42 protein-coding genes and 3 pseudogenes are annotated in these 57,671 nt (G+C 44.2%); 21 read left to right on the top strand and 24 right to left on the bottom strand.

The genetic code is table 11. From position 1 onward, the window contains the following. Nucleotides 1–225 precede the first annotated feature (225 nt). The 3 genes from AACT52_RS14370 to AACT52_RS14360 all read left to right on the top strand — a co-directional run bounded on the left by AACT52_RS14370 (nt 226) and on the right by AACT52_RS14360 (nt 3,652). Nucleotides 226–2,415: a lytic transglycosylase domain-containing protein gene (locus AACT52_RS14370; protein ID WP_073631565.1), complete on the top strand. Its 2,190-nt coding sequence runs from the start codon at nt 226–228 to the stop codon at nt 2,413–2,415. Nucleotides 2,416–2,510: 95 nt separating this feature from the next. Next, nucleotides 2,511–3,320 carry a twin-arginine translocase subunit TatC gene (gene tatC, locus AACT52_RS14365; RefSeq protein ID WP_073631564.1) on the top strand — a complete coding sequence of 270 codons (810 nt, stop codon included), beginning with the start codon at nt 2,511–2,513 and terminating at the stop codon, nt 3,318–3,320. Then, nucleotides 3,317–3,652 (top strand): tRNA-binding protein, encoded by a 336-nt coding sequence (locus AACT52_RS14360; protein ID WP_073631563.1) that lies wholly within the window; start codon nt 3,317–3,319, stop codon nt 3,650–3,652. Before tatC ends, AACT52_RS14360 begins: the two co-directional genes overlap by 4 nt. Nucleotides 3,653–3,921: 269 nt before the next feature. On the opposite strand, the gene AACT52_RS14355 is transcribed toward AACT52_RS14360, so the two are convergent. Next, the gene (locus AACT52_RS14355) at nt 3,922–4,233 is read right to left on the bottom strand and encodes a DUF3067 family protein (protein WP_073631562.1); all 312 of its coding nucleotides are present in this window, start codon (nt 4,231–4,233) and stop codon (nt 3,922–3,924) included. A gap of 226 nt (nt 4,234–4,459) precedes the next feature. On the opposite strand from AACT52_RS14355, the gene petC reads away from it, so the two are divergent. From petC to AACT52_RS14340, 3 genes are all read left to right on the top strand, one after another. Further along, nucleotides 4,460–4,999: a cytochrome b6-f complex iron-sulfur subunit gene (petC, locus tag AACT52_RS14350; RefSeq protein ID WP_073631561.1), complete on the top strand. Its 540-nt coding sequence runs from the start codon at nt 4,460–4,462 to the stop codon at nt 4,997–4,999. A gap of 118 nt (nt 5,000–5,117) precedes the next feature. Continuing rightward, nucleotides 5,118–6,119, top strand: coding sequence for a cytochrome f (gene petA / locus AACT52_RS14345; protein WP_073631560.1), 1,002 nt, complete (start codon nt 5,118–5,120; stop codon nt 6,117–6,119). Nucleotides 6,120–6,202: 83 nt separating this feature from the next. Further along, on the top strand, nt 6,203–6,418 hold the full coding sequence (locus AACT52_RS14340) for a hypothetical protein (RefSeq protein WP_143172784.1): 216 nt from the start codon (nt 6,203–6,205) through the stop codon (nt 6,416–6,418). Here the strand turns inward: AACT52_RS14340 and AACT52_RS14335 are convergent. Beyond that, entirely contained in the window at nt 6,374–6,634 is a 261-nt protein-coding gene (locus AACT52_RS14335; RefSeq protein ID WP_073631559.1) for a hypothetical protein, read from the bottom strand. The two genes, AACT52_RS14340 and AACT52_RS14335, sit on opposite strands and share 45 nt — an antisense overlap. A gap of 90 nt (nt 6,635–6,724) precedes the next feature. Here AACT52_RS14335 and AACT52_RS14330 point away from each other — a divergent pair, with 90 nt between their 5' ends. Beyond that, nucleotides 6,725–7,411 (top strand): Uma2 family endonuclease, encoded by a 687-nt coding sequence (locus AACT52_RS14330; RefSeq protein WP_073631558.1) that lies wholly within the window; start codon nt 6,725–6,727, stop codon nt 7,409–7,411. A gap of 211 nt (nt 7,412–7,622) precedes the next feature. On the opposite strand, the gene AACT52_RS14325 is transcribed toward AACT52_RS14330, so the two are convergent. The 6 genes from AACT52_RS14325 to grpE all read right to left on the bottom strand — a co-directional run bounded on the left by AACT52_RS14325 (nt 7,623) and on the right by grpE (nt 15,497). After that, the gene (locus AACT52_RS14325) at nt 7,623–9,212 is read right to left on the bottom strand and encodes a glycoside hydrolase family 57 protein (protein WP_073631557.1); all 1,590 of its coding nucleotides are present in this window, start codon (nt 9,210–9,212) and stop codon (nt 7,623–7,625) included. A 116-nt stretch (nt 9,213–9,328) separates the two neighbouring features. Next, complete coding sequence (gene rsgA / locus AACT52_RS14320; protein ID WP_073631556.1) at nt 9,329–10,438, bottom strand: small ribosomal subunit biogenesis GTPase RsgA; 1,110 nt, start codon at nt 10,436–10,438, stop codon at nt 9,329–9,331. Then, nucleotides 10,435–10,692 (bottom strand): sulfurtransferase TusA family protein, encoded by a 258-nt coding sequence (locus tag AACT52_RS14315; RefSeq protein WP_073631555.1) that lies wholly within the window; start codon nt 10,690–10,692, stop codon nt 10,435–10,437. The genes rsgA and AACT52_RS14315 overlap by 4 nt, the downstream gene beginning before the upstream one ends. Continuing rightward, on the bottom strand, nt 10,689–11,822 hold the full coding sequence (dnaJ, locus tag AACT52_RS14310; protein WP_073631553.1) for a molecular chaperone DnaJ: 1,134 nt from the start codon (nt 11,820–11,822) through the stop codon (nt 10,689–10,691). The genes AACT52_RS14315 and dnaJ overlap by 4 nt, the downstream gene beginning before the upstream one ends. A 761-nt stretch (nt 11,823–12,583) precedes the next feature. Continuing rightward, nucleotides 12,584–14,539: a molecular chaperone DnaK gene (gene dnaK / locus AACT52_RS14305; protein WP_073631551.1), complete on the bottom strand. Its 1,956-nt coding sequence runs from the start codon at nt 14,537–14,539 to the stop codon at nt 12,584–12,586. Between the two features lie 208 nt (nt 14,540–14,747). Beyond that, nucleotides 14,748–15,497 (bottom strand): nucleotide exchange factor GrpE, encoded by a 750-nt coding sequence (gene grpE, locus AACT52_RS14300; RefSeq protein WP_073631585.1) that lies wholly within the window; start codon nt 15,495–15,497, stop codon nt 14,748–14,750. 737 nt (nt 15,498–16,234) lie between these two features. Here grpE and AACT52_RS14295 point away from each other — a divergent pair. The 6 genes and pseudogenes from AACT52_RS14295 to AACT52_RS14270 all read left to right on the top strand — a co-directional run bounded on the left by AACT52_RS14295 (nt 16,235) and on the right by AACT52_RS14270 (nt 23,192). Continuing rightward, a complete protein-coding gene (locus AACT52_RS14295) occupies nt 16,235–16,831 on the top strand; it encodes a glutathione S-transferase family protein (RefSeq protein ID WP_073631547.1) in 597 nt (198 codons plus the stop codon). A gap of 65 nt (nt 16,832–16,896) precedes the next feature. Further along, nucleotides 16,897–17,142, top strand: a pseudogene (locus AACT52_RS14290) (class I SAM-dependent methyltransferase); the annotation flags it as partial. Nucleotides 17,143–17,874: 732 nt separating this feature from the next. After that, the gene (locus AACT52_RS14285) at nt 17,875–19,887 is read left to right on the top strand and encodes a GspE/PulE family protein (protein ID WP_073631543.1); all 2,013 of its coding nucleotides are present in this window, start codon (nt 17,875–17,877) and stop codon (nt 19,885–19,887) included. Nucleotides 19,888–19,951: 64 nt separating this feature from the next. Beyond that, on the top strand, nt 19,952–21,070 hold the full coding sequence (locus AACT52_RS14280) for a type IV pilus twitching motility protein PilT (RefSeq protein WP_073631541.1): 1,119 nt from the start codon (nt 19,952–19,954) through the stop codon (nt 21,068–21,070). Nucleotides 21,071–21,307: 237 nt separating this feature from the next. Continuing rightward, nucleotides 21,308–22,522: a type II secretion system F family protein gene (locus tag AACT52_RS14275; protein ID WP_073631539.1), complete on the top strand. Its 1,215-nt coding sequence runs from the start codon at nt 21,308–21,310 to the stop codon at nt 22,520–22,522. A 115-nt stretch (nt 22,523–22,637) separates the two neighbouring features. Further along, nucleotides 22,638–23,192: a hypothetical protein gene (locus tag AACT52_RS14270; protein ID WP_073631537.1), complete on the top strand. Its 555-nt coding sequence runs from the start codon at nt 22,638–22,640 to the stop codon at nt 23,190–23,192. A gap of 228 nt (nt 23,193–23,420) precedes the next feature. Here AACT52_RS14270 and AACT52_RS14265 read toward each other — a convergent pair whose 3' ends face one another. The 6 genes from AACT52_RS14265 to iscB all read right to left on the bottom strand — a co-directional run bounded on the left by AACT52_RS14265 (nt 23,421) and on the right by iscB (nt 31,513). Further along, a complete protein-coding gene (locus tag AACT52_RS14265; protein WP_073631535.1) occupies nt 23,421–24,944 on the bottom strand; it encodes a VanZ family protein in 1,524 nt (507 codons plus the stop codon). 213 nt (nt 24,945–25,157) lie between these two features. Further along, nucleotides 25,158–26,360 carry an MFS transporter gene (locus tag AACT52_RS14260; protein WP_073631583.1) on the bottom strand — a complete coding sequence of 401 codons (1,203 nt, stop codon included), beginning with the start codon at nt 26,358–26,360 and terminating at the stop codon, nt 25,158–25,160. A 1,187-nt stretch (nt 26,361–27,547) separates the two neighbouring features. Beyond that, nucleotides 27,548–28,057 carry a formylmethanofuran dehydrogenase subunit E family protein gene (locus tag AACT52_RS14255; RefSeq protein WP_233153937.1) on the bottom strand — a complete coding sequence of 170 codons (510 nt, stop codon included), beginning with the start codon at nt 28,055–28,057 and terminating at the stop codon, nt 27,548–27,550. Nucleotides 28,058–28,110: 53 nt separating this feature from the next. After that, nucleotides 28,111–28,893 carry a DUF4198 domain-containing protein gene (locus tag AACT52_RS14250; RefSeq protein ID WP_073631530.1) on the bottom strand — a complete coding sequence of 261 codons (783 nt, stop codon included), beginning with the start codon at nt 28,891–28,893 and terminating at the stop codon, nt 28,111–28,113. Nucleotides 28,894–29,193: 300 nt separating this feature from the next. After that, a complete protein-coding gene (gene bioU / locus AACT52_RS14245; RefSeq protein ID WP_073631580.1) occupies nt 29,194–30,210 on the bottom strand; it encodes a (S)-8-amino-7-oxononanoate synthase BioU in 1,017 nt (338 codons plus the stop codon). A gap of 31 nt (nt 30,211–30,241) precedes the next feature. Further along, a complete protein-coding gene (iscB, locus tag AACT52_RS14240; protein ID WP_073631528.1) occupies nt 30,242–31,513 on the bottom strand; it encodes an RNA-guided endonuclease IscB in 1,272 nt (423 codons plus the stop codon). 1,153 nt (nt 31,514–32,666) lie between these two features. Here iscB and AACT52_RS14235 point away from each other — a divergent pair. From AACT52_RS14235 to AACT52_RS14225, 3 genes are read left to right on the top strand one after another with little or no spacing between them, the layout of a single operon-like run. Next, complete coding sequence (locus AACT52_RS14235) at nt 32,667–32,876, top strand: DUF2997 domain-containing protein (protein WP_041037352.1); 210 nt, start codon at nt 32,667–32,669, stop codon at nt 32,874–32,876. A 39-nt stretch (nt 32,877–32,915) separates the two neighbouring features. Beyond that, complete coding sequence (locus tag AACT52_RS14230) at nt 32,916–33,302, top strand: DUF1257 domain-containing protein (protein ID WP_073631526.1); 387 nt, start codon at nt 32,916–32,918, stop codon at nt 33,300–33,302. Then, on the top strand, nt 33,302–33,763 hold the full coding sequence (locus AACT52_RS14225; protein ID WP_073631524.1) for a ferredoxin: 462 nt from the start codon (nt 33,302–33,304) through the stop codon (nt 33,761–33,763). The genes AACT52_RS14230 and AACT52_RS14225 overlap by 1 nt, the downstream gene beginning before the upstream one ends. Nucleotides 33,764–33,967: 204 nt before the next feature. On the opposite strand, the gene AACT52_RS14220 is transcribed toward AACT52_RS14225, so the two are convergent. The 3 genes from AACT52_RS14220 to AACT52_RS14210 form a co-directional block, all read right to left on the bottom strand. Then, nucleotides 33,968–35,647: a DUF4335 domain-containing protein gene (locus tag AACT52_RS14220; RefSeq protein WP_073631522.1), complete on the bottom strand. Its 1,680-nt coding sequence runs from the start codon at nt 35,645–35,647 to the stop codon at nt 33,968–33,970. A gap of 89 nt (nt 35,648–35,736) precedes the next feature. Continuing rightward, entirely contained in the window at nt 35,737–36,342 is a 606-nt protein-coding gene (locus tag AACT52_RS14215; RefSeq protein WP_073631519.1) for a DUF3038 domain-containing protein, read from the bottom strand. A gap of 517 nt (nt 36,343–36,859) precedes the next feature. Beyond that, on the bottom strand, nt 36,860–39,370 hold the full coding sequence (locus AACT52_RS14210; RefSeq protein WP_073631517.1) for an endonuclease MutS2: 2,511 nt from the start codon (nt 39,368–39,370) through the stop codon (nt 36,860–36,862). 460 nt (nt 39,371–39,830) lie between these two features. Here AACT52_RS14210 and AACT52_RS14205 point away from each other — a divergent pair, with 460 nt between their 5' ends. From AACT52_RS14205 to AACT52_RS14195, 3 genes are all read left to right on the top strand, one after another. Then, nucleotides 39,831–40,994, top strand: coding sequence for a GuaB3 family IMP dehydrogenase-related protein (locus tag AACT52_RS14205; RefSeq protein WP_073631515.1), 1,164 nt, complete (start codon nt 39,831–39,833; stop codon nt 40,992–40,994). A gap of 700 nt (nt 40,995–41,694) precedes the next feature. Then, a complete protein-coding gene (trxA, locus tag AACT52_RS14200) occupies nt 41,695–42,063 on the top strand; it encodes a thioredoxin (RefSeq protein ID WP_272937099.1) in 369 nt (122 codons plus the stop codon). A gap of 460 nt (nt 42,064–42,523) precedes the next feature. Then, entirely contained in the window at nt 42,524–43,600 is a 1,077-nt protein-coding gene (locus AACT52_RS14195) for an LOG family protein (protein ID WP_073631511.1), read from the top strand. A 124-nt stretch (nt 43,601–43,724) separates the two neighbouring features. Here the strand turns inward: AACT52_RS14195 and AACT52_RS14190 are convergent, their stop codons facing one another. The 7 genes and pseudogenes from AACT52_RS14190 to AACT52_RS14160 form a co-directional block, all read right to left on the bottom strand. After that, on the bottom strand, nt 43,725–45,203 hold the full coding sequence (locus tag AACT52_RS14190; protein WP_073631509.1) for a leucyl aminopeptidase: 1,479 nt from the start codon (nt 45,201–45,203) through the stop codon (nt 43,725–43,727). Between the two features lie 121 nt (nt 45,204–45,324). Continuing rightward, entirely contained in the window at nt 45,325–47,436 is a 2,112-nt protein-coding gene (locus tag AACT52_RS14185) for a hybrid sensor histidine kinase/response regulator (protein ID WP_073631507.1), read from the bottom strand. Between the two features lie 2 nt (nt 47,437–47,438). Then, nucleotides 47,439–47,915 (bottom strand): response regulator, encoded by a 477-nt coding sequence (locus tag AACT52_RS14180; protein ID WP_041037342.1) that lies wholly within the window; start codon nt 47,913–47,915, stop codon nt 47,439–47,441. 10 nt (nt 47,916–47,925) lie between these two features. Next, complete coding sequence (locus AACT52_RS14175; RefSeq protein WP_083630313.1) at nt 47,926–51,903, bottom strand: PAS domain S-box protein; 3,978 nt, start codon at nt 51,901–51,903, stop codon at nt 47,926–47,928. Nucleotides 51,904–52,174: 271 nt separating this feature from the next. Next, nucleotides 52,175–53,359: a YcjF family protein gene (locus AACT52_RS14170; RefSeq protein ID WP_073631502.1), complete on the bottom strand. Its 1,185-nt coding sequence runs from the start codon at nt 53,357–53,359 to the stop codon at nt 52,175–52,177. Between the two features lie 402 nt (nt 53,360–53,761). Further along, nucleotides 53,762–54,388 (bottom strand): annotated as a pseudogene (locus AACT52_RS14165) (RNA-guided endonuclease InsQ/TnpB family protein); the annotation flags it as partial. 288 nt (nt 54,389–54,676) lie between these two features. After that, a complete protein-coding gene (locus tag AACT52_RS14160; protein ID WP_233153935.1) occupies nt 54,677–54,850 on the bottom strand; it encodes a helix-turn-helix domain-containing protein in 174 nt (57 codons plus the stop codon). A gap of 51 nt (nt 54,851–54,901) precedes the next feature. Here AACT52_RS14160 and tnpA point away from each other — a divergent pair. Then, nucleotides 54,902–55,297: pseudogene (tnpA, locus tag AACT52_RS14155) on the top strand (IS200/IS605 family transposase); the annotation flags it as partial. A gap of 225 nt (nt 55,298–55,522) precedes the next feature. Then, on the top strand, nt 55,523–57,670 hold the full coding sequence (locus tag AACT52_RS14150) for a PAS domain-containing sensor histidine kinase (RefSeq protein ID WP_073631500.1): 2,148 nt from the start codon (nt 55,523–55,525) through the stop codon (nt 57,668–57,670). Nucleotide 57,671: the final 1 nt, after the last annotated feature.

Raw genomic sequence — 57,671 nt, 5'->3', positions numbered from 1 at the left:
TTTATCTTGATAAAGATGGATTTTATAGTTGGAGTAATATGTCTTTGTTTTATGAGATATGACAAAGATTATCTAACTTAACAAACTGTCAATGATAAGTTCGGATTTGAGATTGACATCTCATCGATCCCCAAGATTAAAAATACAAAAGTTAAAACTGACGACGTTGACCACTAGTAATGCTAAAGTGGCAAGAAATTCATGTGAAATTTGCAGCGGGAATCGATGCTGAAGAAGCTACAGACAAAGCATATTTCTCTAATTGCGGGTGCAGGACTGTGTGCCTTTTTAGCTGGGGCAATCGTGTCAGCTCCCGAAATAGGAAAATCAGTAGGACAATGGCTTAAACCACGGAAGATTCAGCCTGAACAGCTTTCGGAAGAAAGCAAAGCTAAATCACCCGTTTTTGCCTTGGTGTCACAATCTCCACAAGAACGTGCTGCAAAATTAGAAGCGCTCAAGGAGGGGGCAAAATCAGCAGATCGAAATCGCGCTCGTTATCTTTTAGCAAGTGACTTAATTGAAAGGAAGCAAGCTAAACCTGCGCTTGAGTTACTAAAAGGATTAGAGAAAGATTACCCACTCCTTGCGCCTTATGTGTTGCTCAAGCAAGCGCAAGCAGAGGAACTCCTAGGAGAAGAAGGCAAAGCCTCGGATCTGAGGCAGAAAGTGGTGAAAGAGTACCCCAAACAAGCAGCAGCAGCGAAAGCTTTGTATCTGATTGCCCTACCAGAGTATCAGGACAAAGCGATCGCGGAATTTCCTTCGCATCCCCTAACTTGGGAAATTATCCGTAAGCGATTGCAGGAAAATCCCAATCAGCCGCAATTACAGTTAGTCTTGGCTAAATACGCTTATGACCAACTAGGAATTGTTCCTGTATTAGATCAGCTGGCGAACAACTCCACCCTAAAACCTGAAGAATGGGAAATTATTGGTACGGCTTACTGGGAAAACAGTGAATTTGGTAAAGCGGCGACAGCATATGGCAAAGCCACGCGCACACCCCAAAACTATTACCGCGTTGCACGGGGATTGCAGGTAGGCGGACAACGAGCAGAAGCCGTTGTCATGTATCAACAACTGGTGAAAACATTTCCGGATGCAAAAGAAACTGGCACTGCTTTGATGCGTTTAGCAGAAATGGCAACAGTACGTAAAGACGCCTTGCCTTATCTCAACCAGGTCATTAGTAAATTCCCTGACAAAGCAGGTACAGCGCTGGTAGAAAAAATCAAAATTCTTCAAACTCAAGATCAAAAAGCAGCCTCTGAAGCTCTGAAGCTCCTTCTTACCAAGTATGGCAACTCTGAGGAAGCCGCAGAGTATCGCTGGAAAATGGCACAACAAAAAGCGAAGGCAAAAGATTATAAAGCTGCATGGCAATGGGCAGAACCGATTCCCAAAAATAACCCCAACAGTATTTTGGCTCCCAGAGCCGGCTTTTGGGTTGCCAAGTGGGCAAGCAAACTAGGGAAAAACCAAGAGGCAAAACAAGCTTTTGAGTATACAATCAGCAATTTTCCCTACTCTTATTATTCGTGGCGAGCAGCGGCAACCTTGGGACTGAATGTTGGCAATTTCAACACAGTGCGTAAGATGAACCCACAGGTCGTCCCAATCCAGCGTCCGTTACCAACCGCGGGTTCGGAAACTTTTAAGGAATTGTACTTACTCGGTCAAGACCGCGATGCTTGGTTGCAGTGGCAGACGGAATTTCAGAACAAAATGCAGCCAACAGTCGCAGAGGAATTTACCGATGGTTTGATGCAGCTGGCAAAAGGAGAAAATATCAAGGGAATTGATCAAATTTCTAAATTGGAAGACCGAGAAACGCCGCAAGAACAAGCTGAATATCAAGCTTTAAGCAAACAGATCACTTACTGGCAAGCGCGTTATCCCTTCCCCTATCTTAAGGAAATTGAGACATGGTCCGAAAAACGTCAGCTAAACCCTCTGCTCGTTACTGCCCTCATACGTCAGGAGTCGCGGTTTGAGACAAAAGCTCGTTCTACAGCTGGTGCGACTGGTTTAATGCAGGTACTACCAAATACAGCTAAATGGATTGCCCCACAAATTCAGTTCGATACCAAAAAAATTGATTTACAAAACCCTAACGACAATATTATGTTTGGGACTTGGTATTTGGATCACACTCATCAGCAGTATGGCAATAACTCCCTACTCGCAATTGCTAGTTACAATGCTGGTCCTGGTAACGTTAGCAAATGGTTGCCAATTCTCCCTAAGGAAGACCCAGATGAATTTGTAGAATCAATTCCCTTCGATGAAACCAAAAATTACGTGCGTCAGGTGTTTGGTAACTACTGGAATTACCTGAGACTTTACAACCCGGAAATTTCCCAAATAGTATCAAAATATTCGGCTGAACACCCAGAATTACCGCTTCAGTGATGTTAAAGAGTGCAGAGGCGCTAGAGATGAAAGCGTCTCTACATCCACCTGCTTCCCAGTACAATGGTTAAAAGGTGATGCTCTCTAGCTAACTCATGACATCTTCACAAGACATAGACACAACAACTCCTCCTAGTATTGACGTTGAAGTACAAGGCGACTCAAAACCAGAAATAGATCCTATAGATCCTCTTGATGAATTGCCTGGTGAAATCGAAATGTCAATTTTCGATCACCTAGAGGAGTTGCGACAGCGAATTTTTTACTCGTTAATTGCTGTAGCAGTAGGTGTTATCGGCTGCTTTTTAGCGGTTAAGCCGATTGTTCAGCTGCTAGAAGTGCCAGCACAGGGAGTAAAGTTTCTGCAACTGGCTCCGGGAGAATATTTCTTTGTCTCCCTGAAAGTCGCAGGCTACAGTGGGTTAGTGTTGTCTAGCCCTTTTGTGCTATTCCAAATTATCCAGTTTGTCCTCCCTGGACTGACTCGGCGCGAACGCCGCTTACTCGGACCTGTGGTTTTGGGCTCAAGTGTTCTGTTTGCTGGCGGGATAATATTTGCCTACCTTTTGTTGATACCAGCTGCTCTAAAATTCTTTATCAGCTATGGTGCAGACGTAGTCGAGCAACTGTGGTCGATTGACAAGTATTTTGAATTTGTCTTGTTGCTGCTCTTTAGTACTGGATTAGCATTTCAAATCCCCATCATCCAAGTGCTACTTGGTGCTTTAGGGATTGTTTCTTCTAAACAAATGCTTTCTGGTTGGCGCTACGTCATTTTGGGGGCAGTGATTTTAGGAGCAATTCTCACACCTTCAACAGATCCCTTCACCCAAAGTCTTTTAGCAGGAGCTGTGCTCGGGCTTTACTTTGGTGGTATTGGTTTAGTTAAACTGATAGGAAAATGACACAATTTTCCTATGAAGACTTTGAAAAAGTAGAAATTCGTGTTGGTAAAATCATCAAATTAGAAGATTTTCCCGAAGCGCGCAAACCAGCATACAAACTTTGGATAGACTTTGGTGATTTGGGTATCAAAAAATCTAGCGCTCAAATTACCAAACTATATCAAAAACAAGATTTAACACACAGGTTAATATTAGCTGTCACAAACTTTCCACCCCGTCAAATCGCTGATTTTATGTCTGAAGTTCTTGTCTTAGGCGTAGTACTAGACGATGGTGAAGTGGTGTTAATTCAGCCAGATAGAGACGTACCTCTAGGTAAAAGAATTCTATAACAATTTTCTTTCTATTCTTTTCTTAGCGCCCTAGTACAACGCGGCGAAAATAAAGCTACCATTCCAAAGCAGTGAAAAGCCTACGTAATAAGCTTTTTGACTTTTGACTTTTGACTTTTGACTTTTGACTTTTGACTTTTGACTTTTGACTTTTGACTTCCAAAGCAGCGGTACTCGCCTACCCTTCAACAAGGGCTTCGTTCGCCCTAACACCACGCCGCTGAATGTCTAAGGCGTCTACACCCGTCTCATGCCGTTCATACTTTCAACTACTCAATCAACCATTCCGCAGCGCGTTCACCCAAATCTAAAGGCATGCTCACAGCTTTACCAAGTCGTGGGCGTTCTCGTGTTTCTCTAATATAGTTTTTCACCTGTGTCTCACAACCCAAGCCAGTAAGATAATTGGCGATACTCTCGAGATGCTCTTGGTAGTCTGCCTCACTTAATGGAAAGGAAGCTTGCTCTAAATATTTCCACATAACTTGTAAGAATATTTTACCCTGTGTCCGACGCAACTGGACATCATAAGAGCGTCCCCACTTCTCAATCAATAGTTGGTGTAATTCCTGTCCCGTCATAGCTTTTCTCAGATATTTTTACATTTAGTTATGATGTTAAGTTCCATTACTCAAGTATGATAGGACTATAAAGAAATGTAATCCTACTAAGAAAGATGCTAGAAATATCTTTGCATAGAGCATTCTCGCATCCTTGTAGGTATTATCATTTTGGCTCAGACAAGAGTTTTTTCATGAGAAACTCTTGTAAAATCTGTTAACAAAATACACAATGAACGCGTAGGTTATGGCGCAATTTTCTGAATCAGTGGACGTTCCCGATATGGGGCGTCGTCAATTCATGAATCTTCTGACTTTTGGAACTGTAACCGGAGTCGCACTGGGAGCATTGTATCCCGTTGTCAAGTATTTTATTCCACCAGCAACTGGTGGTGCTGGTGGTGGTACAACAGCAAAGGACGAGTTGGGCAACAATGTCAGCGTTAGCAAGTTTTTAGAAAGCCATAATGTAGGCGATCGCGTTCTGGTTCAAGGACTCAAGGGAGACCCTACCTATATTGTGGTAGATAGCAAAGAGGCGATTACTGATTACGGTATTAACGCTGTTTGCACCCACTTAGGTTGTGTTGTTCCTTGGAATGCAGCAGAGAACAAGTTTAAGTGTCCCTGTCATGGTTCACAGTACGACGCTACTGGTAAGGTTGTTAGGGGTCCAGCACCGCTATCTTTGGCTTTGAGTCATGCAAAAGTAGAAGAAGACAAAATTCTTCTAACTCAATGGAGTGAAACCGACTTCCGCACTGGGGAAGCACCTTGGTGGGCTTAATCAGGACTAAAGTGCATAGGACCGAGTCTGGAGTCGAAATTTGACTCTTGACTAATGACACATCAGGCATGACTAATAACTAATATCAGAGAACGTTGTCCAAGTTGTCCTTATAGAGATGAGAAATGTTTGTCAAACGGCGAGTATAGCTCGCAGTGCTAGAGCAGTTGTAAAAACATTGCTTATAGCGATCGCTACAGTGACATTTTTCTTCACCAGCGATTTCGCCTTTCCTCAAGCGGCTTCAGCATATCCCTTTTGGGCACAGCAAACCTACCCCGAAACCCCTCGCGAACCGACAGGGCGGATTGTGTGTGCCAACTGTCACCTAGCAGCAAAGCCAGCCGAAGTAGAAATTCCCCAGTCTGTTCTACCTGACACGGTATTTAAAGCCGTGGTCAAAATTCCCTACGATACCAGCTTGCAGCAGGTGGGTGCCGATGGTTCCAAAACCGGCTTAAACGTTGGTGCTGTGCTGATGCTACCAGAAGGCTTCAAAATTGCTCCGGAAGAACGCATTCCTGAGGAGTGGAAAGAAGAAGTCGAAGGTTTGTTCTACCAACCCTACAGCGAAGAGAAAGAAAACGTCGTTATCATCGGACCACTACCTGGTGAACAATATCAGGAAATCGTCTTCCCCGTTCTTTCTCCCAACCCCGCAACGGACAAGAACATACAGTTTGGTAAGTATGCTGTTCACCTAGGTGCTAACCGGGGACGCGGACAAATTTACCCAACAGGCGAAAAGAGCAACAACGCAGTATATGCTGCTTCTGCTACTGGTACAGTTAGCAAAATCGCCAAAACAGAAGATGAAGACGGTAACGTCAAGTATCAAGTTAGCATCCAGCCAGAATCTGGGGATACAGTTGTTGATACCATTCCCGTTGGACCAGAATTGATTGTTTCCGAAGGGCAAGCAGTCAAGAAAGATGATCCTTTGACCAACAATCCAAACGTTGGTGGATTCGGTCAAGATGATGGGGAAATCGTGCTACAAGATGCCAGCAGAGTTCAATGGTTGATTGCATTTGTCGCACTTGTCATGTTGGCTCAAGTTATGCTTGTTCTCAAGAAGAAGCAGGTTGAAAAAGTACAAGCTGCAGAAATGAATTTCTAAATTAAGAGCCAATTTGTGAGTTATAAGACAGGCAAAATGCCTGTTTTTTTTTGCGGTACAAAACCGCTTTGCGTGGCACCTTTATGACAGAGAATGAGCGTGGCGATGCTCCTCTGGAGCCGCCCAAAGGGCGATTGGCTCCGCCACTGCCCCGAATCGCAATCGCAGCTTCTTGGCGGGAAAGCGATCGCCTTTGTTATGCGCTTCATAGCGATCGCACACCTTCATCTGGGACTGCGCGATCGCCCCTCGAATCAAAGAGCGAAAGAGCCAAGTACATCAATACCCAAAGTTCTTGACGCGATAACACCAATAAGCACACCAAGACCTAGCGCTCTACGAAAATAATTAACGCCTTGAAATAATTCTAGCCACGCCCAAGTAAATAAAGAGCCAAAAGCAAGTGCGTCTAACCCTGTATTCACAACCCCTGTTGTAAAAACTAATTCGAGCAAACTAGCTGTTATCCAAACAGTTGCGTAAGTCCTATTTTTCTCGGATAAAGGATTTGGAATTCCTCGTGATTTCCCAGCCTCCCAGTCATGGGGACGGGATTCTGAGCGATAGTATATAACCTAAGCTCCTAATGAGTTGAGGGATTGCCAATGACAGCCGCAGTAGAGTATTTCCCCATTACTCCAATTGAATACCCAGATGAGGACGGTAAGCCGATGGCTGAAGGAGATATCCAGTGCAGTTACTTAACTTATGCAAGAAACGCGCTACGGCTATATTTCCAAAACCGTTCTGATGTATATGTTGCTGGCAATTTATTTATTTACTACGAACAGGGTAATCCAGAATCAGTTGTAGCACCAGATATATTTGTGGTCTTTGGAGTAGACAATCGTGATAGACGCTCTTATAAAACTTGGGAAGAAAATAATAAAACACCTGATTTTGTTTTAGAGATTACCTCAAAAGCAACTCGTACAAAAGACCAAGGTGCAAAAAAAGGAATTTACGCCTTTTTGGGAGTTCGCGAATATTATCAGTATGACCCCACAGGAGATTATCTCACTCCCCAACTCCAAGGTTTGCGCTTAGTCGATGGAAATTATTTCCCAGTTCCTACCAGTACTCTGCCAGATGGTACAGTATCCTTATCCAGTGAAGTCTTGGGTTTAGAGTTGCGAATTCAATCAGGAGAAATGCGCTTCTACGACCCAGCGACAGGTCAAACACTGCTAAGCTATGAGGAAGAAGCAGCAGCACGACAAGCTGCTGAAGAGAAAGCGCAACGCTTAGCCGCTAAACTTAGAGAATTGAACATTGACCCAGATACCCTATAAGGGACTCCCAAATTAAAAAATATCCAACTTTTTCTTGTGGGATGGGCTTCTAGCCCGTCCTATTAACTGGGCGGGCGGGGACGCCCACCCCACAAGATGGATAATTTATTTGTTGCAATACCCTAATACCAAAGCACCTCACCCGCAACTCCTCTCGGTGCCAGTGGGGTGAGGTTCTTGGCGTATTTGAGCTAAGTCAAAACCCCTATAATTACAACGGTCGATACACTCGGTAGTTGATATTAGGGAAAATATTGTCCATCAACTCAACTTTTTCCAGCCAACCACTATCGATTTTGCCGATTTTAACGTCTTCGTAAAGCTTGTTGAAACGCATGAGGTGCGATCGCGTCCTTCTAACAGCATAAGGTACCATCGTTCCCGTTCGCATAATAAATGCCCAGTCGGAAGATTGCGCCAACAACAATTCCCGCGCCGCTTGGTTCAACGCTTTCCATTCCAACTCATCCGCTGGTTCCCGCTTTGATATTTCAATCATCCGTTCTGCTGCTTTATGCAGATGTGGGTAAATCCACGCATTTGTTTCGTTCAACCAATACTCGTGAAATCCTTTATAACCCCAACTCGATTGCGAAGGACGGCAGACTTGCTGAGTTGGTTCCGCCCGCAGATAATCTGCCAAGTGGGTCATTGCATAAGTCTTTTGGTCAAACCAGGACTTGCGGAACAGGTAATCGATGAACCAGGGACCCTCGTACCACCAATGTCCAAATAACTCTGCATCGTAGGGAGAAACAATAATCGGCGGACGATGCATTATACCATAGAGATGTCCAGCTTGCTGTTCTCTATTATACATAAAATTAGCAGCGTGTTCCGCAGTTTTTTCCCTTGCCCAGTAGGGGTCGTAGAGCGCCTTATCTCCTAACCCTAAACCGCGTCCAGTAATTTTGTGATACTTAATGCCCGTATTTTTCCGCTGACCGTTGGGCATGATGTAGGGCTTGATGTATTCATATTCAGCTTCCCAGCCCAAGTCTTTATAAAATTCCCGGTATTCCGGCGCACCAGGATAGCCTACCTCAGAAGACCACACCTGCTGTGAAGATTCATGATCTCGACCAAAGACAGCGACACCACTTTCTGTAAAAATTGGGGCATAGCCGCCAAATCGCGGACGAGGACGGGCATAAAGAATGCCATGTCCATCAGTGAGGAAGTAGCGCAACCCTGCATCGGCTAACATTCGATCTACACCTTCGTAGTAGGCGCATTCTGGCAACCAAATACCTCTGGGTGGCTGTCCAAAAGTTTCCTCGTAGTGTTCGCACGCTACCTTAATCTGTGCCCACACAGCCTGCGGGTACATTTTCATCAGCGGTAGGTAGCCGTGGGTGGCACCGCAGGTGATGATTTCTACATTATTAGTATCTTGAAACTGCTTAAAAGCTGTTACTAAGTCCCCTTTGTAGCTTTCCCAAACTTCTCGTATCGCCTTAAACTCACTGGCGTAATGCTCGGCTAAATACTTGATATGACCATTGTGCGCATTATGTTCGAGTTCTAGTTGTATAAGTTCTTCTAGCTTGGCTAAGTGGGCGTCGTAGCGTTCTTGCAGCAAAGGATCACGGAGCATCGACACAAGAGGTGGTGTCATACTCATCGTGATTTTAAAATCAACGCCGTCTCGCTTTAAGCCTTCAAAGACTCGTAGCAAGGGAATGTAAGTTTCAGTGATGGCTTCATAAAGCCATTCTTCTTCCAGCACATAGTCACTTTCTGGGTGACGAACGAAGGGCAGGTGTGCGTGGAGTACAAGCGCAACGTAGCCGATAGCCATAATAAATAGTTCCGGGGTGTTACCTATTAATTGAAGGTTGGGGATTTGGTAGATTTAAGATTATTTTAAGACTTTATGGTGGTTAAGAGACATTGCCCCCACTAACACAACATCGGCTATGATTCTTCACTCTCTTGATACAAGTGTTGCAACTCCTGCAACTGCGTCCTGCGGGAACTACGACGATATTTTTTAGATTCCAGCTTCGGTTCGTACTGAGTTTGTCCCTTACCTTTGCTTTTCACTTTGAGAGTGGATTCAGGATCTGTCTGCTGGTTCTGGTGAGTCTGGCGCTCAATCGCTTCTCTCAAGAAATCTAAGTAATGTTGATATCGTTCCCATTCTCCCCGAACGACACACTCCGGTTCGTCTCGGTGGAAACAATCACTAAAACGACAGCTACCAACCGCTAATCTCTGCCTTGCTTCTGGAAAATAACTTGCTAATTCTTCTGGAGGAGAATCAAGGTCAGGTTGGTTAAATCCCGGAGTATCTGCGAGTAAACCCCCGGTAGGCAATTCAAATAATTCTACGTGACGAGTAGTGTGCCGACCCCTTGCTAGTTTGCCAGAAATCTCTCCGACTCGTAAGTTAGCATTGGGAATCAGTCCATTGATGAGGCTGGACTTGCCAACCCCGGAAGGTCCAGCAATCACCGTAATCTGATCTTTGAGCTTGTCTGCTAGTTCGTCAATATTTATACCTTGACCAACACTAATAAATATTGGTTGGTAGCCCCAATTTCCCAACTGCTGATAAATTTCTGCCTGTTGTTCTTTTGAGATTAAATCGCACTTATTTAGGCATAAGATTACATCTATATCGGTAGACTCAGCTTTTACCAAAAATCGGCTGAGTTGGTATGGTTCCAAAGGCGGATCGGCGACGGCAAAAACTAACAGAATTTGGTTCACGTTGGCGATCGCCGGACGATCCAATTGACTTTGACGGGGTAAAACGGACGCGATCGCTCCTCGTCCGCCAGCCCAATCTGGTTCTTCCACGACTACGCGATCGCCCACCATAACTTGTTGCCCGATTTTTTTCAATCGGCTTCTACGGGTACACAGCAGGATAAGGCGCAGGGGGGAATTTGGAGGTTTAATCTCCTCTGCTCCCAGGCTCCTCTGCTCCCCTGCATCTAGCTGTACTCGATAAAAATTAGCTTGCACGGCTAAGACCGTGCCTATTAACTGGTCAGTAGTTTCTAGTCCTTCCCCTGTCATGAGGCACTATCGGGACAGCGGACTCGCAAAGAAAAATAACCAACGCAGTCTGTGATTTGCTCTACCTGATACCCCGCCATTGTCAAACTATCAGGAACCTGCTCAATCGGCTCCCCAGGATCTAGCCAGACTTCTAGTAACTCTCCCGGTTGCATTTGCTCCAAACGGAGTTTTGTCCGTACAAAGTTTATCGGGCAAGGGGTGCCGCGCAAATCGAGTTGAGCATTAGGAGTTGAGAGGGCAGATAGACTCATCGTTGGTGAAAAAAGTTTCCCAAAAATCCTTCTAGACCACCTTTACCTGTGCGATCTCCTTTAATTTTAGCGAGCTTCTCCAGTAGTTCACGTTCCTCAGTGGTTAACTTGCTGGGAATATCAATTAACACAGTAATCATGTGGTCGCCACGGCTGACAGGATTACCCAAGCGTGGTACACCACGATTTTCCATTTTCATCACAGTATTTGGCTGAGTTCCAGGTGGAATTAACAATTCCTCTGGTCCATCTACCGTATTTACCTCTAAGCGGCAGCCTAAAATCGCTTGCAGGTAGCTAATTTTGATTTCTGAGAGAATGTTGATGCCATCCCGATGGAATTCCTCATCCTCATTCACAAATAAGTAAACGTATAAATCTCCTGGAGGACCACTGCGTTGACCCGCATCTCCTTCTGAGGAGATTCGTAAGCGTGTGCCGTTGTCTACCCCAGGTGGAATGGAAATTTTCAGTTTCTTCGTGACTTGTTTTGCACCCTTACCGTCACAAGTATCACATTTGTCTTCTATGACCATTCCTGTAGCATTACAGGTGGGACAAGTCGAAACTTGCGTGAAGCTGCCAAAGGGCGTTCTAGTGACGCGACGTACTTGACCTGTTCCAGTACAAGTCGAACAAGTGCGGGGGCGAGTACCTGGTTTTGCTCCAGATCCGCTACAGATTTCACAAGTCTCTAAATGAGAAATGCGAATTTCTTTTTCACCGCCAAATACTGCTTCCCGAAAGTCTAGCTTTAGGTCTAGCCGCAGGTCATCGCCCCGCACTGGTCCACTACGCCGTCTTTGCGTTGTCCCACCCATACCGCCAGCAAAACCGCTGAAAATGCTTTCAAAAATATCAGCAAAGCCACCCATGTCGCCGATATCTTGGTAGCCTACACCAGCTCCACCATTTACAGCAGCTTCACCAAAGCGATCGTAACGAGCGCGAACTTCCGGTTCGCTAAGCACTTCATAAGCACGGTTTATTTCTTTAAAGCGCTCTTCAGCTCCCGGTTCTTTGTTCACGTCTGGGTGATACTTCCGGGCTAAGCGGCGGTAGGCGTGTTTGATTTCTTCTTTGTCGGCGTCACGAGAGACACCTAGAATTTCATAATAATCGCGAGCCATATAGCAAAGGTGAAAGTTAAAAGGTAGAAAGCGGCTATGCACAGAGAACAACAGCAGCAGCGGCTTATTGCCGAAGCGCGTTAGCTCCACTCTAACGAAAAGCCGCGCTATGCGCGTCTTGTGGAAAGTGAGCTCAGAAGTTTGTCAAGGCAGAAGGCAGAAGGCAATGGTTAAGTTTTATTAATACTAAATTATTTTACCTTTTACCCTTTACAAAAATCACCATAACAGTCTTCAAATCTGAATGCTGAGGATGTTTTCCTCTGAAGAAGGTTGCCTAGAGTTGTAGACCCACAGCTTCAGAGAGGGTTTCCTGCTCTCACGGCGAGGAGCATAGCACTTCTGGCCGTTCTACAAAGTGGCAGGCGAGTGGTGTTGCCCAGTAAAAAAATCTGGAATTAGTTTTGAAATCAAAGACTAAATTGAAACCAGAAAAATTTTTACTCGCACATCAGCACTGATTGCTCCGCACTGAATAATTGCAACAGGTACTTTCCTCGTGGTAGACGACAAAAGCATCTTTTACAATTGTGCTATGTAGATGGCAAAAACTCCGCTCATTTTACAGATAGGCTACCCGCACAAAAAAGTGTGGAAAACCCCACAGACATCATGAAATTGCATTTGTACTGTAACATTATTTAGCCGGAAGTATAAACCTCCGGCTAACAATTCAGTGTTATTACGAGTGATATTATGATGCTCAGTGCTAAATCAAGAATTACCTTTTGAGAATTTATAATTCATAATTCATAATTTCCTTAGTCTATCACTTCATAATCAACCTGCGTGGTATTTTCGTCATCAAAATCAAAGTTAAATTGTGGTGTTAGCGTTCCATTCACTGGCGCGGCTGCTTCTGAGGTCAATAAAGTATCTAAAGCTTCAGTCATTTGATCGTGCCTATTAACGCGGTTATACACCTGGGAGCCAATGGCAAACAAACTTTGCTGGAAGTCATCTAAGCGTTGCTTAAATTCTGCTAGGGAAATAGTTTCATCGGTCATTGCTGCTTGTAGCAGTGCCATTTTTTCATTTGCCAAAGCTCTCATCTCGTCGCTAATCAAGTTGCCATTGTTCTTTAATGTCGATTCGTAACTGTATAACAGATTATCCGTCTGGTTTTTGAGTTCAACCAGTTGTATGCGTCTTTTGTCTTGTTCGGCAAACATTTCGGCTTGTTGCCGCATTCTTTCGACTTCGTTGGCACTCAAGCCACCTGTATTGGTAATCCGAATACTTTGTTCTCGAAGAGTGCCTTTGTCTTGTGCTGAAACTTTGAGAATGCCATTGACATCAATTTCAAAAGAGACTTCAATTTGCGGTACACCACGAGGAGTCGGCGGAATTCCCGCCAGAAGAAATTTACCCAAACTCTTGTTGTCTCGTGCCATTGCCCGTTCACCTTGAAGGACGTGAATTTCCACTGAGTTTTGCCCATCGACTGCTGTGGAAAAGACTTGGGACTTACTGGTTGGAATTGTGGTGTTACGTTCGATAATTTTGGTGAACACTTCTCCCAAAGTTTCAATACCTAAAGACAAGGGCGTGACATCTAACAAAAGCAAATTATCAACTTCACCACCCAGCACCCCAGCTTGGATAGCTGCGCCTAGTGCCACTGCTTCGTCGGGGCTGACAGAGCGATCTGGAGTTTTGCCATTAAAAAATTTGATCAAGGCATTTTGCACCGCAGGAATGCGAGTGGAACCGCCCACCAAAATAATCCGGTCGATATCTTGTGGTTTGAGTTCCGCGTCTTTCAGCGCTTGAGTCATCGGTTCAATGGTGGCTTCCACCAGATGTGCCGTTAACTCTTCAAATTTGGCGCGGCTGAGTTCCATCTCCAGATGCTTGGGACCGGTTTCATCAGCGGTAATGAAAGGCAAGTTAATTGAAGTACTGAGCATACTGGAAAGTTCAATTTTTGCTTTTTCCGCTGCTTCCCGTAAGCGTTGCAAAGCCATTTTGTCCTGAGACAGGTCAACTTTCTGTTCCTGCTGGAAACGTTCCATCATCCAGCGTACGATACAGTTATCAAAATCGTCCCCACCCAGGTGGTTGTTACCACCAGTCGCCTTAACTTCAAACACTCCATCTCCAAGTTGTAGGATGGAGACATCGAAAGTACCGCCTCCCAAGTCAAATACCAGAACGAGCTGCTCTTGCTCAAGCTTGTCCAACCCAAACGCTAAAGCCGCTGCAGTTGGTTCATTGATAATCCTTAAAACTTCTAGTCCGGCAATAGTGCCAGCGTCTTTAGTTGCTTGTCTTTGACCATCTGTAAAATATGCTGGTACTGTGATCACTACCTGAGTCACAGGTTCACCCAAGAAGTTTTCCCCATCCTGTTTTAGTTTTTGTAGGATCATGGCGGAGATTTCTTGTGGTGTGTAGTGATGTCCACGAATCTCGACATCAACAGTATCGTCTCGACCTTTGACACAGGTGTAAGGTACACGATCGCGTTCAACTGCGGTGTCATCCCAGCGACGACCGATAAATCGCTTGATGCTGAAAATTGTGTTTTCGGCGTTGGTGACAGCTTGACGCTTTGCCAGTTGACCGATTAAGCGTTCACTGCCTTTAGCAAATCCCACAATACTAGGTGTCGTTCGTCCGCCTTCTGAATTAGCAATGACAATTGGTTGACCACCTTCGAGAACCGCGACACAACTGTTGGTAGTGCCTAAGTCGATCCCAATAACTTTTCCCATAAATATCGGTATTTTTATCGGTATTTTTACTGAGTACTTTTCGCTTGAAGTTTTAAGCGCCATCCGGTGTTAGCGCTACACAAACACCGGTCAAGGCTGCTCAACTTCGGGCGTGATGTTTCGCGGACTATTTTTGTTTGTGGTTAGATATGCGATGCTCGCCCAAGTTTGCCAGGCACTTTTGGTCAGTAAGGCGAGCGACTACAGCTTAGCTGTTAGCTGGGCTCGACTGATTTTCTTCAGAAGAGGGTGCATCTTCCTTTGGAGCAGCCACCTTCACCATTGCATGGCGCAGCACGCGATCGCCCAAGTAATATCCGCGTACTAATTCTTCTAACACTGTTCCTTCAGGATATTCATCCGTAGGTTCGCGCAATACTGCTTCGTGTAGGTTCGGATCAAAGGGTTGACCTTCAGGACGCATCGGTGATACACCCAAGCGCTTTAAGCTATCAACTAATAGTTTGTAAACGCCTTGGTAGCTCTTATGAATGGTCATTTCCCCATCATTTTGGGGTTTGATTTGCGACCGTGCCCGTTCAAAATTATCGACGATTGGCAGTAATTCAGTAATTGTGTTCCGCTTCACCTGCTGTTCCAAGTCTTCTTTCTCTTTTTGATTTCGTTTGCGGTAATTCTCAAAATCAGCCACAATCCGCAAATATTGAGTGTTACGCTCTTCTACCTGCGCTTTTAAAGACTCAATTTGTTGATTGACTGCTGGTTCTTTGGCTGTGGACTCATTACCAGCAGCCTCAGTTGCAGCAACACCACTATCTTGACTCTGCGTAGCTGTATCTCCAGAGACATTGGCTTGAGTTGACACTTGATCAGTCACTTCGCTTTGGGTTGCGTTGGTATTTATTTCGGCTGTAGAGTCGCTAGTCATTGCTTGCTTTTCCTCGGTTTGTTCACCTAATGGCTGGTTTGTATTGTTTTGCTGTTGCTCGTCTATCATTTTGCACTCTTCCCAGATGCTATATTGGGCAGTTATCCCCATATTTTGCAGCTCTTAAATTCAGCTACAAAAAGCGGTCACCTAAAGTATCAAGTTATGAACTCAAGGCAAAAGAGTGTAGACGCCCGGAGGACGGTGAGACAGCGCTGCAGGAGGGTTTCCCGACCTAGGCGACTGCGTTCACCGTTCGCGAAGCGTGCGCTCTGCGCTCAGGTGTGCCGTTCGCCGTTAGGCGTGGCGTTAGCCATAGGCATACCCGCAGGGCTTCCCGTAGGATTGTAGGAAGTATGAAGTGAAGTACGGAATATTTCATCCTTCATTCTTCATCCTTTAGCCTTTATTTGGTCACCGTCATCTATTTTGACAAATGCTGAGTGCGTTAGCGTATACGCTCCTAGGGCGGCTTTCCGTAAGGTAAAGGAGATGCAAAGAGCGGACGCTTGCTTTATTTGACAGGTTATTGTTTTTTGCCAGATAAAGCAAGTGTGAAGTCTCTAGAGGAATTTAACGGTATTTTCGTACGTGTTACGTGTTTTTTTATAATAAATTATTTTCTTGACTAACCCTGAGGCAAGCAAAAGTTCCTTTGGCAGGCGCTCTAAGACACGCTCAAAGGGTACAGTATTATCTAAACTCCGAGCTAGTCTCAGAGAACCTTGAATTTGCAAGCATACCATCTTCGGCTCTTTGCTGTGCTTGAGAATACTCAATAAATTAAGAACACACAGGAAAAAACCATGATTAAGCTATACGACGTCGAACTGTCAGGGAATTGCTATAAAGTACGGCTGATGCTATCACTGCTGGGGTTGGAGTATGAACGTGTACCCATCGCTTTGAATAAAGGCGAACACAAAACAGAAGAATTTCTCAAACTTAACCCACTAGGACAAGTGCCAGTTTTTAGGGATGGCGATGTGGTGATTAGGGACGCCCAAGCAATTTTAGTTTACTTGGCACGCCGTTACGGCAGCGAAGACTGGTTGCCCACAGAAGCAGAACCGATGAGTAAAGTGGTGCAGTGGTTGTCTGTTGCAGCTAACGAAATTCAACATGGTGTTGCCGCACTCAGAAAACATTTCTTGTTGAACGCGGAAATAGACTTAGAGCAAGCGCAAAAGAAAGCACATCAGACACTTCAAATTTTGGACAAACACTTGAGTGAACGTTTTTGGTTGGAATGCGATCGCCCAACAATTGCTGATGTTGCTTGCTTTCCCTACATTGCATTAGCACCCGATGGAAAGATTTCTCTGGAACTTTATCCCCATGTAGTGGGTTGGATTGAACGAATTAAGCAACTGCCAGGATACGTTGATATGCTTGGCGTGTAGGTGTTTTGGCATCAGTTGCCATAATAAGTTTGAGATTATCTGCTTTCCGCCGCGTCATTTTTCTTATGAAAGACTTGAGACAAACAATAATCAACTACTCCAGCAAAGATCTCGAACAAAGAAAACATTGGTATTCTCCCGCAGCAGAGGCTTATAACAAAGCAAGACCTCGCTATCCCAAGAATCTAATTGAGCGCGTTGTCGAAGCAGCCCAACTCTCTTGTGACTCGAAAATTCTGGAAGTGGGGTGTGGTCCTGCAACTGCAACGGTAGCGATCGCTCCATTAGGCTGCTCAATGGTTTGCTTAGAACGTGACACTCCTACACCTCTCTACAAGTAGGTGTAGGCTTCTGGCAGATTTTATCTTTCCAGAACTTCGTTCGTGGTACTCCAACCGTTTCCCACTACCGCAGTTTATAGTCAGGAAAAATGCCCCTCCCGACTTGAATGATTGAAAAAAACCATTCCCCTACGTTCCTTGAAGATTTTACATACCGGAGGCTGTAGTCGGCTGGTTCATTGCAGCAATTTAAGACCGCACTTCCCGGTAAAACCCCATATCTTCAGTTGTCTAGGTACAGATGGTTGACTAGAATTTTAGTCTTTGTCAACACCTCTCTATGTTAACATAATGGGTGGCTTTTGTGTACCCTTTATGAAAGATTCAAGATTAAGTTTAAGGATATCAACTCGTAGGTTAAACAAGTTGCGGTCATATGCAGCAAGTAAAGATAAAACAGTCACTCAAATTGTCGAGGACTGGGTTGATAGGTTACCCAACACGGAGATAGGCGCTCTCATTGCACTGTCCCCATTCCCTCTTCTAACGACGCAGAAAATTGGTCAGGGGATGTGCCTTGAGCGCTCGGTCATTGATCCCACGCTCCCCTTACGGGTGAGACGTGGGATCAATGACCGATTAAGGTAAGAGATGCTGAAGATCCTGAAATTTTTGCCTTGATTTAACTGAGTATATGTGTCAATTCTGATTGACAGTTTGGGAATACTCTAATCAGAGGTTTCCGCAACGAATTGCTCACATATGACTCAATCGTCATCACAAAGACGCAGTACTGCTCTTACTACAAGAATAGAGTTTTCGCCCTTCGGCAACAAGCTGGTGCAATCTGGCTTTGTCAATAGCGAACAAATGAGACAGGCGCTGATTGAAAGCCGCAAGTCTGGCAGACCTTTGACACAAGTGCTGGAATCAATTTCAGGACGCCAGCTCTCGCCAGAGTTATATAGGCTACACAAAAAGCAGCAGCTATTTGAACTGAAAATACTCTACGGTGTTGAATCGCTTGATCTGGAAGTTAGGCAAGTTGGCAAAATAAAAATTGGTCAACTGATTGATACTCTCATTCCCGTGGATATCTGTCGTCGCTATCACTTGGTACCACTTGCTAAGAATGAAGACCAAAACCCGCCCTCTGTTTTGGTGGCGATGGTAGATCCGGATAACCTAGACGCTTGCGATGATTTAAACCGCATTTTGCGCCCGCAGGGATGGGCTTTGCAGCGGATGGTGATCACCCAAGAAGATTACCAGCAACTGATTAACCAATATTTAGATGAACTGACTGTTAAACAAAAGAACTTAGAACAGGAAAAGTCTACAGACATCAACCAAGATTTAGAAAATATTGAAAATCTTAATTTAGATGATGCGCCTGAAGATAAGGATACTGACTTGGGCGCAGCGATGAAGGGTGCCCAGGATGCCCCCGTGATTAATTTAGTTAACAGAATCCTTGCCAGAGGACTACATGAGAGGGCTTCTGATATCCATGTAGAACCGCAGGAAGACAACTTACGCGTTCGCTTTCGTAAGGATGGTGTGCTACGTCAGGCTTTCGACCCCCTGCCCAAAAAAATCATTCCTGCTGTCATAGCTCGTTTCAAAATTATTGCTAACTTAGATATTGCTGAACGGCGTATTCCTCAAGATGGACGCATTAGACGAGTGTTTGAGGGACGCAAGGTGGACTTCCGCGTCAGTACCTTGCCCAGTCGCTACGGTGAAAAGGTTGCACTGCGGATTTTGGATAATTCTGCAACCCAACTAGGATTAGATAAGTTAATTACTGATCCAGAAACTTTGCAAATTGTCCAGGAGATGGTTAGCCGTCCCTTTGGTCTAATTCTAGTAACCGGACCGACAGGTTCTGGTAAAACAACAACGCTGTATTCGGCTTTGTCAGAACGGAACTCTCCAGGCATTAACATCTGTACGGTTGAAGACCCTATTGAGTACAGTTTACCTGGAATTACTCAGGTGCAGGTGATTCGGGAAAAAGGGCTAGATTTTGCAACGACTTTGCGAGCCTTTTTGCGGCAAGATCCTGATGTGCTTTTGGTAGGTGAGACGCGAGACAAGGAAACGGCAAAAACAGCTATTGAGGCAGCACTAACTGGTCACTTGGTTTTAACAACGTTACATACTAATGATGCTCCAGGGGCGATCGCCCGTTTGGGAGAAATGGGCATTGAGTCTTTCATGATTTCCAGTTCTCTGATTGGCGTGTTGGCACAGCGCCTAGTACGGCGTGTTTGTTCCAATTGTCGCATTCCCTACACTCCCACTTTAGAGGAACTCGCTCGCTACGGTCTATCAGCTTCTCAAGAAGCAGGTGTCACTTTTTACAAAGCTAATACTCTCATTTCAGAGCAAATTCAAGAAGCCAAGGCAAACAATCAGCTTTGCCCAGAATGTAATGGCGTTGGCTACAGAGGACGTTGTGGTGTTTATGAAGTCATGCGACTCACCGAAAACCTGCAAACCCTGATCACCCAAGATGCACCAACAGAACGCATCAAAGAAGTGGCGGTGGAAGAAGGGATGAAAACCTTACTGGCTTACAGCTTGGATTTAGTACGTCAAGGCGATACCACCCTAGAAGAAGTAGAACGGGTAACGTTCAGTGATACAGGTTTGGAAGCAGAGTTAAAAGCCAAACGCAAGAGTAGTCTTACGTGCCGAACTTGTCAAGCTGGATTGCAGCTCGAATGGCTGGATTGTCCTTACTGCATGACACCACGATTTCAAGATTAGTCATTTGTCTTCTTCTAAGAACAAATAAGTTTGCAAAAGGAATTTTCAAACAGGAATCACAAAGATAGAAATGATAATTGAAAATTTAATGAAGCACTTGATTGAAATGGGCGGTTCGGATTTGCACTTATCCGCAGGTTTGCCTCCCTACTTCCGCGTGAGTGGTAAACTCACACCCATTGGCGATCAACCGTTATCAGCAGATCAATGCCAAACCCTAATTTTTAGTATGCTCAACAACTCTCAGCGTCAAACCTTAGAGCAAAACTGGGAGCTAGATTGTTCTTATGGCGTCAAAGGATTAGCTCGTTTTCGGGTCAATGTTTACAAAGAACGTGGTACTTACGCCGCATGTTTACGGGCATTAAGTTCTAAGATTCCTAACTTTGAAAAATTAGGTTTGCCAGATGTTGTGCGGGAAATGTCAGAAAAACCAAGGGGATTAATTTTGGTGACAGGTCCCACGGGTTCTGGTAAAACAACAACCCTAGCGGCAATGATTGACTTAATTAACCGCACCCGTGCAGAGCATATTTTAACAGTAGAAGACCCGATTGAATTTGTTTACGAACCTATTAAAAGTGTCATCCACCAAAGGCAACTTGGTGAGGATACAAAAAGCTTTGCTAATGCTCTGAAATCAGCGCTGCGGGAAGACCCAGATATCATTTTGGTAGGGGAAATGCGCGATTTGGAAACAATTTCGTTGGCTATTTCCGCTGCGGAAACAGGACACTTAGTGTTTGGTACTTTGCACACCAGTTCAGCAGCACAGACTGTAGACAGAATTATCGACGTTTTCCCCCCAGAAAAACAAACTCAAGTGCGAGTGCAGTTATCTAATTCACTGGTAGCAGTCCTGAGCCAAACTTTGGTTCCGAGAAAAAATCCCAACTCAGAAGAGTTTGGTCGAGTGATGGCTCAAGAAATTATGGTTGTGACTCCTGCTATTTCTAACTTGATTCGTGAAGGAAAAACATCTCAAATTTATTCCGCTATCCAGACTGGCGCAAAATTCGGGATGCAAACTTTAGAGAAGGTTTTAGCAGATTTATATAAAGCAGGAGTTATCTCCTTGGAAGCGGCAATGTCTAAAACTTCTAGACCAGATGAAATTCAGCGTATGATCGGTGGTACACAACCAGCAGGCGCAAGACCAGGACTAGCTGTAAAACCACATTAAAAAGTTCAAGTCAAAACGCATAAAACTATTAAAAATACTTTTTAATATTCAGATTTGACTGAAACAATCTGAGTAGACTTCTTGTAAAAGTATGATTGATAGATATTTATAAGCACCACACAGATGCACGCAGATAATTTATCTATGTCCATCTGTGTTCATCTGTGGTTTAATTTTCATAAAATTGACTTTTGCAAGAGATTTAATGACCAATCCGCTCTTTTCATTTTTTAGACCATGCCAACATTTATTGCCCGTGTTAGGGACTCGCAAGGAAAACCGAAAATAGAAAAAATTAGAGCTGATTCCTTGGCTCAAGCCCGTATTAATCTTAGACAGCGAGGTTACGTAGTCCAAGACCTGAAAAAACAACCTCAACGCTTTAATTTCAAACAACTTAAAACCAAATTTACGAACGTTTCAGTGAAGGATAAAGCCGTGTTTTCTCGTCAATTTGCTGCTTTGGTAAATGCGGGAGTGGCAATTGTCAGAAGTTTGGGTGTGTTATCTGAGCAGTGTAGCAACCCTAAACTGAAACAAGCTCTTTTGGGCATTAGTGCTGATGTCCAAAGTGGAATTAATCTTTCTGAGGCAATGCGGAAATATCCTGATTGCTTTGATAATTTGTATGTCAGCATGGTTGAGGCTGGCGAAGTTGGCGGTGTTTTGGACGAAGTACTAAATCGTTTAGCCAAATTGTTAGAAGATGTTGCTCGATTACAAAATCAAATTAAATCAGCACTGGCTTATCCAGTTGTTGTAGGATTTTTGGCAGTTGCCATTTTTATCGGGATGACCGTTTTTCTCATCCCTATTTTTGCAAATATTTTTAAAGAATTAGGAACTACATTGCCTCCTCTAACGCAGTTTATGTTATGGATAAGTGAAATTTTGAGAAGTTGGCGGCTGTTGCTTGTCATTGGTATTGTGATTGCAGCAGCAATTGCTTATAGACAGTACTATAAAACTCCGGCTGGACGTGAAACTATAGACCGCCTTTATCTAAAAATGCCGTTGTTTGGTGACTTAATCCAAAAATCATCAGTTGCCCGTTTTAGCCGCACGTTTGGTTCTTTAACTCGTTCAGGTGTGCCAATTCTCACTTGCTTAGAAATTGTGCGGGAAACATCAGGAAATCAGGTAATTGCCAACGCCATCGATGCAGCGCGTGCAGAAATTCAACAAGGAGGTATGATTAGCCTTGCCTTGCAAAAAGAAAAAGTTTTTCCTTCTATGGCGATTCAAATGATTAGTATCGGCGAGGAAACTGGTGAATTAGATAGTATGTTGATGAAAATTGCCGATTTTTATGAAGATGAAGTCGAACAGACAGTCAAAGCACTAACCAGCATTTTGGAACCAGTAATGATTGTGGTTTTGGGAGGGATGGTAGGTACAATTTTACTGTCGATGTACCTGCCTATGTTCAAGGTCTTCGATACCTTGGGATAGCCAAAGAAAAATTATGAATGATGAAGAAAAATTTTCATCATTCATAATTTATAAGTTTTCTAAAGACTATATCAATCCGATAATTTTGAATTTTGAATTTTGAATTTTTTTATCTATGCCTGTGCAAAAATCGCATTACGAAGCTTGCTTAGCAGAGTACAGCAATTCCCTAAGTGCGATCGCCCTGTTGAAGCAGCACCGTCCCTATCTGGAAATGATCCCTAGCTTGCGCCGTCCAGATGAAAGCGTGATCACGATTCCACTTCCAATAGCCCGTCTTCGTTCTGGCGTAACTACAGTAGCAGAAGCAAATCGCTTACCCTGTGATTTGGCAATTTTGATGTGTGATCCAGAGTGGAAAATCAAAACATCTCCTGAAATTCTGATTTTTATTCATCGTCCCCATGAAGATTTTTCTGACTTTTTGGGACGTTGGCGACAAACACAGGTTTGGCTAGACAAGGACTATGAGTGGGTTATGCCTAAGCGCTACACACATATACTTAGTGAGGGGACGAATATTATATATCCTCTATTTGTGGTTTTTTCAGAAACACCAGAACGTATCAAACGGGGTCTTACAGGAGCTGACTTGCCATTTATAATTCAAACACCGGAATCTCTAGTAGAGGAGAACACAATGGAAATTTTCTCTTCAGAAAGTCCATAAATATCATTAGACAAGATTGCATCTCTTTGATTCCATCTGTGTCCACCCCCTCTTGAGGGGGGAAGACAGAGGAAAAACTTTTATTTATTATCCATCTGTGGTTAATTATTCTTTTTTTTTGGAATGAATGCAGGAAGTCTATTGTTTGTGTTGGGCGATCGCCCAAGGGGCACTGCGCTTTGCGCAATCGCCCAGATCGCCCAACAATTAGACATCTTTAACTTGACTTTATAACTTGTTTAGGGCTGCTTTTCTCAGCACCATCGAAGCCCGCCATCTCAAAATTAGTGTCGTCCCGGCTGTAAATAATATACCCAGTAACAGGCTTTTCAGGCTGAGACTTTTGCCGCTATCATTTACCAAAATACTTTCTAGTATCAGAGAAGGTAATAATATTCCGCTAGCAAGCAATAATTTATTAAAAGTTAACTTTCTTTTGGCAAGAGTCGTTAAAAGCGCTAAGCAAAGCCCTAGAGGGATAAAAGTCAGTCCATAGTAAAAAATTTTCTGGTCTTTCGGAACCAATTCCAGCAGATTCAAAGAATAGGCATTTTGTGATTTATCCACGTAAACTTGGATAGTCGCCCCAGAATAAGTGATGACTATCTGATGGGGGCGAGTATCTGCAAAAATACCAGGGATACTTAATTTTGTGTCTGCTCCGTTTGCTCCAGTGATCGGTGTTCGTATTCGTAAGTCTAGGTCGCTTCCCTGCTGTCCCAATGTAAAATTGCGATGAAGAGAATCACCTGAAAGTGAGACTATGCGTGCAGGTCCAGTCTGATCTGTATCAGCAGTAGTAACGGTAGTGATGATTGTAAATTGAGAAGTTTCACGTATCCTTTCACTCAAGAAAGTGGCAGGTTCTTTTGTTTTTAACCAATGGTTAGGACTCAAAGCAACACCTTTTTCATCTTTCTCCGGTGGTTGTCCTTGCGACAATAGTTCAGGAAGTTGACCAGTACGATCCTGATAACTTCCTTTACCAGTTAAGTCATAGGAAGCTACCAAAGACTTTCCGATAATCTTCGAGTCATTTTGGTTATTCAATACTTGTGAAACTTCATTTTTAGAAATTGCTCTGTCAGCAATAGAAACTTCTGAAACATATCCCTGCCAAGATCTACCACCAGTTTGCTCATTACCTATCAAAAGTGGATAGTTCAAAGACCAATTGCTCAAATTAGTTGTATGTTGCCAGGCAATTGAAATCAAAAATGAGATGAGTATGTATCCAACAAAAAATAAAGTTAGTTTTTTGATCGAGTTGCTAGATCTACTATTTTCTCTATGTATTAAAGTATAGATAAAACTTTGTGAGTTCCAGAAATAAAAGCAGATTAAACCTACCAATCCACCTATCGTATTGTTAAAAATATCGGCAGGAGTAGGTGTTCTTGAAGGTAGAAAAACTTGCAATGCTTCAACTGTGAATGATAAGCCTGCACTCACAAGTAGAACTGCTAAGCATTGAATCCCCGGTTTCACCCTTATTCTCTCTAAGAGACTGGCAAAACCGAAACCTAAAGGAGCAAACAACAAAACATTGTTTACCTGGTCTTTAAAAAAACTCGAGTTGTCAAAACTGGCAACAAGTTCTGGTAGTGAAAAAGTATCTGGAAAGGAGAAATTAAAGGGAAACAGTGTAGCTACTAGCACCACTAAGATGCTAAGAATGACTAGGATAAAATCTCCGGGAAGTACTGATTTATCTAGGTTAGATAATTGGCTAAAAATTTTGCGTCTCTTCATAATGACCCATGTTTTTTGTCTTTTTATTAATTGAGAAGTGAACCATTAGCTACTGCTAGACGGTTAAACAAGAGGAATTAACAAAAAGTAAATGAGCGGTTTTCTTAATGTTATTTATTCGTTAATCGTAATGGGGAAAGAATTTTAAATCTTTCATAAAGACGCCGTAAAGATAAGTTTCCAGAAAATACATTTTATAAATACATTGCGCGATCAAGTTTTTCCGGATTTCAAACTATGCCGCACCAACCACCGATGCAGAACAGCCATAAGAATTACCAATGGCACCATTAAGGCTGGAATAGTCTCCAAACCAGCACGAGCTGCTACCCAACCAGCAGCAGTTGGTACAGTGGCTGCACCTAAACTGGCAACGCTCGTTACAAACCCGATTGTTGCTGGTACCAGCTGGGTAGGTACGCGCTGTGGCACTAACCAGATTGTTGCTGGAAAGATGGTTCCCAAGGCAAAACCAATGCAAGGCAAGCTCAACAATTGATTTGGTAATAACCACCACATCATTAAACCACCTGTTAGCAATGCCAGGGAAATATCAACTGTGCGAACTGTACCGAATCGCTGCATGAATCGCCCAAGGCTGAAGCGTCCAATTACCAACCCCAACCAGTAAGCACTGATGCTGTAACCTGCAACTACTTCCGGTGTGCCACGACCAATGTGTTGAACTGTGTAAGCCCAGTTACTCAAAGACGCTTCCGCACCTACGTCAACTAGTAGTAAAAGCCCTGTCATCAGGACTACTGGTGCCCTCAGGGCTAAACGCAGGTTTGCCCAAGCATTCGTATCGGATGCTGTAAGTCGCACGGTCATGGGAACGTAGTGATGCACAATAGTCCAAAAAACTCCTGCAACTAGCAGTCCTACAACACTAGCAAACACCAGGTAGATGAGTCGCCAGCCAAGCCCTAGCAAAAGAAGCGTGGTGGCTACAGCAGGTCCGAGTAATGCACCAATCCCATAGAAGGCATGCAACACACCAATCAGATTAGCATTGCGTTGGTCATTAACGATGTAAGCGTTAATACCAGCATCAATCAATCCGATTCCAAGACCCAGCAGTGTTCCAGTGGCAACCATGACAAACCAGTAAGCGGTAACCGCGTAGATGATCAGCGCACTCGTAAGCGTGACCGAGGCGAACAAAAGCATCCAGGCAAGTCCCAGTCGGCTGCTGATTAGGCTACTGGTTAATGCAGCAACGACATAACCCAGGATTTGGCTAATAAACAAGAATGTAACGGTTGCAGGAGTGAGGTGATAGGTGGACAGGATTGAGGGCAGCAGCACTCCCAGACCTCCCTCGGCAATGCCAATGCCGATAAAGGCATAGAATGCGATCGCCACTCCAATCCAAGCTGGATGGTTTGATTGTGGCGATTTTACTCTATTATTCAATTGATTTGGCTTGATGGTCCAGATTCTGGTTCTACGCCGAAGCAAACGCTTTACCAATCGAAAAAACATGATTTTGGGGTTAATGTTATGGTTGCTTAAATTTTTGCCGCTTTACGTGCCGCAGAACATCTTGGTTTGTCTGTTCCAAAAGATTTATTGATTGTTGGTTTCGATGATATTCCATTGGCATCTCAGATGTGACTATCTCTGACGACAATCCAGCAACCACTTATTGAAAAAGGGGCGATCGCCGCTGAACTGCTTCTTGCTATTTCAATCGCTGATAGGGATTTACACAAAACTGCTACTGCCACCACAGATAAAATACCGCATTTCGTGATGAGCGGTGTGTTCGACTTAAATGAAAATCGGCATAAGGTTCTTCAGACGAAATTAGTTGTGCGAGAATCGTCAGGACCTGCTCCAATACAGTTGAGATAAACCTGAGATAAACCATAAAAAATCTTACTTGCGACTGTTGCAATAACTTTCTGCAACCGCAAACTATTAGTACTTATTAGTACATAATAGATAAGTTTTATCTTGTGTTGTCACCGTGGCAAATTCCACTCCCGTTGGAAGAGTACACAGCGACCCGAGTTGTTGTCTACTTTTTCTTCGACGGCAGATGGATTCCAATCAAATTTTGTACCTTGAACAAGGCAATAAAGCTTTGTTATGAGGCATTGCTCTCAAATCGGGAAATTTTTTTATTTCCTGTTGACATGGACCCCAACGACTTTGATACACCACATTCCAAGTAAATGAAGTACAATACTCTTGCCTAAAAGCCAGACACAGAGCAAATTTTACTTTTGAATTGTGAGAGGTCATTTATAAAGTAAATATTTAACTAGGATGTGTTACGGCTATGTAATGATTTGAAAGTCTGAGAGAGTAAGAACTTGCCGCAGGGCATCACAAAAGTTGGTGCCGTACTCTGGCTTTAACGCACCCTACAACTTAAGGTTTACTTTTCAATTCTGACGACTGATACCAATTCTCCATGAAGATGCACTTAATATTAAAAAATGAACCGCCAAGTACGCCAAGGAAGAGAGAGGTAATTATTTAGTGCAAGTTTACAGAGAATTGGTATGAGTCCTGAACTGTATTGGAACCTGCTTCAGCCATAGTCTGAGGGATCGATAGACCTATGATTGAATATTCATTGAATATTTTGAAAGTTATTCTTCTATCTGAAAAAGAGATGCCTGTGGGGCTTTCATGACAGCATCATAGCGCTCTATTCCCTTTTTGCCGTTGTTCCAATCATCCAGCAGCACTTTGGCAGAATTGGGTATTGTGTAGCGAAGTGATTCTCCTGTTTTTTTGTGCTTAATAACGACAACTCCAAACAAACCCGCATTGGTTTTACTTGGCAAAACACGCAGCGAATTTTGCCCAGGTGTGGCGACTGTCGCAATCATAATGCCATCGACGACGCAAGGACACGGCGAATTTGCTCCATCTTGATAAGTCACGTCTAAATCGCGTGGTTGTGCTTTCAGCCTTTCCTTAGCATCTAATCCAATCCTAATGCCTAAGGCAATATAAGTTCCAAATCCGCCATGAACTCGTTGCCCTAATTTCACCCACTCTTCTGGTGTTTCTGCCCTCACTTTAATAGGAGAAAATGCTAGGCAGAAACAGGCTAATAAGCTGACGAATAAAGTTGGCTTATTTAGGGCTTGCACACAAATCATCCAAAATTCAAAATTGGGTGTTAAGCTAAATTCTTTATTTCAATTTAGATGTTAGCTAAATTCTTTTTCTTGCGTAATGCCAGCAACCCAACTACACCAAGACCAAGTAATGCCGATGGTTCAAAAACAGAGATTTTTTGGGCTGTAAAGCTACTTTCGTAAGAAATTCTCAAATTTCCATCTGACAAAAAGCCGTAGCTGGCTTCAATTTGTTGCAACCCTCCAGAACCAATGGGAACGGAAAAGATGCCGTTATTATCTTTAGAGACTTCTTGACCCAAGTATTCTACTGTCACATCTGAAAGTGGTTGTCCTTGATAGTATACTTGAACTTCCAGATTGTCTCCTTCCTGAACTGCAAAAGGATTTTCCAAAGGTATAATTTCCAGTGGTTGGTTGAAGGGTTGCGCTAGAGTGTCAGACCAATCATAAAGAGCTTTGGTGTACTTCAGATTATGACTCACATTTTGGTATTGACTAATTTCTGCTTCTGAAATATTGCGAGATTCATTGTCGGATATTCTCGCATAATAGCCATTATCAAAAAATGCAGTTAACGCCGCAATGTTGCTATCAGGAGTCAGAGAAAGTCCATCTTGTTTCTGATTGATAGTAAATGGCACTATCTGTTTTGTTGCATCATATGCTGTGGCTTCCTTAAGTTTTGCCGGAGAATAGGGCTGCGGTCCTTCTTCTGGATGACCATACAATAGATTGTATTCTCCGTCTTGATAGTCAAACCAGACGACGTGTGCTGAAGCTGGTTGCAACATCAATGGTAGAATTGCAACCCCCAATAGCAATTTTTTCAAATTGCGGATAAGCATCTCAATTTCCTTAATTGAGTTATTACATCATTATTAAACGCAGGTTTTTTGATACCGAACAATCCCCCCGTAAGGGATATAATTGTTAATAAAAATTTCCATTTTTTCCTAATGCTTAATTTTTGATTTTTTCATCCTAATAATCATAAAAAATATGATATTGTACAAGATTTATCTATTACAACCGGACGTTAGAATTTGTGGCTCTAACGTGTGAAAGGCAATAAATAAGCTGGGTTTTGTTCCTCAACCCAGCCTACAAAAGATAAATAATTGAATACTCAAGGGGGTAGCTAATAGCTACTTGACAAACTGGGGCATGATTTCAGCAGCGGTGAATAAACCGTAAATACCGCGTTGGTGCAATGCAATACCAGCTTTGAGATAGCCAAAGGCAGGACCACAGACGTTGGCTGCCATGCTGGTTTCATCACCTAATGTGAAGGTATGAGTAGAAATTTTACCTTCAAAGGTACGACCAGTAACTTTAACGTTGGTGCTGATGGGCTTTTTAGGATTGCGGGTATCGACTATGCCACCAACAGTAACGCGATCGCGTCCCACAATTCCCGCCAACTCTAGCATCACATCATCGGCGTGTTCCATGTTCTCTAACTTCAGCACACCATTGGTTTTATCCAGAAGTGCTTCTACTTCCTCATCCGTCATTGCCCTAGCAGTTTCCACGCTAAACCCTGGCATATGAGCAATATCTTCGCGGATGGTAGCGCGGTAAGCTTCCCAATTGGCAATTCCCACTCCAAAAGTAATTTCCACTCGATGAATTTCGGCGTAGCTTTGGGCGGCTAAAGCTGCTGCTGCTGTTAACAGTCCTGGAGTTGCCCCACATCCTGTCATGTAGGTAATTCCTGCTGCTTGTAGTTCTTCTTTCATCGCCAGCAGTTGTTCTACGGCGCTGGTACGCTTAATTGCATCCACCAAAACCCCGCGCCATCCAGATTTGATAAACTGCTGAGCTACAGAAGCAATAAAATTATTAGGTAAGTTGGGTAAAGCCAGAAAATATCCATCTACAGGATGAGATTTTTCGATTAAATCCTCAATACTGCGATGAGTTAAAGTCCCCAAGGGTTCTAAATAACCCACTGAACCTTGAGATTGGTAAGTTGTAATACATTCTTGAGCATTTAAACCATCAGCGGCGTAGATATAGCCTTGCTTGTCTGCCGCTGCCACTAAAATCATTTCACGTTTTGGGGCGAGTACTTTGGCAGCAGCTTGCCCCAGTCCACCAAAGCCTAGTACTCCTACGCGCATCGCTTTGGGGCTAGAAACTGTAACTTTCTTGCTAGACATATCTGTACATTTGTGATCATTTTGTAGAGGTTTACGCATAGTCGTAACCATCCTTCCGATGAACAGGTGTTAAGTACTCCAATTTGATTGACCTTCGTTTTTTGTCGATAACAAACTCTCCGTAACCATGCGACATTGGGCAGACCCGCGCTGTAAAAGTCCCAGCATATTTACCTTTGGGAACCGAGGCACGAACGATGTCGCCAGTACAAAATCCTAAAATTGGACGAAGTGGACGATGTTTTTGTGGATAACCAAACTTGTCTGTCTGACATCGTTGTCTACCACCAAAACCAGTTGCCTTAACTCGTAGAATCTTTGTAGTAATCAATTTGACGATTTCAAAAGAGCCGACACAAGCCGCATCAATCCAGTGTGCTTTTGGCAAACCAAACCGAATTCGATTGAACTTAGTTTGACCACCAGTACCAGTCTTTATAGGCAAACCAAAAGACTTAAACGCATTGAACAACGCCCACCTCGTAGAATTGACCGATGCGGCATCTTTTAACGGCGATGAAGCTTGTCGCAATACTCGGTTTAGGACATCTGGCTTACCTTTGAGAAAATCTTTGATATTTTTGTTTCCTTTGCGCTGATTACACTTGTGGCAAGCTAAGCAAAGATTGGATATGCGGTCTGAACCACCTTTTGATTTTGGTTGGATGTGTTCAATTTCGAGCGGAACGTCCTTGACTGGGCAGTAAGCACATTGACGATTCCATTTCTCTAACAAATACTCACGGCACTCATAACCATGGAAAGTGCCTTGCTGGTATTGGGTTCCAGAAATTTCTGGATTTTGAATAGCTTGCGTGTCGAATTTTACCAATTCCTGAACAATTGAGTCAATGGGAGTAAACTTTTGAAGTCGTTTTACCCAGGTTTCAGTTGTTAAGACACGGTGTCTCAAAGATGGTGCTAACCAACCGTTGGGACGTTTACGATTGAAGAATCTAGCTTCGCGATAACGAGTGTTTCGGTTTCTCCGTCCTCTACGCACCGCTCTACGATGTTCCAAACTATCCTTAATTTGTTGACCGCGATGCTGTAACTCCATCCCCCAGATGACATCTCCACGGTTTGTAACCAGTGCAATGCCAGTAAACTTTGAGCCTGGGTCGATTTTGAGCGTAAGCGGATACACATTTGGATTTTCGATAGCCCGCTTCAAAATTAAAGTGAATGGATAGCGCCGAAATACTGCTGCTTTCCCAGAATTCAGTAGCTTCCTAGCTTGTGTCGGATGCACTGGATTGAGTGGTGTTTTGTTTTGGTCGATTAGAAAAACATAATTCGACATATTCTGTCATCCTTATTTCTAAGTAAGGTTTACCTCGACAATGATTTAAGAGCTTACTAGGAAGACGGCACTACAGCTATAAACCTGTTTACTGATTGCTTAACCGTCTTCGACAGTGAGAAGTTGTCAGGAGAAGCGCTAGCCATGCAGTGAGGCAGCGCTCTTGGTAGGGTTTCCCTCGTGCCGGCTCTGCCGAAAGGGTTTCCCACGCCTAGGTGACTGGCGTTGGTTTCCCTCCGTAACAAACTTCGGTGGCTACAAACTGGCGTTCATTTGTAGGTGTCATGACTCAAAAATCGTAGACTTCTAGAGTCTTAGTCTGCACGCTCTGACTTTGTACAGCTTTGTCTATAGTTGACTAGTTCTGTATAGGTTTTTCGGAGCGGAGATGAGTAGAACCTGTCACTTGCTCTGCATCCATGGTCAACTTTGTAGAGTTAAATAACAGCTTACCCTACCGTTTAGGAGTCAGTAATGCTCAGTTGTGAGTTCAGATTTGTTTTTAGTCAACACCAGTCTCATGGCGATCGCCACCGACAAGATTGATCCGGCTTGTTAAACTAAATTTACGTAGCTATACAGCTTTAATTCCAAATCCATCATTCAAAACTAATTTTTAACTTTAATTTTGAATTTTCAATTTCAGTAGCGGGCTAGCTTTTCCCCATACTCACAACTCTATGTCGCTCCCCACCACTGCTGGTAGACTCATAAAAATTAAGAGTTTGACACTCTGCCGAGGCAAACTTTGTTTGACAACTCATAAGCTTTGGTTCCTGCGGGCAAGTAAGGTGCAGATATGAAACAGCTTATTTTTGATGATAATAACAAATTTTTTGACAAATTTTACCATTTCTGCGGCTCTTACTACTGCTTACACAGGTTTTTAGCCGTTATGTCCCTGAAATTATCAGTCGAACTTTTAGCTTGACTAAATTGATAAGGTTAAGAGAAACTAACAAATATGAGAAGTAGTACCCTATACAAATAATAATTTTTGTTAACTTTATGAGATATATATTTTGAGAGATGGAACATTAGTTAACAAATGGCAAATTTGTAGCTAAGAGAAAACGCTGTCTCACATGGCTACTTTTGTAGCAAGTCGCTACAGCAATACTGTCCAAGCCTAGGATTTTGGTTAGCAAAAAGCATGGAGACTTTAGAGTTCGTAATTTATCCAGACGGTCGGGTACAAGAAAAAGTCACTGGCATTGTGGGTGCATCCTGCGCTGAAGTTACAGCAGCGATAGAGGCACAGCTAGGACTAGTACTAACTCAGGAGTCAACTTCAGAATACTTTGCGACCAAGGTGCAGCAATCTGGTGTGGTAAATACGCAAACCAGCTACAGCGATTGGTAAGTTTTCAAACTAGTTTAGTTACATTGATTTACAACTATCATGTCACACTTTAGCCAAATCAAGACCCAAATCCGTAACATTGATTCCTTAAAAGATGCACTGACAGAATTGGGTATAGACTGGAAGCAAGGTCCACGCGAAGTCCGTGGTTATCGCGGTCAAACCCATAATGCCGAAGTTACCATTGAGCAGGAAAATGGTTATGATATCGGCTTTAGATGGACTGGCAAAGAATACGAACTGGTTGCTGACTTACAGTACTGGCAACAAGACGTATCGGTAGAAGGTTTCTTGCGCCGCGTCACACAACGTTATGCATACCAAACAGTAGTCAAAGAAACTGCTCGTGCTGGATTTCAAGTTGCTGAACAACAAAAAAATGAAGATGGTTCCATCCGTTTAGTCGTACAGCGCTGGAGTGCGTAATGTCTGATTTTTTGCCGTCGCCGGAACAAGAGGAAGACAATCGCTCAGGTTTTGAACCAGAATTGGGCGGTTTTTTACGAGACGCGCCAGAACGTTCTGGTTTTGAGCCGGAATTGGGTGGTGTTTTGCGGCAAAAGGGTGTTTATGTGGACGAAGTTACCTGTATCGGCTGCTTGCACTGTGCCCATGTTGCCCGTAACACATTTTATATTGAACCAGATTACGGGCGATCGCGTGTGATTCGTCAAGACGGCGACCCAGAAGAGGTTATTCAAGAAGCAATTGACACTTGTCCTGTTGATTGCATCCACTGGGTTGATTACACCAAATTGAAAAACTTAGAAGAAGAACGCAAATATCAGGTCATTCCCTTAATTGGATATCCAGTGGAAGGGGCAGTTGTTGCTGCCCAACGGCGACGCAAAAGGCAAAAACTAACCCGTAAAAAATCTCGTTATTAAAGTTAGTTTCACCTCATGTAGGAGGACTGGTCAAACCAGTCCTCCTATTTTTAATAGACTTCTTGCATTAATTGCAAAAAAAAGAATAATTAACCACAGATGGACACAGATGGACACAGATGGAACTCACATTCCGCAATCTTGTCTAATGATTAAACAAAGGCACTGTCTGTTGGCATGAGTGGTATAAACCAGTTTGCTGACCTATTCTTTCTCAGGGAAAGTCTGCACCTTGCCATCGGGACTAAAAACAGCTCGAATTTTTACAGATTGTCCATTTTTATTAGGAGAAACAAAAGGTTCACCAATCAGAGGCATCCCTGTGCGGTCAACGTAATCTCTGGCAGCTTTTCCTAAAGGTAAAATTTGCTCAATTGAGCCGTCAACAGCCACGACTAAACTGTACTCAATGCTTTGGCTCAATCCAGAAGGCGGTTGCCAACCTTTTTTCAATTTTTCTCTAGCTTGTGCCACTTGAGCCGTATCAAACAACGTGTCACTACTGGTTCTGGTCGTAGTGCCACTACTAGTCGTAGCCACTTCTGTAGGGAGATTACCTCTATTTGCACGGGCTTCCCGCAGCCTGGTGATTAATCTATCAGTAGCACTTGGTTCAGAGGTGCCTGGTTGCGAGAAAGATGGTTCACGGCTAGCACCACTGGAATTGGGTAAGGTGGCTAGTGGTGGGGGGGCGCTTGAGGTATCGGGAGATATGTTACCTGTGCTGGGCAAATTGCTTGGTATTGAATTCTGTTGCTCTGATGCAGAAGAAGTGCCACTCTTTGGAATTGATGTTAATGCCGTACTGTTTTGCCTTGGTTGGGATTGAATAGCAATTTTTGGCTTTGGTTCTGTGTTGAGTGGAGAGGTTGAGAGGGTTGGAGCTTTTGGTGTTCCAGGTATATTCAGCGTAGTTCCTAAAGATGGTAAAGGTGCTGTGGGGACATTACCTAGGCTAGGAGATGTTTGGGACGCAGAGGGGAGTGTAAATTTTCCAGATGTTTGAGGTGTTGCAGGCACACTAGGCAATGTTTGAGCGATCGCTGGTGGAGAAGCAGTAGAATTAGGCACTTGTAAGGGAGAACCAAGGGGTGGCAGCGACTGCGAAGGCAAAGTATCAGGGGGAGCGAATGTAGGTAGTGTTGATGAGGGTTGGTTCTGTGGTGAGGATTCTAGAGCAATCTTCTCTTGTGCCGTTGGTTTTTTGGCTGTCTGCTTTTGTCTGTTTTGGTTAGCATACTGCCAAGTCAGTGGTGCTAAACCCACAGCTACCACCAAAACTGCTGCAACCGGTGCCCAAGTCGGTATCCGACTCCTCGTTGTACGAGGAGTGAGATTTGGTAGCGCCATCACATCAGCAGAATACTCATCTAGAGCAGTTGCTAAGTCGAATAATTGCAGCAGACTCAGTTCAATGACAGGACCAGATGCTGGGTTTGCCAGAGAACCAAGAAAAAGGTTGTGAGTTAAGTGAGTGCTAGGTTTTATGTGTATATCTGCAACTGGTCTCTGGGTAAAGGAGTTTATCGCTTGAGTTTCTAGTAAAGAGGAGTTGTTAAAATTTCTTTCTTCAGCTTCATTAGATGTGAAGCTTGCGTCATGTGTTCTGGAGAAATTTGCCCAAAAGCTTTCAGGAGACATTTGCAGGAACTCTTGGACGTAGTTTGTCACCACTGCACACAAAGCCTCTAGCTGGTCGCTGTCGCCTTTAATTGCGATTCTCTTTTCCTCTGGCAATCGCGGATCGTCAAAGCGAAGCTCAAACTCTAGCTGCTTGAGGACAGATTTACCCATCCACTGAGACAAAGCTGAACTCTGCGCCAAGACTTCTAGCGTGCAAGTGGGCGGTGTATACCGACGGATCACAGAATTTGATACAGGCATGGCAGGAACTGCGAGCGGGATATTTTTAATTTTTGATTTTTGATTTTTGGTTTTTGATTGGGAAATCTAAAATCTCACAAATCTCAAATCTAGAATTTGATGGAACGGTCAATCAGTGCTAGCCACAGACGGCGGTGCCCACCAGGTCCACTGTAAAAAAGTAAATCTATAAGCATTTTCAGTGCTAGGTGGGTGAGTTCATCAGTGGAAATTGTCGCGTCTTCCTCCATCCGCTCTTGGTAAGTGTTGCAGAAAGCATCAATATAATCTCCAAGTAAAGCAGCCTGATGAGGTTCGCGGTTGTCTTCCGCCATTTGTTCCAATAGACCAACAGCACGGCGAATCAATTCTTGGTGCTGTTTGGCAAGATAGCAAGTAATGAGAACAAGCGCCCTAGCTTCCTCCACATCTAGTTTTTTTCGTCCTCCTTGACCTTTACGCAGCGGATTAGACTGGCGCAGTCGCCATAACGCTACGCGGTCCGGCACTCTCGACTCTAAATTGAGATTGACTGCCGCTTGTAGCATTGCCTCGGAGCCAATGCCAGTTAAAGTTTCTAACGCCAACAGCACCAAGTCCAACTGGGTTTTGATATTGTCCCATTGAACTGAATTTGGGGCTGGGAGGTTAATTAAATCCTCCCACTGAGAAGTTGGAGCGGGTGAATTCGCGGCAGAGTGCATAACTTTTAGCATAGGTGATCAGGCTGGTAGGGACTGTTGCTGTTACCCATTTTGAAACCAGACTCTCAAGGGTGAAGATTGGTTTCCAATCACTATTAGCCGAAGCCAGGAGCTACAGCTTCTATCATTTTGGTGAACAGCAGAGGTATTTGTCTTAACTCTATGACGAAAAGCTATTTTGAAAAAAGTATAAGCTTTATTAATTGTGCTTTGTCTGCCGAACACATATGGCTGATTTTTATTTTTTATTAAAAATACACATCGGGATACAGATTTTTACTAGTAGCCGATCGCTATTTATAGTAGCGCAATTGTTTACTAGTCATTAAGCTAACATACGTATAATTTGCTTATTTTTTTGTTAAGAGATTTATTTGTCATTAGTCATCTGTAATTAGAAATGACTAATGACAAAGCACGCCTCTCACCAGTCATGATGCAATTTTCATGCGTCACAGCTTATTTCACTTATACTCATTGCCACAAGAAAAACCCGGATTCTTAGTTGGAGAATCAGAGTTTTTCAATACTATTCAACATAAGCAACCGTCACACCAGTACCGCCATCGGCTTGTTCGGCTGCTTCATAACGGCTGACTCTCGGGTGGTGCTGCAAGAAGGCGTGAACTCCTTGCCGCAGCTTACCCGTGCCATGTCCGTGAATAATCCATATTGGTCCTGTTGCTTCTGAAATTGCCTTGTCCAAAGTTATTTCGGCATCAGACACCCTACGCCCACGCAAATCTACCGTATTTTTAGATGTGCGAATTGCAGGAGTTTCTGTCAAGGTTGTGATTTTTGACTCTCCTCTGCTCCTAGCCTCCTCTGCTCCTCTATTCTTGGGTTCCTTAACGACTGGTTCAGCTTTTTGACCATCTAAAGATTCTACGTCTTGTACCTTCACCGTCATTTTCATAATCCCAAAGCGGACTGTTAACTCACCATCTGAATCAGGAGCAGTTAAGACTTCCGCTGTTTGCCCTAGCTTGGGTATACGGATGCGATCGCCCACTTTGGGAACAAATCCCACTTTCGGTTTTGGTGGCTTTACTGGTATAAATTTCTCAGCTACTTTATTCAAAGCATTTGTTGCTTGTTGGGCATCTTGTGCTGTTGGCTGACCTTGCTGCAAGCGGCGAATCACTTGAGCTATCTCACCTTTTGCTTGGGTAATTGCCTGCTGCACTGCCACCTCTTGCGAGGCACGCAAAGCACGTTCTCTTTCCTCTAATCCTGTGGCTTTTGCGGATACTTCTTTGTATAAACGCTCAGCTTGCTGCAACAAATCTTGTGCTTGTGCTGCTTTGGTTTCTTGACTGCGGCGTTGTGCTTCCAACCCAGCAATCACCTGATTAACTTCGTCTGTCGCTCCTCCCAGTTGCGTTTTCGCCTGTTCCACAACTTCTGGTTTCAAACCCAAGCGACGGGCAATTGTCAGAGCGTTGGAACGTCCAGGAATTCCCCATAGTAGACGGTAAGTGGGTGAAAGGGTACTTTCATCAAATTCTACAGAGGCATTTTCAAACCGCTCATCTTCATATTTCAGTGCTTTTAGTTCACCAAAGTGAGTGGTCGCAATTGTCAACAGAGCATGGTTTGCTAAATATTGTAGTAGCGATATTGCCAAAGCACTTCCTTCAGCAGGATCTGTTCCTGCGCCCACTTCGTCGAGCAGGATTAAAGACGAGGGGAGGGATGAAGAGGATGAGGAGGATATGACTCCTGTTAGTTCCTCATCTGCCTCATCTGCCTCATCTGCCTCATCTGCCTCATCTGCCTCATCTGCCTCATCTCCTACTTCGTCTATCGCTGCCAAAATCCGACTAATGCGCCGAATGTGACCAGAAAAGGTGGATAAGTTTTGCTGTAGCGACTGTTCATCGCCTATATCTGCCAGCACCTTGTCAAACCAAGGCAATTCTACAGGTTCACGAGCAGGCACAAATAAGCCTACTTTCGCCATCAATACTGCCAAACCCAGAGTTTTCAAAGTTACAGTTTTACCACCAGTGTTTGGACCGGTAATCGTAACTACCCGAATGTGCGGCGCGATGAGCAAATCAACGGGAACCACTGCAGATCCTTGTTCATGGTGATGCTGCCACTCCAAAAGCGGATGACGCAACTGCCGTAACGTAATGCTTTCGTTTTGCTCGCGGTGAATAAAGCGTGGGGGATTTGCTTTAAGCCAGAAACTATAACGTGCTTTTGCCAATGCCAAATCCAAGGTTGTGACAATTGCTAACAACCTTTCCAAATCCGGTTTGACAGCACCCACTTGCTGAGTTAAAGTACGGCGAATCGCTTCTTCTTCTGCTTGCTCTCTTTTTACCAACTGCCGCAATTGGTTTCCCAAAGGAACTATGGAATTCGGTTCCACGTACAACGTTGCGCCGCTGGTGGAAGTATCATGGACAATGCCCGGTATAGCGTCTTTTTGGGGCGCTTTCACGGGAATTACAAAGCGATCGCTTCTTTGTGTAATTATTTGTTCTTGAACTGCATTCGCTTTTACCTGTAAAATATTTTGCAGTTTTTGGGTGATTTGACTGCGTACTTGCCGAACAGAAGTGCGAATTTCACCGAGTTTTTGGCTGGCGCGATCGCTCACCTGCCCTCTTTCATCTATACATCTGTGAATTTCTTGCTCTAATTCTGGATAAGTCCGTAAATCGGCAACCAAATCATTCAATATCGTCAAATCTGGGTGGTTGTCGATCACACGGCGTAGGTTTCTTGTGCCAGCGAGAGTGGTGGCGATCGCCAACAGTTCATCTCCTGTCAAAATCCCTTGCAGTTCTGCGCGTTCTAAAGAATCACCAATATCTTGAATTCCGTCAAACGACAGCCCTGGACCTAGGCGGTTTTCCAGTTCATAGACTTCCTTTGTTTGCGCTAACAACTGCTCAGTTTCGGGTGGCAACGCAGGAATTTTTAGATGGCGTGCAGCAATAGTCCCCAGCTTGGTTGCCGCAAAGGTGGACAAATGCTGGCAGAGGCGAGACCATTCAAGTAGTTCTAAAGTTTCAGATTGGATCAAGGCTTAAAAAATATCTAACCTGAATGAAATATGAAATTATGGTAACAACACTATCGCCTAAGCTCCTCACCCGCTAAGGTGAAATTTCCCGTAATCATTAAATAATTTCTTTGTCTTGCTACTACAAGGAGTCAGAACTCAGAACTCAGGAATCAGAATTGAGCGCGTATGTATTTTGTACGAGTGGTCAACCAGTACTGCCGGAGGTGACGACAACCTGCTGCAGGAGGGTTTCCTAACCTAGGGAACTGGCGTTCACCGTTCGCGACTGCGTGCGCTTTGCGCTCAGGTGTGCCGAAGGCATACCCGAAGGGGTTTCCCTAATTGCCCAAGCTGAGTTCTGCGTTCTGACCTATGTGTTCTTCTTTTTGACACAGTGTAGGTGGTTGAATTCAAAAAACCTCTGCAAATACCGTCATAATTTTGATACCCTAGCTAGAACAGATTGGGGTACAAAAGCGTGGACATTCAAATTGGGCGGGGAAAAACAGCTCGCAGGGCATACGGAATAGATGAAATTGCGCTCGTTCCTGGAAACAGAACACTCGATCCAAGTTTGGCAGATACCAGATGGCGTATTGGCAATATTGAGCGCGAAATTCCGATTATCGCCAGTGCGATGGATGGCGTAGTTGATGTCCGCATGGCTGTGCTTCTGTCGCAGCTAGGAGCATTGGGCGTTCTGAACTTAGAAGGAATTCAAACTCGCTACGCCAACCCAGAGCCTATTTTAGACCGCATTGCCTCTGTGGGGAAAGAAGAATTTGTTCCCTTGATGCAAGAACTTTATGCTGAACCGATTAAACCGGAATTAATTGAACAACGGATTGGGGAAATAAAACAACAAGGCGGCATTGCAGCAGTGAGTGCAACTCCGGTAGGAGCAAGCAAATTTGGTTCAGTCGTGGCAAAAGCTGGTGCAGATTTATTTTTTGTGCAAGCAACTGTAGTTTCCACAGCACATCTGTCACCAGAGTCTGTGGTGCCACTTGACTTGGCTCAATTTTGCGAAGAAATGCCCATACCTGTGATTTTAGGAAACTGCGTCACTTATGAAGTTACTCTGAATTTGATCAAAGCCGGGGCAGCAGCAGTACTCGTAGGAATTGGTCCTGGTGCAGCGTGTACCTCTCGTGGTGTGCTGGGTGTCGGTTTACCACAAGCAACTGCGATCGCCGACTGTGCTGCCGCACGCGATGATTACTATCAGGAAACTGGCAAATATGTGCCAGTCATTGCTGATGGCGGTTTAATCACTGGCGGTGACATTTGCAAGTGCATTGCCTGCGGTGCGGATGGTGTGATGATTGGCTCTCCTTTTGCCAGAGCCGCCGAAGCTCCAGGAAGAGGATACCATTGGGGAATGGCGACTCCTAGCCCCGTCTTGCCTCGTGGGACGCGCATTCGTGTCGCCACCACTGGCACCCTAGAGCAAATCCTCACAGGACCAGCACAACTCGATGATGGGACTCATAATCTTTTAGGAGCATTAAAGACGAGCATGGGAACTCTAGGAGCTAAAAACATCAAAGAAATGCAGCAAGTGGAAGTTGTGATTGCTCCTTCTTTGTTAACCGAAGGTAAAGTCTACCAAAAAGCACAACAATTAGGTATGGGTAAATAAAGCGACTCAGTACTCTTTAGGAGTGAGTGGTTAGTAGTACTGTATGACAATCAACGACCAACAAATATAGAGACGCTTTCATGAAAGCGCCTCTTTACCAGCACTTCTCCATCCCCGAGACTCAATGCTGCACATCAAATTATAAGGATGCTCCCGCTCAAAACCTTGTGGCTTGAGCCACGGGATGAAAGCGCCAGGAAAGTGCCTTTAGGCTTGGGTTAAATATACTAAGATATTTACATCAGTACAAGATTTAAAAACCTACCCCCGGACTGGGGGAAAGTCTACGCCCGAAACAGCTTTGAGGAGATATCACTACGCCCTTGTGGTGAGACAGCGCTACGGCTGGAGGGTCTCCCGACAGCAGGCGACTGCTCTCCCGTTGGGCAAACGTGGTGAGCCTGGGAACCTGAGAAATCAGGATATTAAGACAGCGATGTCTTAAGAATCTCTGCTCCTTTAGGAGCAGAGAGTGTCAATAAATAAATTTTTCCAGACTCTCAAAGTATTACTGGAAAAATCTCATATGTCGCCTAAAATAGAGATAGCGGAGACGCATGTTTCCGTTCACTCCTCACACCACACTCCGCCCGGCTACTGTTCGGGCGGTTCCTTAATAAATAGTTATTTTGAATAAGTTCAAACGCCATATGCAAAACTATGTGTCTGACTGGCAAGCAGTGGTTTTTGCTATGGTAGAATTTTCAGCAAACTCCAACATAATAATAGGCGAAGGTTTTTACGCATGTCAGCACCCGAACAAGTTACAGACTCTACCTTTAAACAGGAAGTACTAGATAGCGAGGTTCCTGTTTTAGTTGACTTTTGGGCACCCTGGTGCGGACCTTGCCGGATGGTTGCCCCTGTTGTCGATGAAATTGCCGCCCAGTACAACAATCAACTCAAGGTAGTTAAAGTTAACACCGATGAAAATCCCAATGTTGCTAGCCAGTACGGCATTCGCAGCATTCCTACATTGATGATTTTTAAGGGTGGGCAAAAAGTTGATATGGTGGTCGGTGCCGTTCCGAAAACTACATTAGCCAACACTGTGGACAAATATCTTTGAACACAAGCGCCTGAAAACTGCTAAAGAGTCTTCGATTTGCTTTTTGAAAGTAAAGATTCGTAAAGAATTGAGAGGCGGCAAGTTTCGCCTCTCTACAGATTTGTTCCCTTTGTGATTCAGCGTATGTTTGGCAGCATCTAGGCTGTTCTAGCTAAGAAATTTTTTGTTGTGGGATTATTTGTAAAGTAAACATTAAATTACCGTAGGGTGAGTTTTGAGGCTTTGTACTAGTTTTTAGCTATGTACAAAACTGCAAAATGCTGCGTAACGCGTCATAAGGTGGGGGTAGCGTTACACTTTGTTAAGACACCCAACGGCTGCATAAGTCCTATCGCGTGATTCAGTACACAACAATTAACCAAAGCGGTCAACAAACTCTGAACTTTGGACTTCGCGTAGCGGTTTAGAAATTCCAGATGAAATTTAGATAAAATGTAATGCCATTTTGGCAGCAGTTCTCATGACCTCATCCGCGTCGTTTGACACATTAGAGTCTCTCCAAACGGACATCGCTAAATTATTTGAACACTTACCTACGTCAAAGCATCGGCAATATATCATCCAGGCACTAGCCACCATAGTGCGTCTGGCTCAGAAGAGTGAAGAAATTGAACGTCTCGATTGGAAAATATTGTCGTCTTCTTTAGCAGACATGGAGCACGGTTTCCAGCTCTTTTATGCTTATCGACACGTTCGCAAAGTGACTATCTTTGGTTCTGCTCGCTTATCACCAGAAACACCAGAATACCGCATGGCGTATGAATTTGCTCGCTATGTTTGTCGATTGGGGTTTATGGTGATGACAGGCGGTGGTGGCGGAATCATGCAAGCGGGTAACGAAGGTGCTGGACGAGAAAATTCTTTTGGCTTAAACATTCAGCTCCCTTTTGAGCAAGAGGCAAACCCGATTATTCAGGGAGATCCAAAGCTGATTCACTTCAAGTATTTCTTTACCCGCAAGCTGTTTCTCCTCAAAGAGAGCGATGCTATAGCCTTGTTCCCAGGTGGTTTTGGCACCCAAGACGAAGCTTTTGAGTGCATGACCTTAAGCCAGACAGGTAAGTTTGGTCCGATACCTTTAGTTTTAATCGACCACCCAGGAGGCGATTACTGGCGGTCTTGGAGCGAATACATTGATAAGCAACTGGTGCAAAAAGGTCTAGTAAGTCCTGATGACCCCAGCCTTTACACAGTGACAGACAACTTGGATGTAGCTTGCAAAGCCATTACCAGCTTTTACCAAGTTTATCACTCCTGCCGCTACGTAGGCGATCGCCTTGTCATTCGTCTCAAATCAGAGTTATCAGATGCTGAGGTCGAACAACTGAATGCTGACTTCAGCGACATTCTGGTTACAGGACGGATTGAAAAAAGTCAGGCTTTACCACAAGAAGCCCAAGATGAAGCTTTTGGGCTACCCCGCCTGATTTTATACTTTAATCAAAGAGATTTAGGGCGGTTATACCAGTTCATCAAAGTGATTAACCAAATGGGTACTCCTTCATTAGAGGAAAAGGCGCATCCGGAGAAGAAGTAAAGCGAGTTGTTAAGCAGGGGAGTAGGGGGAGTAGGGGGAGCAGGGGGAGAAAATACTCCTTTACCTTTCTTATCTCCCTCATCTCCCTCATCTTCCTCATCTCCCTCATCTCCCAAGCAGTGCATCAGCTATCGCTTAGCACCCAATTTACGAGAGTACGAACGCCAAAGCCAGTCGCACCGGGACCGTTGTAGCCATTTTCTTTGTCTGTCCAAACTGGACCTGCAATGTCTAAGTGCGCCCAAGGAGTTTCTTTGACGAATTGCTTGAGGAATAAAGCCGCAGTGATTGAACCACCAGCACGTGGTCCGGTATTCTTCATGTCAGCAATGCCAGACTTGAGTCCTTCAAAGTATTTTTCTTCCATTGGCAAGCGCCAAAACTTTTCCCCTGAGGCAACAGCCGCTTTCTCTACCTGCTCAGCTAAAGCATCATCGGGAGAGAATAAACCGGCAATATCATCTCCTAAGGCAATGATACAAGCACCCGTGAGAGTGGCTAAATCAATAATTGCATCCACTCCTAGCTTTTCAGTAAATACCAGGGCATCTGCTAAAGTCAAACGTCCTTCTGCATCGGTATTATTGACTTCAATAGTTTTGCCGTTGGAAGCTGTCAGAATGTCGCCTGGGTGCATGGCACGACCGCTGATCATATTTTCTGTCACAGCGGAGATGAAGTGAACTTCGACATCTGGTTTGAGTTGACCAATGGCTTTAGCAGCTCCTAAAGTTGCGGCAGCACCACCCATGTCAATTTTCATGGTTTCAATGCCGCTACCTGCTCCTTTAATGTTAAGTCCACCAGAGTCGAAGGTCAAACCTTTACCGATAATCGCTAGCTTGCGTTTTGGTGTCCCTTCTGGTTTGTAAGTTAAGTGAATAAACTTAGGTGGCAGTTCAGAAGCTTTTGCTACTCCCAAAAAAGCTCCCATGCCTAATTTTTCGCAGTCTTCCTGTTCTAGGATTTCTATTTGCAAACCGTGATCCGAGGCAATCTCTTGAGCAGTTTCAGCCAGAGTAATCGGCGTTACGGCGTTCGCTGGTGCTGCGACTAACTGTCGTGCCAAGAAGACACCCGCAGAAATTTGATTCCCACGAGTAATAGCTGCTTCCTGTCCACCCAGTCCTAGTAAATCTACTGTTTCGACTTGTGGTCCTTTATCCTCTGGCTCAGATTTAAAGCGATTATCCTGGTATAGTGCTAATTGAACTCCCTCGGCGATCGCTTGCGCGGTTTGTGTTGGATCGTTGTTCCAAATTGGCAAGCTAATCCCCAAAGTCTTGCTCTTTTGCTTTTTAGCTAACCTGGCTGCGGTAGCTGCGGCTCTGCGCAAGCCGTCTAATTTTAAAGCTTCGGGTTTCCCTAAACCTACCACTATAATTTTACGAATTGGGCTATTAGCACCTACTCGCGTCACAACACTGCTGCCTTGTTTACCCTTAAATTCCTCTTCGGCAATCACTTCTTTTATACTACCAGCCAACTTTTCATCTAAACTTGCAAGTTCGCCAGTTAACTCTACTGCATCTTCAAATAATCCAATTGCTAAACCATCCCCCGTCCATTCTAGTAGGGGAGTATCAGTCGCACGAATGTCCATTTCCTGTATTCTGTGTAAAACTTCTTGTACCAGTATTGCGCAAAATAGGCGCTTTATGCTGTTTGGAAAGATGGGGTAGAGAGCGAAGTGAGTATTGGAGAGAATGACTAATGACTAATGACTAATGACTCTTGACTAATTCCGCGACTACATTTGCTAGGTGATCTGGCATCACAGGCTTAGAGAGATGTCTTTGGAAACCTGCTGCCAGCGCGAGGCTACGATCCTTATCCCCAGCATATGCCGTCAGGGCGATCGCCGGAATGTCTCCTCCCTGTTCGCGTGGCAATGCCCTAATTTGCCGAATCAAGCTGTAGCCATCTTGTTCTGGCATACCAATATCGCTAATCAGGACATCTGGTTGGAATGTCGTTAGAATTTCTAATGCTGAGGAAGCAGAGGTGACAGCAGTGGCGATCGCTCCAAAATCTTGCAAAGCGAATATCAAAAAATCTCGTGAGTCAGCGTCATCATCTACTACCAAGACGCGCACTCCTTCTAACGGAGATGATGGGGTGTTGAGCTGCTCAGATAATGAGGGAAAAGAATTTTTCCCCCCATCTTTTCCTTTTCCCCTTTGCTTATCTTTCTTCTCAAGGAGTGGCAATTGCACCGTAAATGTTGCTCCTTGTTTTTCTCCTGAACTCTGTGCGCTGACAGTTCCACCATGCAGTTCTACGAGGTGACGTACAATTGCTAACCCCAATCCCAAACCGCCGTGTTTACGAGTGGTAGAACCATCTGCTTGACGAAAGGAGTCGAATACGTAAGGAATAAAATCACATTTTATACCAACTCCTGTGTCTTTTACAGAAATTTTGGCATAGGATGCTAAGGAATTTTCTTCCCTGCGCCCCTGCTCAAGAGCTCCCTCATCTACCCATTCGAGATTCACTTCTACGAGTCCTCCGTGTGGAGTAAACTTGATAGCATTAGACAGGAGATTCCAAACAATTTGCTGTAATCGGTTGGGATCGCCTAGAACAAGGAATTTTGGCTTTTGGATTGTGGATTGGGGAGGTAAAGAGAATTCTCTTTGTGCGCTTGTGATTTTGTCTTCGGTTGCTAATCCAGAATTTAAAATTGTAAATTGCAAATCGATGGATTTGGCTTGAGCTGCTAGACGCATTGTGTCAATTGCGGCTTCAATTGCTGGAATCAAATTTGTTGGGTAAGGACGCAGAGTCAATTTACCACTTATTATGCGAGATACATCTAGCAAATCTTCAATAAGTTGTGTTTGTAACTTGGCGTTACGCTCAATTGTTTCTAAGGCACGACTTAAGCTTGTTGGATCTAAGGTGCGGCTGCGTAGTATTTTTGCCCAGCCCAAAATGGCATTGAGTGGCGATCGCAATTCATGGGAAAGCACTGCCAGAAACTCGTCTTTAATCCGGTTTGCCTGTTCCAATTCTTCTTTTTGTTGCCGTAACTGAGCTTCATTTCTCTGTAATGCTTGCTCTGCCAGCTTATAATTGGTCACGTCACGACCAATCGTCAGTAATGATTGGATCGTCCCATTTTGTGTAAATTCCGGCACTATACGTGTTTGGTAGTAAATGCGTCCTTTTGAGCCGGTAAAATCAAACTCCATCCAGCACCCAATTGCTGTGGCAAACACTTGGCGCAATTTTTCTTGCCAAGTAGCAAGTTCCTCTGGATACCCCATTTCGGCAACGGTTTTGCCAATCCACTTTTCTAGTGGTATGCCGGTTGCTATTTCTGTTGCGGGATTTACATAGCAATAGCGGAGTTTAGTATCAATGCGGGCGATCACGTCGGGTGAATTTTCTGCTAAAGCTCTAAATTCCTGCTCGCGGCGGTACAGTTCTGCTTCGGCAATTTTGCAGGCGCGTTGATACTCAGCCTCGCGCAGCGCACGGCGTACCGAAGGGACTAGACGCTCTAACCGTTGCTTGAGAACATAATCAGTTGCCCCCCTTTTCAGGGTTTCAATGGCGACTTCCTCACCCATTGTTGCGGTCACAAAAATGAAGGGAATATCTGGGCAGTGATGCTGCGCCATCTCTAGAGCCGTCATACCATCAAACCCAGGTAAGGAGTAATCTGAAAGAATTAAGTCAAAGCCATCTTGCTCCAACGCTGTCTGGAATTCAGCTTGCGTCTTCACATGCACCTGTTCGCAGGCAACACCACCTTCGTTGAGCAGGGCATGGATCAGTTCTGCATCCAGCAAACTATCTTCGAGCAAGAGAATCCTTAGACCTGACATTGCTATATTCCTGCTACTCCTTGAGTACTCCGTGCCGGAGGGATGGAACCGGGGGGCGGTTCATTAATTATTGCCCAAAATAACCCAAGTCCTTTAATGACTTCAACAAATTCATGAAAATCGATAGGCTTAACGACGTAGCCGTTGACGCCAAGGTCGTAACAGCGAGCCAGATCCTGCTCCTCTCGCGAGGAGGTCAATACGACCACCGGCACGATTCTCAATCCTGGATCTGCCTTGAGTTGCGTCAGGACTTCTATCCCATCAACTTTTGGCAATTTGAGATCCAGCAGCACTACAACAGGATGACCCTCGCGGCGCAAACGATACAAACCTCGACGATACAGGTAATCCAATGCTTCTTCGCCGTCACGAACGACAACGACTTCATTGCCCAAATGGTTTTCTGCCAGTGAAGTCAGGATTAACTCAACATCGTTAATGCTGTCTTCAACTAGGAGAATGCGCTTTAATTCCATCGTATACTCTCTACTCTCCACTTCTCACTCCAGACCCCCTTGGTAGCGAAAAATAAAACGTCGCTCCATTATCTATTTCACCTTCTGCCCAGACGCGTCCACCATGACGGTGAATAATGCGTTGGACATTTGCCAATCCTACACCCGTGCCTTCAAACTGTGGATCGCTGTGCAACCGTTGAAAAACGCCAAATAATTTGTGAGCGTATTTCATATCGAAACCAATGCCGTTATCTCGCACGAAGAATACCACTTCTTGCTCACTGCTGGTACTGCCTACAGTAATTTCTGTTATGGGGCGGGTTTTGCTATATTTATGAGCGTTTTCCAGCAGATTACGCAGAACCAGTCGCAACATTGAGGGATCACCATAGACTTGAGGCAAGGATTCTATTTGCCAGGAAACCTGACGGTTTCTATTTTCTGATATAAGGTCGCGTTGCACCTCTTGCACGAGTAGATTCATGTCAGTCGTGGTATGACGCATTTCTGAGCGTCCCACACGGGAGAAAGTTAACAAATCATCGATTAATTTACCCGCTTGTTTGGTGGCTTCGGTAATGATGTTCACGTAACGCTGGCTAGTGTCATCCAGTGCTGTTGATCCAAGGCGTTTTTGCAGCAAGTCTACAAATCCTGTAATATGCCGCAGTGGTGCCCGCAGGTCATGGGAAACTGAGTAGGAGAAAGATTCTAGTTCTCTGTTGGCAGCTTCTAGTTGAGCTGTGCGCTGTTTGACCCGTTCTTCCAAAGTTTCGTTAATTTGGCGAATTTGAGCCTCGGCTTGCTTACGGTCTTCAATATCAACACAAGAGCCGATGTAACCAAGAAACTCACCTTCCGGGGTGAACCGGGGCACACCAATATCTAAAAGCCAACGATATTCTCCATCAAAGCGTTGCACGCGGTACTCCATTCGGAATTCTTGCCGGGCATCAAATGCATGAGTATATGTTTCCAGACAACGCACCATATCATCAGGATGGATACGTTGCGCCCAACCATCACCGAATTCCTGCTCCATCGTGCGTCCAGTAAAATCTAACCAAGGTTTATTGAAGTAGGTGCAGAGTTTATCTGTACCAGACATCCAAACCATCATCGGAGCAGTATCTGTGACATGGCGAAAGCGCTGCTCGCTTTCCATAAGGGCGGCTTCGGCTCGTTTGCGCTCGCTTATGTCGATAGTAATTCCGTCAAAGCGCTTTGGTATGCCAGCCGCATCACAAAAGGTGCGCCCAATCGCCCGAATCCAGCGTACTTGTCCATCTGGGGCAACTGTGCGGTAGTCAATGTCATAGCCACCAGTCTGATCAATAGAGGCTTGAATTGCCTGCCGTGTGGGTTCCCGGTCATCACAATGCAGCAGTTGATAAAATAAATCGATAGTGACTTCGGCATCAGGTGGTAGACCAAAATGCGCTTTGCACTGGTCATTCCAAATCAGCTTGTCCAGTGGTAAGTTGCAGTACCACAAACCAAGTTCGGCTCCCTGAATAACCAAATCCAGACGTTCTGTACTTATTCGCAAAGCATCTGCCTGCTCTCGCAGCGTCTGCTCTATCTGTTTGCGGTCAGTAATATCATGGGCAACCGCATACACCAACTGCAACTCAACATCAGGAACAGAATTCCAAACCAGCCATTTGTAGGAACCATCTTTGCAGCGGTAGCGGTTCTCAAAATTGATGGTGATGGCTCCTGTTGCCAGCTTCTCGACTTCTTTTAAGGTTTTTGCCTGGTCTTCTGGATGCACAAACTCAATAAACGGTGTGGCAAGCGCTTCTGAGTGAGTGTAGCCGAGAATTTTCTCAAAGGCTGGGTTTATACGCTTAAAGTAGCCATCAAACCCAGCAATGCAAAGCATATCAGCCGATAGCGTAAAGAAGCGATCGCGTTCTGCTTCTGCTCGCTTGCGTTCGCTGATGTCCAAAATGAAGGCGATCGCCTCTTCCTGTTTCTCCCCAGTCAGGGCAAACCCAACCAACACGGGAACACGAGTGCCATCTTTGCGGATATATTCTTTCTCATAAGGAGGATAGACTTTCTTGACTTTTGCCTCGGCTATAGCCGCTTCATCGAACGGCAGATACTCTGGTGGCGTTATATCAGTCCAGCGCACTCCACCTTCTAAAAAATCTTTGCGGCTATAGCCAAGAATATGCAAGTAGGCATCGTTGACTTCACTCAGTCCCCCGTACACATCGCCATACTGAATACCAATGATATCTGAGTCTACAAATAGCCGCAGCCGCGCTTCGCTTTGACGCAATGCTTCTTCTGTCCGTTTTTGGTCATCAATATCTGTACAAGTGCCAAACCACTTGACAATTGTGCCGCCTTCGTCACGTAACGGTAAAGCTTGTACTATATGCCAACGGTAAACGCCATCAACTCGTTTGAGGCGGTACTGTACCTCAACTCGGTTTCCTGTCCTAAGCCCAGTTGTCCATTTTTCTACGGCTCTTGGCAAGTCGTCGGGATGAACCACCTGCTGCCAATTCGACGCCAAAGTTTCTTCAAGTCTAAGTCCAGTGTAGTCTAGCCAGCGCTGATTGAAGTATTCTACAAAGCCATCGGGACGGGTAATCCAAACCATCTGAGGAACGTTTTCGGCAAGCAACCGATAGCGTTCTTCACTTTGGCGTAGTGCTGCTTCTACTTGTTTGCGTCCAGTAATATCGCGGTTGACTTCCAAAAACCCAACAAGTTCACCCTGAGAATTATGAATTGCAACCTGACGGCTTTCTACCACAATTTGCGCCCCGTCTTTGCGGGTGTGAATCAATTCGCTTTCCCAGCGCCCTGTTTCCTGCAAGCCTGTGTCGAGGTTTTCAACACCACCTTCTGGTAATTGAGTTTGCAACAACTTATGGCTTACCTGTCCTATGGCTTCTGCTTTTGAGTAGCCATACATTTCTTCTGCGCTTCGGTTCCACTTGGTAATGACATTTTGGGCATCACGGACAAAGATTGCTTCATACGTCAGTTCCAACAGTTCAGCTTGCTCTTGCAGCGTCGCAGCTTGTTGCTTTAGCTTCTGCAATATCTGTTTGCGTTCCCCATCCACGCGGTTAATGAACTCAGCATTACGCCAAATCAGTGCCAAAAATATCACAACCAGTGACACTACAAGCAGCGATATGCTAAAGTCGGGGTCGTATTGTTTTGCCCTTTGACCTAGAAGAATCAACCAGCCCAGAATTAAGGGGAGCACGATCGCACTTGGTATGAGTTGACGGGCGATCGCGCCGCCGTTTAATTCACTAGTAATTGTTTGCATGAACCCTTGCTCGGGACGGGTGTACAACACTCCCACACAAAGCACCCCAAACGCCAGTGCTGTGTGTAACGCCATTGAGGTAGTATAAACGCCGAACTGGTAAAAATTTTTCACCCCGTAGGCATACCCAACTAATGCTTGCAAAGAAATGAAAGCCACAATCAAGCTCAAACCCTGAGCCAGCCAATAACTGCGGTGAGTCTTCTGCCCCAACAGCCATAGTGCCACACCCGATAGGAGAAAATTAACGGCGGTATTTGCCCCCATCCGACCTAGATGAGATGTTTCTACAGCTTCTAGCGAGTCACGAAACACCAGTTCGTCAATTCCTAAATCCCACCCAAAGAGGTATTGACATAATGTCAGTAACCCGATGGTTGTAAGTGCGATTGCGCATCCTTGGGCAATGAGGAGTGAGGATGAGGAGCCAGCGCCGTGCGGGGGTTCCCCCCGCCGGTGCGACTGGCGTGAAGATGAGGAATTTATCCGCCTTATCCCCCTTATATCGGTTGACAAAAGCCAAAGTGACACCCCAGACAGCAAGAAAGCGATCGCTGTATTGACTTTGATTGTAACGAGTCCTGGCAATACGCTTTTTAGCAGGACAATGTCAAATACCCAGCCACTCAATACGACACAACCAATGAAAATCACAAAGACACTTGCAGCTTGTGCAACGGTTATGGTGAAGGTGAAGTTACGCATAAACTTTCACCCCAACTTCAAGCTTCTGTTCTTTGATATTATATTTGCAGGACATAGTTTCCTACATTGCTTTGCCAAATGAAACACTCTGAAAGTGTTTATAAAATCCACCTTACGACTGATGGCAAGGTTTCTGGATTTACCTTAAGATAGATTTTTTATTTTTTCTTACTAAATATTAACAACAAAGCCGGTTTTCCAAAGAAACCGGCTTTGTTGATTGAAGGTCATCTATTGTCATTTCTGACCAGAGCAAAGGAACAACAAAAAGTTACTTGTTATTTATAATCGCTGTAGATGTATTCACAGTGGATTGAATAGAATTAACATCAAGGTCAAATTTGGTAGCTATTGCTTGAATGATATTTTGTTCAACTGGTGTAGTCTCACCGTTGATTTGGGCAATTCTGTAACACTGAGCCAACAAGGGTACAGCAAAATCACGGTTGAGTTGATTGAGAAGTGTATCCAAAGGTTGAGGCGATTTAATGTTTTGAGATATTGCTTCCAAGGAGGTAGAACTGAGATTCAAAGCTTGCAACTCTGGCAAAATATCTTGCCATGTTTTTTCTGGATAAGTGGCAAGGATCATGTGAACCAAAATTTGATCCATTAACGCTTCTTGAGCAATGGCTTTTTTCAGATAATTTTCGCTCTGTTGTTTTAACTCTGTCAGTGTCTCTTGAGAAGTGAGCGACTTTGATTCATCTAGCTTCGCTTCATAAAATCGACAAGCTGCATAGCCCAGTGAATAAATCATCGTTGCATTAGAACTAGCACCAATTACTGCACCAGCAAAAGGTATATTTCGCAGCAAACCTAAACCTGTTGCTTTCAAAACACGACCACCACCCAACGCCAAACCAAAAATCCCCAACACTTCTCCCTTACGGGAAGGGTCTTTTAAATCCAATCCGTAGACAGCTGCAATTTGATAAACCATTTCTGACTGTAACTCTGTGGTAGCTGCTAAATCAATTGCCAATAAAGCCGCCGCGAATCCAGGTAAAATACTAGTTGCCAATCCAATACCGCCTGCCTTTGTTGCTTTCTCAACCATGATGCGGTGGGCAAGCTGGCTAGGAGATTCCTTGGGATATTTTTCCTTAAGCTTTTTGGCTGCTGCTTCCGCTTTGTCCAAATTGACGTTATCAACAGAACCAAGAAGCCAATTCAAATTTAAGACTCCAGATAGTTTTCGGATCAGCCAGATTTCACTCAAACGATTGACGACCTTTCCTGCTCTTTGAGTCCCTTGCGAAATCAACTGGTTTGTTTGTTTTGTCGCTGCTTCTTTGACCCCAACGACTTTTTCTGCTACGCCTTTTCCAGCTTCCAAGAAGGATTTTAAAAAAGATTCTCTATCTTTTTGCGGAGCCTTGGTCAACTGATTATCGGCTTGTTGTGATGCCGAAGCGGGTGAATTCACTGTTTTTTGTTGGGGTTCGGTTTTCATTTTTCAGCCACCTAGCAAACATCTTTCTATTTTGTTTGTAGCTTTGGTGCCATTGCTTTTTCCTCTCTCTGTAAGCACAATTTGTCGAATATCTTTCGTGGTTTATCCAACCATTAGTCTAATAAACGTTCATCAAAGGTACGACAACAGTCGGTGTTGGCTGTTGTAAAGTATTCGTTAGGGCTTTGACATACTCACCGCCCGCGCATGGTCGGTGATTGTTGACGCTTCGTTGACAGATGCTGCTTTATCAGTCTTATTCCATCTCTGCGCCCGTTTAGAGTCGTGGCAATGCCCTATCCCGACTTTGTTTATACAGCAGCAATTCCTGAGTCAGAAGTCAGGAGTCAGAAGTAAAAAGGGCTTGATGTCTGGCTTTTAGACAACAACGTTGTACTTCATTTACTTGCAATGTGCTGTATTTTTTGCTGCATTCTCATCTCGGTCGTGTTCGGCTCCACAATTGAAGCATCGAACCGACCGAACTTTTAAATCGAGTTTACCCCATTTGTATTCACACTCAGAACAAATTTGGCTGGTTGGTTCCCATCGATTTATTGCTCGAAAATCTCGACCAAACTTCTCAGATTTAGCTTCACAAAACGTTCTAAACTCTCTCCAACCTTGTAGGCTAATGACAAGCGCAAGCTTGCGATTTTTAACCATTTCTGACACATTTAAATCTTCCAAAATGATAGCTTGATTCTCGCTTACCACCTTGGTTGACAATTTGTGTAGAAAGTCTTTCCGGGTATCTGCAATCTGGTTATGCAGTTTCGCAATTCTAATCCGAGTTAAGTTTCTATGCTTTGAGTCTTTGGGTTGACGTGCTAGTTTTTTCTGAAGTTTACGAATTTTCCTGTCTAAAGCTGAATACTTAGGACCTTCGGCTTTTGTTCCGTCCGACATCACAGCAAAAGTTTTTATCCCTAAATCAATACTGATGCTTTGATTTTTAGCCTCGTTATGAATAGGCTCAATTTCTACCACAAAGCTTAAAAAATAACGATTAGCACAGTCCTTAATTACCGTGACTGAAGTAAGCGCAGAGGGTAAAACTCACAGGCGAAATTGGTTTAATATTACCAATTTTTGCAAGATATACCTCGTTACCTTTGATTGAAAATCCACCGATTCTAAATCTTGCAGATTGTTGGTTTTTTTTCTTCTTGAATTTCGGACTGCCAACTTTTTTACCCTTGCGCTTACCTTTAAGAGAATCAAAAAAGTTTTTGTAGGCAACTGCGGTTAGCAGCAACAGACTGCTGCAACGGGATGTTAGAAACCTCAGATAACCATATTCGTTTTTCAGTTTTCTTAGCTTGCGTAATTACCAAATGAGTACAAGTCGTTATTACTTGGCAGTTTGTCGGATTTTTTGCAAATAGCCAAGGCATCATTCCAAACTACGCGGACACAACCAAACAACTGAGCTAAAAGCTGTTGCTGTTGGTCTGTCGGGTAGAAACGGAATTGATATCTGGCTTTCATGACAAACGTTATAATTGGTCTGTTAGTGTATTATATATTGGTCTAAAGTTTATGACAACTCAATTCCGTAGAGAAAGACACAGTGTTACGGATTTAAAAATTCATTTGGTCTGTGTAACTAAATATCGTCGGTCTGTGTTTACTGGTGAAAGTCTCGATTTAGTTAAAAAGTCGTTTTGTGAAGTTGCAGAAAAAATGCATTTTCAAGTTCTTGAATTTAATGGAGAAGGTAATCACGTCCACGCACTAATTGAATATCCGCCTAAATTATCTGTTTCTCAAATAGTGAATGCTTTAAAAGGTGTTTCTAGTCGTCGGTACGGGCAAGCCGGATATAAAAAACCCCATAAAGAAGCTCTATGGAGTCCTAGTTATTTTGCTATTTCCGTAGGAGGTGCGCCATTAGAAGTTTTGAAGGAGTATATTAAGAATCAAGAAAAGCCGTCAAGCGAAGGACGGGGCTTGTATCCCATTATTTTCGGTCAACACTCTATAATGAAGAGCTAAAAACTCTCGACGTGTTAAATATTGTGAGGTTTTATGAATCATTAAGGATTTCTATAATAAATCAGAAAAAGAGTGCCGAAACCCGCTTAGTTATGCAATTGTTAAAGATATACTAGTTGTTGTTTTGAGCCATATCTCACTTGCTTTGTCAGTAACCACCGATTCATGAATGTCAACGAGTTTTCTTTGCAGATCAAGGTATGGCGCTCACAATTGGCTGGACTGCTTGAGCATACTCATAAATCGACAGCCCCAAAGAAACTTCTGAGCAAAGCGTTGGAAGAGCTACGCATCGCTGTAGAAGAACTGATGGTAGCCGAGGAAGAACTACGCCAGCAGAATGATTGGTTGGAAAACGCTCAAAAGTTGGTGGAAGCAGAACGTTGCCGTTACCAAGAATTGTTAGAGTTTGCACCTGATGCCTATTTACTCACAGATCACAATGGAGTCATCGAAGAAGCTAACAGCGCCGCTGCTATCCTCCTGAAGGTTTCGCCGCATTTGTTGGTAGGCAAACTCCTAGTCACCTTTATTCCCCTTACAGAACGACAAAGTTTTCGCTCTCATCTGAACAAGCTTCATCGGCAAGAGAAATTACACGAGTGGGAAGTACGCTTTAAACCCCGTAAATGTGAGCCTGTTGAGGTTGCCATAACAATGGCAGCTGTGCGCGATCGCTCTGGAAACCTGATTGCTGTACGCTGGCTATTACGTGATATCAGCGAACGCAAACTGTTAGAGTTGGAACGCATCGAGCTTTTAGCGCGCGAACAACAAGCAAGGAAAGAGGCTGAAGTAGCACGCGCACGAATGACTAATATTCTCGAAAGTATTACTGATGCTTTTGTCACTATAGACACCGAGTGGCGCTACACTTATGTGAATTCTCAGGCAGAAAAACTTTTAGGAAAAAGTGCTAGCGAGCTAACTGGTTTGATAGTGTGGGAGGTATTCCCTGATACTGTCAATTCACAATCATATACACTGTTTCATCAAGCAGTAGAACAGCAGGTGAGTGTCACCTATGAAGAGTTTTTCCCAATATTCAACAAGTGGTTCGCTGTTCGCTTGTATCCATCTGAAGATGGTCTATCAGTTTACTTTTTAGATATTACAGAGCGCAAGCAGACAGAGAAGGCTTTGCGGCAAAGCGAATCTCGGTTTAGGCGTTTGGTTGAGTCCAACATCTTTGGCAGCACAGTCATGGATTTTCTTGGCAACATCACAGAAGCTAACGATGCTTTTCTTTTGATGGTGGGTTACACAAAAGAAGATTTACGTGCTGGCAAGCTGCAATGGATAGATATGACTCCTAGAGGATACTTAGGTTTAGATAAGCAGGCGATCGCACAGGTGAAAAAATCTGGCAGCTGCAACCCTTATGAAAAAGAGTTTATATGCAAAGATGGCAGGCGCGTCCCCATTCTGATTGGGATGGCTTTATTAGAAGGTTCTGTTAATTCTTGCATCTGCTTTGTTCTTGATCTGACGCCAACCAAGCAATTGGAAAAGGCTTTGCGGCAACAAGCTGCGGAATTGACTCAGGCAAACCGCACCAAAGATGAGTTTTTAGCCGTAGTCTCACACGAGTTGCGATCGCCCCTCAGTGCTATCTTGGGCTGGGTACAAACACTACAAAATGCCTCTTTAAATCCAGCCACAACCGCACGCGCTATAGAGAAAATCGAGCATAGCACCAGGACACAAATACACCTAGTCGAAAATCTTCTGGATATTTCCCAAATTATTACAGGCAAGTTGGAGATGAGCCTTGTTTCAATTGCACTTGCCCCTATCATCGAAGTAGCGATTGCTCATGTCCGTTTAGCTGCTGATACCAAGCAAATTCAACTCCAGTCAAACTTAGATCCAAGAGTAGGCAGAGTGTTAGGCGATCCCAAGCGATTGCAGCAAATCATCTTGAATCTGCTATTTAATGCCATTAAGTTCACACCGCAGGGGGGAAGGGTAAAAGTCGATCTCCAAAGAGTGGAGGCAGATAAGGCAAATAAGGGAGCAACTTCCTCTTCATCCTCCTCATCCTCCCCACTCCCGACTCTACACTCCCTAAACTATGCCAGAATTACAGTGACAGATACAGGCATTGGTATCAACCCTGAATTTCTACCATTGGTCTTCGAGCGCTTTCGCCAAGCTGATAGCACAATGACAAGATCATACGGTGGTATGGGATTAGGTTTGGCTATTGTGCGCCATCTGGTAGAAATGCATAGTGGGACTATTCGCGTAGCTAGCCCAGGGAAAGGACTGGGTACGACGTTTACAGTTGAACTTCCATGCGACAGTATATAAG

The sequence above is a fragment of the Scytonema sp. HK-05 genome (assembly GCF_963872035.1).
Lineage (GTDB): Bacteria > Cyanobacteriota > Cyanobacteriia > Cyanobacteriales > Nostocaceae > Kalymmatonema.
Note: the sequence above shows the minus strand (reverse complement) of the source record. Positions and strands in the feature narration are given on the sequence as shown.

Coding starts and splice junctions, on each gene's coding strand:
- AACT52_RS14370 (WP_073631565.1), top strand. CDS start 226: ATGCTGAAGAAGCTACAGACAAAGCATATTTCTCTAATTGCGGGTGCA.
- tatC (WP_073631564.1), top strand. CDS start 2,511: ATGACATCTTCACAAGACATAGACACAACAACTCCTCCTAGTATTGAC.
- AACT52_RS14360 (WP_073631563.1), top strand. CDS start 3,317: ATGACACAATTTTCCTATGAAGACTTTGAAAAAGTAGAAATTCGTGTT.
- AACT52_RS14355 (WP_073631562.1), bottom strand. CDS start 4,233: ATGACGGGACAGGAATTACACCAACTATTGATTGAGAAGTGGGGACGC.
- petC (WP_073631561.1), top strand. CDS start 4,460: ATGGCGCAATTTTCTGAATCAGTGGACGTTCCCGATATGGGGCGTCGT.
- petA (WP_073631560.1), top strand. CDS start 5,118: ATGAGAAATGTTTGTCAAACGGCGAGTATAGCTCGCAGTGCTAGAGCA.
- AACT52_RS14340 (WP_143172784.1), top strand. CDS start 6,203: ATGACAGAGAATGAGCGTGGCGATGCTCCTCTGGAGCCGCCCAAAGGG.
- AACT52_RS14330 (WP_073631558.1), top strand. CDS start 6,725: ATGACAGCCGCAGTAGAGTATTTCCCCATTACTCCAATTGAATACCCA.
- AACT52_RS14325 (WP_073631557.1), bottom strand. CDS start 9,212: ATGGCTATCGGCTACGTTGCGCTTGTACTCCACGCACACCTGCCCTTC.
- rsgA (WP_073631556.1), bottom strand. CDS start 10,438: ATGACAGGGGAAGGACTAGAAACTACTGACCAGTTAATAGGCACGGTC.
- AACT52_RS14315 (WP_073631555.1), bottom strand. CDS start 10,692: ATGAGTCTATCTGCCCTCTCAACTCCTAATGCTCAACTCGATTTGCGC.
- dnaJ (WP_073631553.1), bottom strand. CDS start 11,822: ATGGCTCGCGATTATTATGAAATTCTAGGTGTCTCTCGTGACGCCGAC.
- dnaK (WP_073631551.1), bottom strand. CDS start 14,539: ATGGGAAAAGTTATTGGGATCGACTTAGGCACTACCAACAGTTGTGTC.
- grpE (WP_073631585.1), bottom strand. CDS start 15,497: ATGATAGACGAGCAACAGCAAAACAATACAAACCAGCCATTAGGTGAA.
- AACT52_RS14295 (WP_073631547.1), top strand. CDS start 16,235: ATGATTAAGCTATACGACGTCGAACTGTCAGGGAATTGCTATAAAGTA.
- AACT52_RS14285 (WP_073631543.1), top strand. CDS start 17,875: ATGACTCAATCGTCATCACAAAGACGCAGTACTGCTCTTACTACAAGA.
- AACT52_RS14275 (WP_073631539.1), top strand. CDS start 21,308: ATGCCAACATTTATTGCCCGTGTTAGGGACTCGCAAGGAAAACCGAAA.
- AACT52_RS14270 (WP_073631537.1), top strand. CDS start 22,638: ATGCCTGTGCAAAAATCGCATTACGAAGCTTGCTTAGCAGAGTACAGC.
- AACT52_RS14265 (WP_073631535.1), bottom strand. CDS start 24,944: ATGAAGAGACGCAAAATTTTTAGCCAATTATCTAACCTAGATAAATCA.
- AACT52_RS14250 (WP_073631530.1), bottom strand. CDS start 28,893: ATGCTTATCCGCAATTTGAAAAAATTGCTATTGGGGGTTGCAATTCTA.
- bioU (WP_073631580.1), bottom strand. CDS start 30,210: ATGTCTAGCAAGAAAGTTACAGTTTCTAGCCCCAAAGCGATGCGCGTA.
- iscB (WP_073631528.1), bottom strand. CDS start 31,513: ATGTCGAATTATGTTTTTCTAATCGACCAAAACAAAACACCACTCAAT.
- AACT52_RS14235 (WP_041037352.1), top strand. CDS start 32,667: ATGGAGACTTTAGAGTTCGTAATTTATCCAGACGGTCGGGTACAAGAA.
- AACT52_RS14230 (WP_073631526.1), top strand. CDS start 32,916: ATGTCACACTTTAGCCAAATCAAGACCCAAATCCGTAACATTGATTCC.
- AACT52_RS14225 (WP_073631524.1), top strand. CDS start 33,302: ATGTCTGATTTTTTGCCGTCGCCGGAACAAGAGGAAGACAATCGCTCA.
- AACT52_RS14220 (WP_073631522.1), bottom strand. CDS start 35,647: ATGCCTGTATCAAATTCTGTGATCCGTCGGTATACACCGCCCACTTGC.
- AACT52_RS14215 (WP_073631519.1), bottom strand. CDS start 36,342: ATGCTAAAAGTTATGCACTCTGCCGCGAATTCACCCGCTCCAACTTCT.
- AACT52_RS14195 (WP_073631511.1), top strand. CDS start 42,524: ATGACCTCATCCGCGTCGTTTGACACATTAGAGTCTCTCCAAACGGAC.
- AACT52_RS14190 (WP_073631509.1), bottom strand. CDS start 45,203: ATGGACATTCGTGCGACTGATACTCCCCTACTAGAATGGACGGGGGAT.
- AACT52_RS14185 (WP_073631507.1), bottom strand. CDS start 47,436: ATGTCAGGTCTAAGGATTCTCTTGCTCGAAGATAGTTTGCTGGATGCA.
- AACT52_RS14180 (WP_041037342.1), bottom strand. CDS start 47,915: ATGGAATTAAAGCGCATTCTCCTAGTTGAAGACAGCATTAACGATGTT.
- AACT52_RS14175 (WP_083630313.1), bottom strand. CDS start 51,903: ATGCGTAACTTCACCTTCACCATAACCGTTGCACAAGCTGCAAGTGTC.
- AACT52_RS14170 (WP_073631502.1), bottom strand. CDS start 53,359: ATGAAAACCGAACCCCAACAAAAAACAGTGAATTCACCCGCTTCGGCA.
- AACT52_RS14160 (WP_233153935.1), bottom strand. CDS start 54,850: ATGAAAGCCAGATATCAATTCCGTTTCTACCCGACAGACCAACAGCAA.
- AACT52_RS14150 (WP_073631500.1), top strand. CDS start 55,523: ATGAATGTCAACGAGTTTTCTTTGCAGATCAAGGTATGGCGCTCACAA.